The sequence below is a fragment of the Pseudomonas sp. genome (genome assembly GCF_049645325.1).
Lineage (GTDB): Bacteria > Pseudomonadota > Gammaproteobacteria > Pseudomonadales > Pseudomonadaceae > Aquipseudomonas.
In genome coordinates this window covers 1-57,671 of record NZ_JBARTQ010000284.1, presented here as the reverse complement: position 1 = coordinate 57,671, position 57,671 = coordinate 1, and the positions used below count along the sequence as shown (strand labels likewise).

Below are 57,671 nucleotides of genomic sequence, written 5' to 3'. Positions count from 1 at the left end.
AAGGGGAATGGGTTACATGCTCGATGCACCAGATTCGGAGTCGTGATGAACCGGATGTCCCTGACGACTCGTATGAGTCTGATGTTTATGCTCGCGGTAACGGCCGTGCTCACGGTCGCCGGACTCAGTTTCAATAACCTCAGCCGGCATCATTTCAAGATGCTGGATCAGCAGGCATTGTACGAAAAACTCCACTCGACCCAGCGGATCTTGTCCGGGCTGAGCAACATCGATCAATTCAGCGAGGCTAAACCGGAGTTAGAAGCGCTGCTGGGCGCACACCGTGATTTGACTGCGCTTATCATCGATGGCGACGGCAAGGTGCTGTTTGCGGATCCCGGCCCGGTCGACGTTCCGAAGGCGTTTCGAACAACCACAAACACAACCGTCTGGGAATGGCGGGAGCAAGAGCAGATGTTCCGTGGTGTGACTGCGCAATCCGTAGTGACGGGACAAGAAAGGCCATTAACTGTCATGTTGATTTTTGACGTTACGCAGCATATGTCCTTTTTCGAGACGCTCGAACGATGGTTTTGGATAGGGTTGGTGATCAGCGCATTGGTCAGTGCTGCACTCGGCTGGATGGTAGCTAGCAGTGGCATGCGGCCTATCCGCCAGGTCACATGGGTTGCTGCCTCCATGTCAGCAAAATCACTCAAGGAGCGTATTCCCCTGGCACCCGTTCCGAAAGAGCTTCAACAGATGGTGTTGTCGTTCAACGCCATGTTATCCAGGCTCGACGATGCATTTGTCCGGTTATCCAACTTTTCGGCAGACATTGCCCACGAACTACGGACCCCCGTGAGCAACTTGATGACCCACACTGAAGTGGTGCTTTCGAGAAAAAGAAACATCGAGGACTACGAAGACAATTTGTACTCCAATCTTGATGACTTGAAGCGCATGAGCCGGATGATTGATGACATGCTTTTTCTGGCGAAATCTGACAATGGTCTAATTACGCACGAGAGCAAGCCAATAGACCTGGTGGCTGTCGTGGAAAAATTGCTTGAGTACTACCGCCTGTTGGCTGATGAACGAGGGATCGAGCTCAAGGTTTCAGGACGGGGGAGCGTGCGAGGTGATGTTCTTATGCTCCACCGAGCGATTTCCAATCTGCTCTCAAATGCGCTGCGCTACACCTATGAAGGGACGTCAATCAGTGTCGATATTCAGCACAAGGATGCGTCGGTAACGGTTGTCGTGGAAAACTATGGTGAGCCCATTGCCCCCGAACACCTTGAAAAGCTGTTTGATCGTTTTTATCGCGTGGACCCAGCGCGGCGAGAAGGAAGTCCGAGCAACGCAGGGCTAGGTCTGTCAATTACCCGATCAATTGTCGAAGCGCACAATGGCAAGATCTGGTGTACGTCAGGCGACGGGAAAACGGCTTTTCATCTTGAGTTTCCGGCCGTCGATTCCACGGTTAGCTGAGCGACAAAACATTGGGACCAACGACGTCTTGGCGTTCTGCGTTTGCTACGCCTCTGCGGATTTTTCAAAGTGATTGAGCTCCCCTGTCCTGCGGTACGCCGTGTCTTTTCCAGGTCTTGCTACGCTCAACGATTAGATGCCAAACATCGGATCAAGCTGACTGAAATGTAATCGAACAGTTTGTGATCGTGTGGCATCGTGTTCTCGCACTGTGACGTTAGGGCTAGCGAGTTTCTCCTGTTCAACCTGGCGAAGAGGACGGGGCTCCAAGTTAATCAACAGTGGTTTTTAAAGAAATTAAAAACTAGTTCCTCCCAAAAAACCTCGAATCAACAGCGCTTGCTGTGAGGAGTCTTGCATGTCATTCCTTAAAACTACGTCCGTGGCTGTTGCAATCACTGCTGGTTTGCTTCTGAGTGCAGTGGCCCAGGCACATCCAAAACTACTTTCTTCCACTCCGGCAGAAGGCTCGGATGCGGCGGCTCCGTCGAAAATCGAACTGCATTTTTCTGAGAATCTCACCACTCAGTTCTCCGGTGCAAAGCTGATCATGACCGACATGCCAGGCATGCCTAACTCACCCATGGGTGTAAAGGCCGCCGTCGCTGCTGGTGGTGATCCGAAAACCATGGTGATTACGCCGGCTGCACCGCTGACCACCGGCACCTACAAAGTTGAATGGCGTGCAGTGTCTTCGGACACCCACCCGATCACCGGCAACTTTTCATTCAAAGTGAAATAATCCATGAGCGACTCATTAAATATCGTGGTTCGCTTTGCTCTCTATTTTGACCTGATGTTGTTATTTGGACTGGCCATATTTGGCTTGTACAGCCTCAGGGGAAAGGAAAGGGTATCGGGCACGGTCTTGAACTTTGAGTCGCTTCTCTACGGTACTTCTGTTGCAGGTGTAGTTCTGTCCCTTGCTGCGATGTTGTTGCTTGCAAAAGCAATGAGCGGTGTATCGGAGCTTATGGAGCTACATCACCACATTTTTGAAATGGTCATCATGGGCACCGACGTTGGGCTGACCTGGATGGTTCGGATAGCCGCCTTGGTGGGGGCAATTCTGGGCGTCGCGTTGAATAAACGATATCCGACACCCAGCCTCTGGATCGTCACCGTCTGTGGAGCAATCGCGTTGGCCACGCTAGCCTGGACGGGGCATGGTGCCATGGACGAAGGCAGCCGCCGCTACTGGCATTTTCTCAGCGACATTTTCCATTTATTAGCGGCAGGTGGCTGGTTGGGTGCTCTAGCGGCCTTCGCTCTACTGCTACGGTTGAAATCGCTGAAGGGTGAGGAGGAAGCACGTATTCTTGCCCGCGTGCTGACTGGCTTTGAGTCGGCCGGCGGTGTGATTGTTGCGATCATAAGCGTTACGGGAGTAGTAAATTACCTTTTCATCGTCGGTCCCAACCTTGATGAGGTCATGCTCAGTACCTATGGCCAGTTGCTGTTTTTGAAGATCCTGCTCTTTGCCGGGATGATCGTTTTAGCGACGCTGAACCGCTTTCACTTAAGCCCGCTATTGGAGCGCTCGGTTCGCAATGGTCAATACTCTGTAGCGGTCAATGCCTTGCGCCGCAGCATGAAATTCGAATTCCTGATGGCAATCCTCATCATCTGTCTTGTCGCATGGTTAGGCACGCTAAGTCCTGAAATGGAAATGAGCGCGCAATAGAGGTTTCTGGCAGCTAACCCAGAAGCCTGGAGCGTGATTGTTAGCACCATTTCTACTGGCTACACTTCAGCCCATGACACGCTGTCTACGGCTTTGCCTGATTTTCCTGATTAGCCTGGCGCTTCCCCTCAGCGGGATGGCGGGTGTTCAAGCGCCGGAGAGCCATGTCCAATGAAACCCTTGGATGGCGGATGACAACATGGGCCAACGCTGCCGCCGTGACATGAAGTCCCCCGAACTCGGTGAACCCCGTAAGCCGAGCAAGGGTGCAAAACAGGCGGTAAGCTGCACATTTCAAAGCGGCAATGAATTTACCCTGTCGCACGGTTAAGCACTTTGCGTCAGAAATTTAATAAGCACGGAGGTGTCGGTGGTTCAATAATGATAACTGAGCACGGTTAACTTAGAGCTATTACCATCGATTTTCCCACATGTCGCCGCATGCGGTTTTAATGGGATGGCAAATTTGCGAACCACAGGACAATCCTAAGGCACGCATCCTGAAATAAACCAAGATAGCGGACTTTATTGCACAATGACGATTCTCACCTCGTACAATCTCTACGCACATGGAGTCTTTTGCCGCGTTAACTACGATTCGACAATGATTCAATGATGCGACATTGCTCTATAACACCACCGTGGCAGCAAACACTCAGTCGTGTCAGTTCGGCTTCTAAACCTCGTAAGTCCTGAATACGGATTCGAACTTGTTGGAGTTGCCCTTGCACTTTCGCATCCACAGCGGCGCAGGAAGCGTCGCGTCGGTCAGCCAGGCCGAGTAGATCGCGAATGTCATCGACGCTGAACCCAAGCGCGCGGCTGCGACGGATAAACAGCAGCCGGTTGCGCTCTTCATCTGTGTAAAAGCGATAACCCGACGGTGATCTTCCAGCAGAAGGCAGCAGCCCTGACTGCTCGTAATAGCGGATGGTTACGGCTTTGGTATCGGTCAGCTTCGCCAAGGCACCGATCGTGTACGTGGGCGCATTCATTTCTCTTGACCCTATAGTTGCTGGAATCCTCATTCTACTCGCGTCAGGCAACAAGCAAATCCTTGCTCACCGTTCTACCGATCGCCAGGCCTCTGATCGATGAAAACCCTCCCCGCCGATCTCTTCAACTCGAGTTTGGACGCTTTGCTCTGCACATGGCTGCTTACCTTCGTAGCAGAGCTTCTGTGCTGCTCGTCGGCCGCCGCATAGGGCAAGTGCCCTGTGTGCTTTGCTGTGAGGACGGGATGCCGCCTGATATTAGCGTCACGAAATAGGACGCCGTTGATGCCAACACCGTAGGCGCGAGGGGAAGCAGCATTTCCTATCTACTACCGGCCACTTACTCACTGTGATCACGTTGAACATGAATGGTCGCTGGTGGATGCCTTAAGGCATCGAAGAATCTCTTGACCTTATAGTGGCTATAAGGTGTTCACTCTCGCCATGAAAAGCGGAGAGCGTTCTCATGAAAAACTGTTGCGGTGACGAGCAAGCACCAAAAAAGCCAGCGGGCGTGGACGTTTTTGACCCTGTCGCATCCGGGAGCTGCTGTGCGACTTCCGCAACATCGGGTGAAGACGAAACCGATCGAGATCGAACTACCAGTTGCTGTTCTTCTAAGACCTCGGACGTGAATCCTGCGCTTTCAACAACCAAAAGTGCGGATGGCTGCTCTGCTGGAGGCAACGGCGGAAAGACAAGCTGCTCCACTTCATCTCCGACATCTTCTCAATATCCACCTACCGAACCGAACGAGCCCACCACCTCGGTTGTTACCGATGCATGTTGCTCTGCATCTGGAACGGATGGCCCAAGCGCGTGCGCATCCAAAGTGTCATCAGCCGTTGTCAACGACACGGCTCGCTTGAGTCGTTTCCGGATTGGGCAAATGTGCTGTCCTACCGAGCAGGCGATGATTGAGGGCAAGCTTGCAAAGATGCCTGGAATTCAGAAATTGGAATTCAACATGATGAACCGTACTCTAGGTGTCTGGCACGAATTGCCACATACCCTGGGAATCGAAGCGGCCGTGTCATCGCTTGGTATGCAGGCGGAACCGTTGAATGGCGCGGTCGACGTACCAGGCGCGGATAAGCAGCAAAGCCAGTTTGAAGCTGAATCACTGCGCAAAAGCACCTGGTGGCCGTTAGCGCTGTCTGGTATTGCTGCGGTAGGCGCGGAAATTTTGCATTTCACCCAGGCAGCCCCCGAATGGGTGATTGCTGCTGTAGCTTTAATCTCGGTAGCACTCTGCGGGCCCGCGACTTACAAGAAAGGTTGGATCTCTCTCAAAAATTTCAATCTCAACATAAACGCGTTGATGAGCATTGCGGTGACGGGAGCGGTCCTGATTGGGCAGTGGCCAGAAGCGGCGATGGTCATGTTTTTATTTACTGTTGCCGAATTGGTTGAGGCCAAGTCGTTGGATCGTGCACGCAATGCGATCAAAGGACTGATGGACTTGACCCCAAATCATGCAACGGTGCGCCAGGCAGACGGCAGTTGGCTGGACGTAGATGTCAAAACCGTCCAGATCAGCTCCTTGGTTCGAGTTCGCCCCGGCGAGCGCATTGGTCTGGATGGCAACGTGATCTCCGGCAACTCTACCGTAAACCAAGCCCCTATCACCGGGGAAAGCTTGCCCATCGAGAAAGCTGTCGGTGACCCTGTTTATGCCGGCTCGATCAATGAGTCCGGTTCCTTCGAGTACCGCGTGACGGCTGAGGCCAGCAATACGACACTGGCCCGGATTATTCATGCTGTGGAGGAAGCCCAAGGTTCACGCGCCCCGATCCAGCGGGTCGTCGATAAGTTCGCCAAGGTTTATACGCCATCGGTGTTTTTCTTCGCCCTTGCCGTTGCGATATTCCCGCCCCTGTTTATGGCCGGATTATGGGCTGACTGGATTTATCGGGCGCTGGTGCTTCTGGTAGTCGCTTGCCCTTGCGCACTGGTGATTTCGACCCCGGTGACCATTGTAAGCGGCCTCGCGGCAGCGGCGCGAAAAGGCATTTTAATCAAGGGCGGGGCGTACCTGGAAAGCGGTCGCAAGATCACCCATCTGGCCTTGGATAAAACTGGGACCATTACCCATGGCAAGCCCGTACAGACCGATTTCCTGCCTCTAGCTGATGGATTATCTAGAGATTATCGCATTGCCGCCGCGAGCCTTGCCCAACGTTCGGATCATCCGGTTTCGCGGGCTATTGCCAAACAAACGGCCCAGCAATCGCTGCGGTTGCTGGAAGTGGATAACTTCGAAGCGCTGCTGGGCCGAGGGGTCCGCGGCGAGATCGAGGGTAAGCGCTACCAGTTGGGTAACCATCGTTTGTTGGAGGAGTTGGGGTTCTGCTCACCTAATACCGAAGCCGCCCTGGGCCACCTTGAGCGGCAAGGGAAAACTGTAGTCATTCTGTCCGATGACAAACGGGCGCTGGCGTTGTTTGCAGTCGCCGATACGGTAAAAGCCACCAGCCGAGCCGCAATCGAGGAGCTTCACGCGTTAGGTGTGAAGACTGTGATGTTGACAGGGGACAACCCACATACCGCGCTGGCAATTGCCGCGCAGGTAAACATTGACGAGGCCAAGGGCAATCTCCTACCGATCGATAAGCTCAAAGCCATCGAAGCCTTGATCGATCATAAAGGCACCGTCGGCATGGTCGGTGACGGAATAAACGATGCCCCTGCGCTTGCTCGGGCTGATGTGGGCTTCGCGATGGGGGCAGCTGGCACCGATACGGCGATCGAGACTGCTGACGTAGCAATCATGGATGATGATTTGCGCAAGATTCCTGCCTTCATTCGTCTCTCCCGCCAGACCGGAGCAGTACTTACGCAAAACATTGCGCTCGCGCTGGGCGTTAAAGCCATCTTCCTAGCCGTTACGCTCACTGGTCACGCTACGATGTGGATGGCGGTATTCGCGGATATGGGGGTAAGCCTGTTGGTAGTACTGAATGGCCTGCGCTTGCTGCGCAAATGATACGGACACGATGCCTGCTTTGCTGTTCCAAGACCTGGATCCCAGTGGGTGATACCGCACGAGCAAGAGTCAGTGCTTTTCAAAAAATACCAGTTTCAGATGTACTGGAACGGTTACTACGGAATAGCCAATGAACGGTTTCCCAATGACAGCTCGTGTACAGCCGCCTACTTTGTGGTGGGGAATTGCAGCGGTCCTGGCGTTGATCGATCAAAGTCTAAAGCTTGGCGTCGAGCACCTTTATGAGCTGGGCTCATCGGTCGCCGTAGGCTCATTTTTCAACATAGTGCATGCACGCAATACCGGCGCCGCGTTCAGCTTCTTGGCTGACGCTGGAGGCTGGCAGCGTTACCTTTTCGTTGTTGTTGCGCTAGCCGTAGCATTGACGCTCGTCGCGATCCTTCAACGGGAACGTCACTGGAGCGAAGCCTTGGGCTATTGTCTCGTTTTGGGTGGGGCTGTTGGCAATCTTATCGACCGTTCTTTGCGAGGCTTTGTCGTGGACTATCTGGATTTTCACTATCAAGGCTGGCACTGGCCCGCGTTTAATCTCGCAGATATATGTATTGTCAGCGGCGCATCGTTTTTATTGGTCATAAGCGTGATTAGCCCCGCGTCGCCAAGCAAACGTTGACGATGGAGCGCCACCTTCCAGTACGTGTCCTAAGGTGGTCTGGTCGCGCATGGCTAACGCCTGGGTTAGCGGTTTTTGCTGGGCATGCTGGTCATCAAGATTGGCATCAGCATCAGGCTCACCAAATAGCTATAGGTATCGACGTGCCTGTAACAGTGGAATGCCTGCCGCGTCAGCACACCGAGTTTGCAGTGTTTATTCCAGCCGGTGTTCGGCATCGAATCAGCGGAGCCCTCATCGTTTCAATCTACTTGGACGTCTTGGCAGAAGAGGGCCAGGTTTTGCCGAAGACCATGACGCCGATTCCGATCAATATCGCCCCGGCTGACGCCGCACTAATTGCTGACTCCTTGAAGGCAGGCGCGGGAGACACTCGGTCCGCAGTGCGAAAAGCCCTACAGATAACCGATGCACCTCCAGTCGCCGATCCTCGCCTGGCAATAGTCAGCACGGCCATTTACCAGGGCATGGTACGACGTGAAGAGTTGGCAGCACTGGTACACCTGTCCCCAACTCGATTCTCGCATTGGTTCGTGGAACAAACCGGTTTGCCGCTGCGTAGCTATGCTAAATGGCTACGACTGACCCAAGCTGTTCGACATCTGGCATCCGGAGAACCTATAACCACCGCTGCGCACGCGTCAGGCTTCTCCGACTCAGCCCACTTTTCCAGAACCTTTCGCTCGCTGTTGGGTATAGATCCCTCATCGGCGCTCGCCGAAGTGAGCTTGCATTAAGCGACTAGGTTAGAGGCTTGCGGCCTTAGCTACAGGCCGCTCGCCGATTGGAATAGTTAAGCTTTTAGAGCCAGGATTCGACGTGCGCCGTTCAAAACGATCAGGCCAACGACCGTACCAATCACCAAGTCTGGGTACGGAGACCCTGTCCAAGCGACCAATGCTCCTGCAGCGATTACGCCAACGTTCGCAATCACATCGTTGGCTGAGAAAATCCAACTCGCTTTCATGTGTGCTCCTCCTTCGCGGTGGCTGTAGATCAGCCACAGGCAAGTGACGTTTGCCACCAGCGCGACGGCGCCTATCCCCATCATCAGCATCGATTCAGGTTCACTGCCATAGAGAAAGCGTCGAGCAACTTCCAAAAGCACACCCAAAGCTAGAATGATCTGAAACATACCTGCCAGGTGTGCTGCACGTACTTGCATTCCCGCGCTGCGGCCGACCGCAAAGAGGGCCAGCCCGTAAACGGCCGCATCAGCAAACATGTCCAGCGAGTCGGCAATCAGCCCCGTCGATTGGGCAATCAGGCCAGCACTCATTTCGGCGAGAAACATTGCACCATTGATGCCGAGCAATATTTTTAATGTGCTGGCTTCCTTTGAAGCGTTTTGCTCTTCATTGGCACTGTTGGCTGATACGGACTCTGGGCTGATGGGCTGCGTATCTAATAGCCTTGCCCCCAAGCCAAGTGACTCCAACTTGGTAGCGATCTGCTCTACGGCCCCTTCGTGAAAAACACTCACCTGTCTACCGGATAGGTCAAAAGAAAGTGAAGCTATTTCCTGCAAGCCATTCAGCGCGAGTCTGATCATCCGTTCTTCGGAAGGACAGTCCATTTTTGGTACTGAAAATTTGCTGATCCATGTCCCTTCATTTAATGGCTTAGCTGCTGCTTCTGGGCCTGCTGAAGCCGGGCCACAGCCACAGGATTTGTCACACGAACTCATGGGGCCGCTCCTCTAAATACACTTGATCCTGTCGATTACAAACCTTCTAGCCGCTATAAGGTCAAGCGAGGATATTCATCATTCGATTGTAGCTCTTTCGTTCAATCCAAACGCCAGCCTGTGACTTATCGTCTTCGCTTCCTAAAAGGAGGTGAGCGATGATCATTATTTTCCGATACGTCATACGTTGGATGAGCTATCCGCTCATATTTGGTGGCACCGCTGCGTTCATGGTTTGGGCGCTTTACACCGGGATTCCGCCATGGCCCACAACACTCCTGATCGCTATTGTGAGCTTGTTCACGATCGCCGCGCTGGAGCAATTCCAACCCTTTCGTCAATCCTGGCTCGAAGATCATCAAGACACCTCGACCGATTTATTGCATATGCTGGTCAACCTTTCTGTCATTCAGTTCACTGCTGAAGTCCTCGCCAAGCTTGGCGATGCGGTGCCGGCATCAGTTCGCCTTTTTCCCAGCGAGAGTCCCCTCTGGTTACAGCTGGTTCTGGTCGCAACCGTCCTCGATTTAAGCCTGTATGTCATGCATCGCATCAGCCATCGGGTGCATTGGCTGTGGCGTATGCACATGATTCATCACAGCGCTGATCGCCTTTATTGGATGAATGGGGAGCGCAGACATCCGCTGCATGCGGCGCTAATGGCCGGACCGGGGCTGGTGGTTCTGCTCGCCTCAGGTGCGCCGTCGGCCGTTATCGCGACTTGGTTCAGCATCTTGACCGTTCATTTAGCCTTCCAGCATTCGAACCTGGACTACTCGTTGGGCTGGTTACGCAACGTGATTGGAGTCGCCGAGACACATCGCTGGCACCATAAGCGAGAGTTCGAAGATGCCCAGGTCAACTTCGGAGAGTTTTTACTTATTTGGGATCACCTATTTGGAACCTTCTATGACGCAGCAAACAAGCTCGGTGATGCGCAGGTAGGGCTAAAAGAGCGAGACTTTCCAACAGGCTATCGTGCGCAGCTAATCGCGCCGTTTAGGCGCAAGCCTCAGAACCATATGATCTGAAGTTGCGTACCACGAAACGCCTATTCGCGCATTTACTGCCATGTGTTGTAGGGTCGTGTAGTGACGAACGTCGTAGGGTATGAGGAAGGTATGTATCGAAATTAGGGAGTTTATGTCTTTCGCATAAATTCCCTAATTTCAATACATACGCTGTGCTCAGCACCCCATTCCCAGCACTTGCCCAAAACGAATGCGGCCATCACTTCGTTTCGCTGAGTCACAAAGTGTCCGGTTCGAAGCCGATCCAGCGCCCATCACCCTCGAATCGCTCTTGAAATCAAAGCAAATGGCCTTAAGATGATCTTATCTTGCCATCATCGTTTTTAATCATGGATGTTTCTCGGGGGTAGGTCGGAATGGCAGAACAAGAAGATGCTAAGCCCGCAAGCGGGCGCTTCAACACAAATGAAGAGACGAAGCGGATCGTATGGACACAGACCGCTGGTCATTGTGAACTGTGCGGTACGGATCTGACGTTCGACTATCGTGCTGGCAAGCCAATGAGATGGGGCGAAGTGGCGCATATTCTGCCCGCCAGTCCCAAAGGCCCTCGGGGACGCGCGGATCATGATGCTGAGGCGCACACTAACGATACCGCTAATCTGATGCTCCTGTGCCCAGGTTGTCATGACAAAATTGATCGTGATGCAGACGGGTATCCTGAAAATGATTTGAGTGGTTTACACCAAGCGTACCTGGAACGCATCCGACTCGCCGCAACGACCCCCGATGGTGGTAGAGCCATTCCTCTCATCGTCCTGAGTCAGCATTTCCAGACGATCAACGACATTCCCGTTCGCGATCTGTTGACTGCGATGTCGGCTGAAGGACTAACGGCCTTCGATCAAGGCATTAAAATCACTTTCCCTGCACCCGGACCGCGAGGTAGGGACGCGACCTATTGGCAGAACATCAAAGACAGTGTCCAGTATGAGTTGGAGCAGCAACTCAAGCGTCGCGGCGGCACCTACGGCGATGCGCCTGCACTAGCTGTAGTGGGCTTGGCCGATATCCCGGCATTGATGATGTTGGGCCAGGGTATCGGCGACCGTTCCAAACGCTTGATCTTCTCCTTCCACCGCGAGCATCGGTTGCGCTGGCCCGATCAGTCCGCTGAGCCGCCCGCTTTTTTGTTTACACCTCCCTCCGACGGCGACGGGCCACTGGCGCTTGTGCTCTCCATTTCTGCGCAAGTCCCGGTTCGCGACGTGACCGACGCTCTGCCCGGTGCACGTATTGCAGAGCTGTCGATCCCAGAACCAAGCTATGCGATGGTACAGAACCGTCGGGTGATTCATGCCTTTCGTGACGCACTTCAAATACGGCTGAGCCAGCTTGAAGCTCTGACTCCTGAACCTATCCACGTCTTCGCCGCTATTCCTGCGGCATTGGCCATCGAGTTTGGTGCGTTGCTCACAACGCAGCATCAACATACGTACCTGATCTTTGATCGGGACAAAGAAAACCAAGATCGGTTTACGCAAACACTGCAATTGGGCTCGATGGCCCAGGAGGCTAGGTAAATGCTGTTGAGCAACGAACAGACCAAGCGCAGCAGTTGGGAATATTTTCTGCTTCGCGCCGCGCGGGAAATCTCGCTGTCGGAAGCGCAGTACCAGAAAATCAATGACCGCTACTCCCAACTGGAAAAAATCCTCTCGGCCTCCGACAACCCGCTCCTCGCTGAGGCCCATATCTTCGTTCAAGGCTCGATGCGGCTGAAAACGACCATCAAGCCAATCCCCGGTGCGCCTGCGGATCTGGACACCATTGATGCGGACGCGATTATCTGGCTCCCTCACGCTCAAGGCGCTAGTGCGAAGGAAGTTCTAGAAGCGATTGAGCAGCGTTTTAGGGAAGGCTCCCGCGTTCAGGAAGAAGTTAAGCAATTACGTCGTGGCATCCGGATTGTTTATGCCGACGAGAATCCAGGCTTCCACATCGATGTCACCCCCGCACGTGCGATCAACGGAAATGGCGAAGCCAACGGCGAGGGTAAACTGGAGGTTCCGGATCGGGTCACAGGGTGGAAAGCAAGCAGCCCTATCCCGTACTCGAATTGGTTACAGGTTGCCTCTGCCCAGGAAATTTCTCTGGAAAGCTTGGTAGTTGCCAAAAGCCAGCGGATGCTCGATGCCGCGACACAAGATCCTTTGCCGCATTATCAGGATTACATCGATCAAGATCCCCTGCGTGCGACCATAAAGCTGCTCAAGCGGCATCGCGATGAATGGGCCATCAACACAAGGAGCGCTGATACTCGCCCCATATCCGCTGTCATAACCACTTTGGCCACTCACGCATACCTGGATGTCGTGAAGGAATCACAGTCGAAGCCTTTGGCTCCGCTCGATGCAATTTTGGAAATCGTTCGTAGAATGCCGCAGCACATCGCGCATAGAGGTAACGATTGCTTTGTCTGCAACCCTGCCGATAACGGCGAAAACTTTGCAGAAAAGTGGAATCGACCAGGCGAGGGGCAAGGCTATCGACAAGCATTTGCCAAGTGGCATGCGGACGCCAGTGCATCCGTATCATTGGGTTTGGAAAGTTTTGAATCCAATGATTCCTTTGCAGAAGCAGTGAAAAAGAATTTCGGTATTGCACCGGCATTCATTTCGGCAGTGAACAATGAGATCCCTGCGAATTGGACCATGCCCGGCCGACCGGATGGCACTACTCGAAACTCTGCTTCGATGGGTTCGCTCTTCGGAGGAGCCAGCGGTGGCGGAACCTCTCAGTCGAGCGTAAAGCCAGTTGGACGCCTTGGCTGATCCTATTACGACGCCATTGCAGCGCGGAATCGCCGCACTGCGAAATACCCTAGGTCAGGATGCTGCCGATGCATTGCTCCAGCCCGCACCCATGCGGGCTGACGAAGCGGCGTCCTTTCACTTTCCCTTGCCCATCGATTACACGGGCCAGGAGCGGCGACTGCGTATTGGTTTTCCCTCCAACTTCCCCCGTGGGCTTTTGCGACTGAACGTCGAACCCTCTCCGTGGCTGGTCTGGCCGCATGCCACCAAGTCGGGGCTTTGCCTTCATGGCTTTCAGGAACGCCCCATTATGGGCTCCCCGGAGGTCGTTGTAGAGGACAGCCTTAATCGCCTAGCCCAGATCGTTTCGTTGTCCAAGATGGGATCAAGCCAGGCAACGCGCGATATCGAATTTCAGAATGAGATCACTACCTACTGGTCTTTCCAGCACGGTCAGTCATTCCAGAACCTCTTACTTTTGGATCGACCCCAGGCCGCCTCGCAATTGTTTGCGCTCAGCGATCCGCGCCGGGCTGTGCCATCCGGACAGGAAACGGTTTGGCTAGCATCGAACGTAGCTGCACTCAAAGGGCATTACCGACGGGTTGTCGGGCGCTCCGCTGTCATTCGCGCGGCCGAAACTCCCGGTTTTTACGTCAAGCTTCAGACCTATCCGGATATCCGCACCCCGGATCCAGAAGATCTAATGCTGTGGCTAACACCACATCTTCAACCAGACGATGCCGAGCAATTGCTGGCATGGTTTGAGCAGCATGGAACGTTGGCAAGTCGATGGATTGTTCTAGAGCTTCCAGGGGGGACGGATTCTCCAACTTATTGCCTCAATGTACGCTCGCTTGGCGTACAGCAGGAGCGGGGGGCAAAGTTTGGCTTGCGTACAGCGCGCCGCAGGCCAGCGATCGCAAATGCACATCCTCCGGCGCTCGTCCGAGCAACTGCCCTGGACGTGCTTGATCGAGCGTCCATTCTGTCCCGCGATAAAAGCGGCACTGCACAGCGCCTTGAAAATGCTCGGGTAGTTTGCGTTGGTGTTGGCTCGCTAGGCAGTGCGGTGGCAATACAGTTGGCACGATCCGGTGTTGGCCACCTTACCCTCATCGATCCTGACACCTTGGTGTCAGCCAATCTGGGAAGGCATGTTCTGGGAGCGGATAGCCTAGGGAGATTGAAAGCGTCAGCGTTGAGGGACAAGATTCTGTTAGATCTCCCGACGACAGAATGCACCGCTTATTCGACATTCGCCGAAGTGGTGATGAGCAGCAAACCAGAAGTGTTCGATAATGCAGATCTGGTGGTGATCACGACAGCAGACTGGCAGTCGGAGGTCACTGTATGGCGAGCCAAATCCAGCGGCGTTCCTTGGGGGGTCTTACAAGCCTGGAGCGAACCGTACACCCAGGTAGGCCATGCGCTATTCGCACCAGCCGGCACCTTTGATGGCCGTCATCTATTCACGGACGTCGGCGATTTCTTGCATAAATTTACAGAGTGGCCGGGAGGGGGTGTGGTTCCATTGCCCGCTTGTGGGGAGAGCTTTATCCCAGGCGGCTCGCTGGGGATGACCAATATCGCCTCTATGGTTTCGCACACGGCCTTACGCGCATTGACCGGCAACATTGCCACTGCATCTTGGGTCAGCAGTATCTACAGGCCTGAAGATGTGCCGAGCCTGGGAGGCCAATACCATGGGCCCGAACTGCCAGAGGGGGCGCAGCAAATTTTACTCGAGCGCGGATGGCCGGAAGATAAGGACGAAACGGTATGACGGATATTGCGTGGCGCTGGCGATGGCCGGAAGTTAATTCCGAGCTATTGGTGTCCCAAGCTGTCGCGGACATCTTGAATAGTCATCGGCAGGGCCTTTTTGGCGTGGAGCGAGGGGGACAGTTATTCGTCAATCCGGTTGATCCCAAAGGGTTGCTGCTGGCCTCGGCCACGTTGCCTCATCGCGCTGATCGGTCAGGCTGGTCTTGGCTAGAATTGGATGCGGAGCGATGCCGTCTGGAGATCCAGGCTGCCAACGAACAAGGGTTACGTCTAGTGGGCTATTGGCATACGCATCCCCAATCCATTCCAGTGATATCTCCGGCAGACATCGGAAGTTTTTCCAAATTTGCTGCACGTTACACGCAGGATCTGCCGCACCCCATAGCCGTTATTGTCGGCAAGTCCGAAAAACCAGAAGGTATCAAGGCTTGGTCATTCAGGGACGGCAGATACATTGAGGCAACCTGGGTCGGATGAGCTTCAAGTCCGTGCGGTGGAAGGCGGATCAGCGGTTACCTTTACCCGCTAACATTAGGGCGAAGAGCTCCGCCTGAAAGCGGGCATCATCCAATGCGTTATGGTTGGGTTCGCTGATTGGCTTCAGCGCAGCGGTCATTTTGGATGATTTTGTTTCCTGCCAATTGCAACCTACAGCGCCCATAAAGTAGGCCTTCATGTCGATAGCTGTGAAACCAAAGGGGTTGGTTTCCAAATATTTGTGGAAGTAGTAATTGACGAATGACCAGTCAAACGGTGCGTTTAGCCCTACGAAAATGACCTTCTGCCCCGTTTGGCAGGACGATTTCAGCCATTCACTAAGTGTCAGCATCGCCTCTCGCGGAGCGAGGCCCTCGTGCTCCAGCTTTTCCAGACTCAGCCCCGATACTGCCAGTGCTTCTGGATCGTGTTTTGGGCTATCAGGTCGCAGTTCAAGATAGATGGACGTTGCAGGTTGGTTTACAAGGCAAGCTCCAATGGAAAGCAGACTGTATTCGCCTGGTATAGGCCCAGACGTCTCGACGTCGACGGAAACGTATAGCTCATCAGCGTTCATGTCATATCCTTTTCGTGTAATTGCCTGATCACGCTACCAGCGTATTGCGCGTTCCTTTGGTCAGCTCTGCGCCCGAGCATAATGATGTGTGTCATTCTCTGATGGCTTTGATGAGGGCCAGGCGATCATGAGTGAAACTGAGCGGTGGGTAGCCAAATGCCAGAATACTGAGGACGGTACTGGCGACATCATCATTGAGCTGCCTCCAGAGTTGCTTGACCAAATGGGGTTAGGTATTGGGGACGATCTGGAGCTAACGGTAGCGAATGGCACAATAATGCTAACGCCCATGCACAACTTAACATCGGTGCTGCCCATGTTTGCTGGCATCCTGCGACAGGATGTCTATCATGCTTACCGCATGCGTCTGGAGGCCCTTCTTGATATCTCTGTCAATGCTTCGTGTCTGGACATTCACCACATGATAGTAGCTGGATTCCCGGCCTGTCTGGTCCATGTGCTGTGTGATAGTGGGACCCTTAGCAATGAAGAACGCGACAGAATCGTTCAACCAAAAGCGCTCAAAACAAGGTTGGCAGCCAATCAGCTCTTGACGCTGCATGAGAGCGATCGCCTGTTCCGGTTTGCACACATCAGCGCCTTGGCCGAGGTGATCTTCGGTGACAAAGGCAAGGCCAAACAATGGCTTTCCAAGCCCAAAGCCCGTTTTTTGGGTGAAAGCCCATCAGCGATGGTCACTACAACCATTGGCACACATCTAGTCGAAGAAATGCTGATTCAGGTGTCTGAGGGCCTTTCATTCTAGTTCCACCGCAGCCGAGTGGAACCAACCCTAAGTAATTATGCGAGCACAGCACGCATTGCTAAGGCGGCGCGCTCCATTAAAGTCGGGCGCTACAGAATTGAATATTTTTCTCGCCGACCTTCAGATAGCGCGCTGATCCGTGCTGCGTCAAAAGGTAACTGAAAAAATAATGCAGGCTTAATGCTGATGGGCTTACATCGTGCGTTATTAAGCGGCTCGCATGCGCTAGCTGAAAGCCAGCGTTAATTAATTGTTCGCGCCAATTCTGACGGCTACACTCCAACCTCATGAAACGCTACCTGCGGTTTTGTCTTATTTTCTTGATCAGCCTGGCGCTTCCCCTCAGCGGGATGGCGGGGGTGCAGGCACCGACAGAACCGTGCCCGATGAAAGCCACGGGCATGGCGATGATGGACGACATGGGCATGGATTGTTGCAATGACATGAAGAGCCCGACCGAGCATGGGAAACCCTGCAAACCGGGTCAGGAGTGCAAGACGGGCGGGATGCTACAAGTTTCGATCGTCAAGCCGCCCGTGACTCTGCTCAGCCCCGTCGTGCTGGCCTTTTCCAGCGATTCCGTTCCTTTGTCCACCCCATCCGGTGTATGGCGACCGCCCCGCGTCTGATTCCTGTCCGTTATTGAACCTCATCCTGTTTTTAACGGGATGGCATGGCTGTGCGCAGGCCTTTTGAAGCGCTCAGCGGATCATCGCAGGAATCGCAAACATGAACCCCAAGTGCTTTTGCACAGGTTGGTCCCTAGTGGCCGGTCTGGCGGCAAGCGTAGTGGCCTTGCCGAGCTTCGCTACCTCGCTGACGCTCGAAGAGGCCTTGCGGCTGGCCGAAAACACCGCGCCGTCGCTGTCTGCACAGGATGCAAAGATTCAGGCTGCCAGCAGTGCGGCCATTCCAGCGGGTGAGCTACCTGACCCGAAGTTGCTCGCTGGTCTGCAGAACTATCCCATCGGCGGCCCAGATCGCTGGAGCGTCAATGATGACTTCATGACCATGCAAATGGTCGGGGTCAGGCAAGACATGCCCAATAGTGACAAGCGCAGGGCGCGGATCGAGGTGGCGAACGCAGGGGTTGAGCGTGCCGCTGCCGAGCGTCAGGTCGAACGCCTGAACGTGCGCCAAGCCACGGCGCTGGCTTGGATCAGCAGCTATTCAATAGAGCGCAAAGACGCGCTGTTCCAGGACTTCTACAAGGAGAACCGCTTGCTGAGCGACACTGTCCGCGCGCAAATTGCCGGCGGTCGCGCACAACCGGCCGATGCCGTGACACCGAAGCAGGAAGCGGCGCAACTGGCCGAGCAGCAAGACGATCTGATACGCCAGCGTGCTCAAGCGCGCGCGGCGCTGAAACGCTGGATTGGTCCGGCCGCCAACGCAACGCCGGCGGGAAGTCTTCCGCAGTGGCCGATCGATACGTCAGGCTTGCCCCATAAACTGCAACATCATCCCGAGCTGGCCGCGTACGGGCCGATGACCCGTGAAGCGCAAGCCAAGGTGCGCGAGGCGCAGGCGGAGAAAAAGTCCGACTGGAGTTGGGAGGTGGATTATCAGCACCGTGATCGGCAGTTCGGCGACATGGTCAGCGTGCAACTTTCCTGGGATCTGCCGTTGTTTCCGCAGACCCGGCAAAACCCAAAAATTGCCGCACGAGAAGCCGAAGTCAACCAACTCGAATCCGAGCGCGAAGCCTTGTCACGCGAGCATACCGAGCAACTGGAAAGTGTACTGGCTGACTATGAACGGCTCAATCGTGCGGTCCAGCGCAATGCGCAAAGTCTGCTGCCGCTGGCCAAAGAAAAAGTCGAACTCAGCATGGCCAGCTACCGCGCCGGTAAAGGCGATTTGAATGCGGTTGTCGCCGCCCGACGTGAACTCATCGAGGCTCGTCTCAAACAAGTCGAAGTGGAGGAACAGCGAGCACTGATCAATGCACGACTGTATTTTGCGTATGGAGAGGCCAGCCAATGAGCCTTAAAAAGAGTGGGGTTTTGTTGGCAGGCGTTGCAATGGCAGTGGGGATCGCCGGTGGTTACTGGCTAGCACTTCAACGCGTCAGCGAAGTACGGGACGCTTCGTCTGAGCAAAATCAAAACGCACCAAATGAACGCAAAGCCATGTACTGGTATGACCCGATGTACCCCCAACAGAAGTTCGACAAACCGGGTAAATCGCCGTTCATGGACATGCAGCTGGTTCCGCAATACGCCAGTGGCGGCAACGATCAAGCGACGGTCAGCATCGATCCGAGCGTGGCGCAGAATCTCGGTCTGCGCTCGGCGATGGTCAGCCGTGGAGTGTTTGCATCCAGCCTTGATGTGAGTGGCATCCTCGCCTTTAACGAACGGGATGTTGCGGTTATCCAGGCTCGTACTCCAGGCTTTGTAGAGCGGGTCTACGCCCATGCACCCGGTGATCTGCTCAAAGCCAATGCGGCGCTGGCGGATATTCTGGTGCCCGAGTGGGCGGCGGCTCAGACTGAGTTCCTGGCCCTGAAAAATAACGGTGATCGCGACTTGCTCGCCGCTGCGCGGCAGCGCTTACTGCTTAGTGGAATGCCGCCGGGAGTGATTGCCCAGGTCGAACGTAGCGGTAAGGTCCAACCTTATCTGACTTTGACCAGCCCGATTGGCGGGGTGCTGCAAGAGCTCAACCTGCGCATAGGCATGACCGTCGCGGCAGGCGAGACACTGGCGCGGGTCAATGGTCTGAGCAGTGTCTGGCTGGCGGTGTCCGTTCCTGAATCCGACGCGGGTACCATCGCCGAGGGGCAAAAGGTCGAGGCGCAGTTGCCGGCCTTCCCTGGGACCAAGGTCAATGGCACTGTCAGCACAATTCTGCCGGACACCAATGCGGATAGCCGCACCCTGCGCGTACGGGTCGAACTACCCAATCCAGACGGTCGCCTAAAGCCCGGTTTGACGGCGCAAGTGCGCTTGAGCAGCTCAACTGAGCAGGGTGTGGTGTGGGTGCCGAGCGAGGCCGTCATTCGCACCGGTCGACGTGCCTTGGTGATGCTAGCCGAAGATGCTGGCCGATATCGCCCCGTTGAAGTGCAGCTCGGGCAGGAAAGCAGTGGCAAGACAGTAATTGTTAAAGGTCTGGATGAAGGTCAGAAGGTAGTTACCTCGGGCCAATTTCTGCTCGATTCGGAGGCCAGTTTAAAGGGTATCGTGGCCAGTTCAGCAGACGTACCACCCCGTATCGCAGCAGCCTCAGGTCTGCATGAGGCGGACGGGCAGATCGTCGAAATCGACGATAAAGAAGTCACACTCGCCCACGGCCCCTTCAAGACACTGGGCATGCCGGGCATGACGATGACGTTTCCACTTGCCAATCCTACCCTGATTCAGGGTCTGAAAACGGGCGACAAGGTTCGGGTCGCGGTGAGCCAAACCGACGATGGATTGCGTGTCGAACGTCTAGATAAAACGGGAGGTCAGCCATGATCGCTGCCCTCATCCGTTGGTCTGTTGCCAACCGCTTTTTGGTGCTGTTGGCGACACTTTTCGTCACAGCTTGGGGCATCTGGTCAGTTCAGAACACACCAATCGATGCACTACCGGATCTCTCCGATGTACAGGTGATCATCCGTACCCCTTATCCGGGACAAGCACCGCAGATTGTCGAGAATCAGGTCACCTATCCGCTGGCCACCACCATGCTTTCAGTACCTGGAGCCAAGACCGTGCGCGGGTATTCCTTCTTCGGCGACAGCTTTGTTTACGTGCTGTTCGAAGATGGTACCGACTTGTACTGGGCTCGCTCTCGGGTGCTGGAGTATTTGAGTCAAATACAAAGCCGGTTGCCAGCCAGCGCAAAGCCCGCACTGGGGCCGGACGCAACGGGAGTGGGCTGGATCTATCAGTACGCACTGGTGGATCGCACTGGTGGGCACGATCTCGCGCAACTTCGTGCGCTTCAAGATTGGTTCCTGAAGTTTGAACTCAAGACGCTGCCCAATGTTGCGGAAGTGGCCACCGTGGGCGGCATGGTCAAGCAATACCAAGTACAGCTCGATCCGCTCAAGATGGCCAATCTCGGGATCACTCAGGCACAGGTGACTGAAGCCATCGGCAAGGCCAATCAGGAAACCGGTGGTGCTGTGCTGGAAATGGCCGAAACCGAGTTTATCGTGCGAGCTTCGGGTTATCTAAAGACGCTCAACGATTTTCGGACGATCCCGCTGAAGTTGGAATCAGGCGGTGTGCCTGTAAGCCTTGGCGATGTCGCCACGATTCAGCTTGGGCCGGAAATGAGACGAGGCATCACTGAACTTGACGGGGAAGGCGAGACCGTCGGTGGCGTAGTGATTTTGCGCAGCGGTAAGAATGCTCGCGAGACCATTACGGCGGTGAAGAGCAAACTGGATGAGTTGAAAAGCAGTCTCCCAGCAGGCGTAGAAATCGTAACAACCTACGATCGCAGCAAGCTGATCGACCGCGCAATAGACAACCTCAGTTACAAGCTGCTGGAAGAGTTCATCGTCGTTGCCCTGGTGTGCGGGATCTTCCTCTGGCACCTGCGCTCATCCTTGGTGGCAATCATTTCGCTACCTGTGGGGGTGTTGATTGCATTCATTGTCATGCGGTACCAGGGCATCAACGCCAACATCATGTCCTTGGGTGGGATCGCTATCGCTATCGGTGCCATGGTCGATGCCGCAGTGGTGATGATTGAAAATGCACACAAGAAAATAGAATTCTGGCACACCTCTCATCCTGGGCAGGAGTTGAAGGGTGAGCAGCATTGGCATGTGATGACCGATGCAGCGGCCGAGGTCGGCCCCGCGCTTTTCTTTTGTCTGTTGATCATCACGCTGTCGTTCATTCCGGTGTTCACATTGGAGGCTCAGGAAGGAAGATTGTTTGGCCCACTGGCGTTTACCAAGACCTACGCCATGGCGGCAGCGGCGGGATTGTCGGTGACGTTGGTGCCGGTGCTGATGGGTTATTGGATTCGGGGACGAATTCCGAGTGAGCAACATAACCCTTTAAACCGCTGGTTGATACGGATCTACCAACCCGCGTTGGACGCAGTTCTGCGCCGTCCGAAAACTACTCTGCTGGTGGCGCTGTTGGTATTTGTCAGTGCGCTATGGCCAATGTTTCGCTTGGGTGGGGAGTTCCTTCCACCACTGGACGAAGGGGATCTGCTCTACATGCCTTCAGCCCTGCCGGGGTTGTCGGTGCAGAAGGCTGCACAACTGCTGCAACAGACCGATCGCCTAATCAAAACAGTCCCTGAAGTTGAACACGTTTTCGGCAAGGCCGGTCGTGCTGAGACCGCTACTGATCCAGCGCCGTTGGAAATGTTTGAAACCACGATTCAGTTCAAACCGCATGAGCAATGGCGCCCAGGCATGACCCAGGAAAAATTGGTGGAGGAGCTGGACCGCGTGGTACGCGTGCCTGGCTTGACCAATATTTGGATACCCCCGATTCGCAACCGCATCGACATGCTGGCCACAGGGATCAAAAGTCCCATCGGGGTGAAAGTTGCCGGCACTAACCTGACGGAAATCGATTCGGTCACCCAGGCGGTTGAAAAGGCAGCCAAAAATGTGCCCGGTGTCAGCTCCGCGTTGGCCGAGCGCCTGACCGGTGGCCGCTACATCGATGTGGATATCGATCGTAATGCAGCCGCCCGCTACGGCATGAATATCGCTGATGTGCAGTCCATCGTGGCTGGTGCTATCGGAGGCGAAAATATCGGGGAGACCATTGAGGGGCTCGCACGTTTTCCGATCAGCGTCCGTTATCCGCGAGAGTGGCGTGACTCACCGGGAGCCTTGGAACAATTGCCCATTTACACATCGTCAGGCATCCAGATCACCCTCGGTACTGTGGCAAAAATAAAAATCACTGACGGTCCACCAATGCTCAAGAGCGAGAACGCGCGGCCTTCGGGCTGGGTATACATCGATGTGCGTGGTCGGGACATTGCCTCCGTGGTCGCCGATCTTCGTCAGGTCGTCAATCAACAGGTCAAGTTGCAGCCTGGTATGAGCCTGAGCTACTCGGGGCAGTTCGAGTTTCTCGAAAGAGCTAACGCACGACTAAAGCTGGTCGTACCGGCCACGCTATTGATCATCTTCGTGCTGCTTTACCTGACATTCGCTCGATTCGATGAGGCCCTGTTGATCATGGCCACACTCCCTTTTGCTCTCACCGGAGGGGCATGGTTCCTCTATTTGCTCGGTTTCAATCTGTCGGTGGCAACGGGGGTCGGCTTCATCGCACTGGCCGGGGTTTCTGCAGAGTTCGGCGTGATCATGCTGCTCTACCTGAAGAATGCTTGGGCTGAACGTGTGGGCCTTGGCGATAACTCTGAACATGCACTAGTGGCGTCGATTCGTGAAGGCGCTGTGCAGCGGGTGCGTCCCAAAGCTATGACTGTGGCTGTCATCATCGCGGGCCTGTTGCCCATACTGTTGGGCAGTGGTACCGGCAGCGAAGTGATGAGCCGAATTGCCGCGCCAATGGTCGGCGGCATGGTAACTGCGCCCTTGCTTTCCCTGTTTGTCATCCCGGCGGCCTATCGCTTAATGCGTCGTCGAAATCTACCTAGCAAACCCGTAACTCTGAAAGGAAATGTCGTATGAAACTGACCCTTATTACAGTTGCCAGCACTGCGGTTGTGCTCTCTTTCGCTGCCCATGCACAAGACACGTCAGCAATGAAAATGGACGGTATGGAAGGCATGGAAATGAAGCAGGAATCAAGGCAGATGGCTGTCGCCGATGCCGAGGGCACGATCAAGGCCATTGATCCTGCGAAGCATACCGTGACACTCGCTCACGGTGCCGTCCCAGCTGTTCAATGGCCGCCGATGACCATGGCCTTTTCCGTGTCGGATGACCAATTGGCAGGGTTGAAGGTAGGAGATCGTGTGTCATTCACCTTTCGGGTCGAAGGAGGTAAAGGAACGATTGTTTCCATAAAAAAATGAGTTACTAATGCTGTCGGTTACCTGCACGCATCGTCACGCTGGTAACCGCGCTGTTCCAAGCGAAGCTCACGGATCTAACGCGACATTCTAAAGGGCTGAAAACCCGGCAAGTGGCAGCCCTTCAAACACGATTCTTTACGGGGCAGCAAAGAAAGACATGAACTACAAAGTGAGGGTTGCGACATCTGATGACGCATCTGCCGTCCAGGCCATCTATGCGCCAATGGTTTTGGACACAGTCATCTCGTTCGAGTTGATACCACCGACGGTTGATGAGATGGCAGCACGAATAGCCGCAACAGTGCCGATATATCCCTTTCTGGTCGCAGAGGTAGAAGGCAAGGTCGTTGGATACGCTTACGCAGGTCAGCATCGAGCCAGGGAAGCTTATCGCTGGTCGGTAGACGTCACCGTCTATATCGACCCTGCGGTACACAGAAAAGGACTTGGTCGTGCGCTTTATCAGCGACTTCTACCGCTCCTCGAAAAACAGGGGTTTCATGCAGCCTATGCCGGCATTGCCTTACATAACGCAGGAAGCATAGGTATCCATGAAGCGCTCGGATTTACCCACATCGGCACCTACCCCGAAGTTGGGTACAAGCACAGCCAGTGGCATAGCGTGGGCTACTGGCGCAAACCGCTTTGTGCGGTGACGCCACCTAAAGAAATCATCCCATTCATTGAGGTAGAGGGAGTGTAAAGGTCAAGGGTGAGATGACGTTGCTGCTATTCGTCGGCATTGAAACCGGGCGGTTCACTTGGAGCTATGCTGATTGATGATTCTCGTTCGAGTCGGTGTATTGATCGACTGGAGGAACGGATGAATTTGGATGATTTTATCTCAGTGCTTTCCGCAGGTGAGGAAATAGGCGGGTGCCAACTCGCCAATTCAGATGCTGTGGCACTCGCCAATCTGCATTTTCCTTTCCGTGCCTATTGTCTTGTTTCTGAATGGGCGATATTAGATCTCGACGTTACAACGTCTCAGCGGCAAGCGATCGCCGATAGAGAGCTAATCCCTGCTCTGGTTTACGCTTTAACCGTTATCCAAGACAGCAGAGGCCGCTTCCAACCTGGCGATTGGGTCAGAACAACGTTGGGGGTTTCCTTCACTCACGCGTGCTTATTTGAGACGAAAAATACGGTTTATGTGCTTATTGGCGCCGGCCGTAGGGTGAGCACAGACTTAAACATCGCATTGAGCTTGTGTTGAAGGCCTCAGCTTATGCGATCCCCCTTCATGACTGCTTACATTAACTGTTCGTGTCAAACTATGTTGTGAAAAGCCGGACCCTGTATTTGAAGTTCAGTCCATCTGTGTCAGTCTATATTGCTGTTGTCTCTACCCCGAGTCGTTGTACAGACCCCGATTTACGCGAGGTGCTGTGTCAAACTATGTTGTTGTTAACCACTGCCATGGAAGCTTTAGTCCGGGTCATAGAGACTGGCTCGTTCTCTGGCGCGGCACGACAGCTTCATGTGGGTCAGCCAGCCATTTCAAAGTCCATCGCCCAGCTCGAAGAGCGGCTGGGCGTGCGGCTGCTCCTGCGCTCCACTCACGGCCTGACACCTACAGAAGCCGGGCAACACTTCTACGAACACGCCAGACGTTCGATTGAAGAGGCTGACGAGGCAGACAGTGCTGCTCGCGGGGCCGGGGTTACGTTATCCGGGCGTTTGCGGATTTGCGCCGCCGTGACCTTCGCGAGGCTGCACATCGTGCCTTACCTGGGGCAATTCCTGGCGGAGCACCCGTTGCTCGATGTTGAGGTGGTGCTGGACGACCGCAACGTCGACCTTATCGAAGCCGGCATTGACGTTGCGCTGAGAATGGGCGATTTGGTCGACTCCGGGTTGACGGCCAGGAAGATCGCGCAGGGCCGCCGCCTGGTGCTCGGCACTCCGGCCTATTTTGAGAGGGCCGGGGAACCCCTGACCCCCGCTGACCTGGTTTCACATCAGGCCATTGTCTACGACCAGCGAGGTGGCGGGGCAGTGTGGACGTTCCAACAAGGCACGGCGAACACCGCAGTGACCCTTCGCGGTCGCCTGCGCATCACTGCTGCCGAAGGCATCCGCGAAGCCGTTTTGGCTGGGCTTGGCCTTACAGTTTCTTCCGAGTGGATGTTCGTGCCTGAATTGCGGGCGGGAACGGTGATGACCGTTCTGCAAGACTGGACCTTGCCGCCCATCGACCTGTGGGCGGTATTCCCGACCGGTCGCCAGGCGAGCGCCAAGGCCCGGGCTTTTGTTGCGTTCGTGGAATCGCGGATGGTCGCGGCATCCCGACAGCAATAATGACCCTCCTTCAATGCAACGGTAATTCCCATCTGGAATAACCTAAATGCCTGGATACCCTCTATAAGGCATGTAATCCGCCCATTACCTTTGAGTCCTTGGTCCGTAACCCACGGGCATTCAACGGGTGGAGCACATCATGACCCTGAGACTCAAAGGCAAAGTTGCCGTCGTCACAGGCGGTAACAGCGGCATTGGGCTGGCCACGGCGAAGCGTTTCGTGGACGAAGGCGCCAGCGTCTTCATTTTCGGTCGCCGCCAGTCGGCGCTGGACGAAGCCGTCGCCTTGATTGGCGGCGATATCACTGCGGTCCAGGGCGACGCCTGCGAGCCGCTCGACCTCGATAGGCTTTATGCGACCGTCGAGCAGGCGAAGGGCAAGCTCGATGTGCTTTTCGCCAACGCAGGGCTGGTGGAACTTCGTCCGCTTGATGAATTCTCCATCGAGCATTTCGACAAGACCTTCGATGTGAATGTGCGTGGCCTTGCCCTCACCGTGCAAAAGGCGTTGCCGCTCATGCGCGATGGCGCCTGCGTCATCCTCACCGGTTCGATTGCCGGGGTTAAAGGGTTTCCTGGCTACGGCACCTACAGCGCCAGCAAGGCCGCCGTCCGCTCGTTCGCCCGCACGTGGACGATGGAACTGAAGGATCGGGGCATCCGCGTCAACACCATCAGCCCCGGCGCGATCGACACGCCGATCATGGAAAGCCAGGTCTCCACCCCCGAGGAGGCCGCAGCGTTGCGCAGCCAATACGCCCAGGCAACCCCGCTCGGTCGGCTTGGCCGGCCGGAAGAAGTCGCCTCGGTCGCCCTGTTCCTCGCCTCTGAAGACAGCAGCTTTGTGGCCGGCATCGACCTCTTCGTCGACGGCGGCATTGCCCAAGTCTAGACACCGCACCCACTCAAGCAGACGGAACCCATCATGACCAAACTCTTTAGCCCAACCCGTGTTGGCACCCTCAACCTGGCGCACCGCGTCGTCCTGGCCCCGCTCACGCGCTTGCGAACCGACGCGGGCGACGTACCGGGTGACTTGATGGTCGAGTACTACACGCAGCGCGCCTCGAAGGACGCTCTGTTGATCTCCGAGGCCACCAGCGTGTCACCCATGGGCATCGCTTATGCCCTCGCACCCGGTATCTACACCGACGCGCAGGTGGCTGGCTGGAAGCGTGTAACCGACGCCGTGCATGCCAAGGGCGCGAGCATTTACCTGCAGATCTGGCACGGCGGCCGTCAGGCCCATCCGGGCAACCTGGATGGCGCACAACCCGTCGCTCCTTCGGCGATCCGCGGTGAAGAGAAATCCGTTATTCGCGATGGCGACGGTATTGCCGAGGCTGATCAGGTCGTGCCGCGCGCGCTCGGGATCGAGGAGATCCCCGGCGTCATTGAAGAATTCCGTCGCGGGGCTGAGCGCGCCAAGGCTGCCGGCTTCGACGGCGTAGAGCTGCATGGTGCCAACGGTTACCTGCCGGACCAGTTCCTGCAAGACGGCACCAACCATCGCGACGACGCTTACGGCGGCCCTGTAGAGAACCGCGCCCGGTTCATGCTGGAGGTCGTCGAGGCACTGGTTTCGGTGTGGGGCGGTGATCGCGTGGCGGTGCGAATCTCGCCCAGTGGCCAGTTCGGCACCATGTCGGACAGCAACCCGGCGGCGACCTTCGGCTACCTGGCGCAGGCGCTCAACCGCTTCGGCCTGGCCTACCTGCACGTCATCGAACCGCGCATTCGCGGCGCCGACGACGCCGAGGTGAATGTGCCCGCGGTGGCCTCCAAGAGTCTGCGCGGGATCTTCAAAGGGCCGATCGTGGCCGCTGGCGGATTCTCCCGGGAAACCGCCGAAGAGATCATCGCAGCGGGTGATGCGGACCTGGTAGCGTTCGGACGGCTCTTCATCTCCAACCCCGACCTGCCTGAGCGCCTGCGCAGCGGTGCGCCACTCAATGACTACGATCGCAACACCTTCTACGGCGGCCGTGGCGAAGGCTACGTCGATTACAGCTTTTTGAACGAAGTCGCTGTGTAAACGAAGCTTCACGAAATAAACCCGTACTTCCAGGTGTTCCCTCAGGGAGAACGCGCTAAGGCGCGATTGGTTCTAGCCCCCTGGAAGACGATCATGCTGACCTGTTTCGACCCCGCTGAAGCCCCATCCCCCTCGCAGACGCCCCTGCATGCGCTGTTCCACCACGCCGCTGAACGGCCTAACGCCATTGCCCTGATTGCCGACGGTGACGTCTGGTCCTATCACCGCCTCGCGTGTGAAGTGGTGCGCCTGAGCAATGGGCTCAAGCGGGCGGGCGTAGAGCCGGGTGATCGCATCGTCATGCTGGTGCGAACCTCGCCGCTGTACGCGGTGTTTTTGTTCGCCACGATGATGAGCGGGGCAATCATGGTGCCGCTCAAAACTGAATTCACCGCCCGTGAGCTGGACGAGTTTGTAGGCTGGCTGCGACCGAAGTTGTTTGTCCACGAGGCGGATCTGCAGGCCGTGGTCTCGCAGATGGAGGCCGACGTGCTGGAGCGTACGCGCACGTTTACCAGCGCCAACTGGCACACGCTATTGGGCGAGGGCAGCCGCCAGACGGCGGTGGTGCCTGTCGATATCGATTCCACCTGCCTGCTGCTGGCGACGTCCGGCACCACGGGCATGCCGAAACTGGTGGCCTACAACCAGCGCTCAATTTCCCACGTTGCCGGTGCCTTGAGTGCGTGGAAGCTGGACTTGGACGCCTGCACCATCGGCAGCACGCCGGTGGCCCATGTCTCCGGTTCGTTCGTGCTGCTGGCGACGATCATCAAAGGCTGCCAGGAAGTCATGTTCAGCCGCTTCGATGCCGACAAGCTCCTTGATGCCATTGAGCAAGAAGGCGGCACCATGCTGTTTGTCGCGCCGTTCATCTGCCCGCCACTGGTGGACGCGCAGCGCAAACGCCCGCGTGACCTGAGCTCGCTGCGGGTCTGCGGGATTGGCGGGGACGCGTGCCGGCCGACGATTGCCGACACCTTCCAAAGCACCCTCGACGTGCGCTTGAACAATACCTACGGCCTGACGGAATGCCTGGGCAGCATGGCGTTTGGGTCGGCCTGGGACACCCTGACCGCCGTCCCTGGGCGTGCGCGCCTGGTGGATGCCGACGGTGCAGAACTGTCCCCGGGCGAAGTCGGCGAATTGCAGATGCGCGGCCCGAACCTGAGCCTCGGCTACTGGACCGGCCCCGGCGACATCATCAGCCATAGCCGCGAAGGCTGGTTTTCCTCCGGCGACCTGATGGTGCAGGAGCCGAATGGCGAGTACCGGTTTGTCGGGCGCTGCAAGGATCAGATCGTCAGCTTCACCGACAAAATTTCCCCGGTGGAAGTGGAAAACCAACTCATCCTGCACCCGGCCGTCGCAGATGCCGCCGTGGCGGGCGCGCCGGATTGCGAAGCGGGCCAGCGGGTGGTGGTGTTGGTCAAGCTCGCACCCGACGCGGCCGGCACCTCGGCAGATGCGATCCTCGCGTGGCTGAGCTCACGCCTGGCGCCGTTCAAGTTGCCACGGCGGATCGTGCTGAGCGATGTAATCCCGCGTAATGCGTTGGGCAAGGTGAACCGTAATGAGGTGATGCGGATGACATCAATTGCGGATTTTTCCGAAGTTAAAAAGTAGGAAAGGTAGACCGGAATATAAATCGGAAAAATCAACGTGAAAAAATTATGTTAACTAGGCGATTCTCCCAGCTAATATTGAGCATCAGTAAAAATAAAGTCGGAAAATAAATCGGAAAAAGGTAGCGGTTATGGCGCAGGAATTTATCTCTGGAAACCACTGGCTTGAACCTGTTTGGCCGTCTCCGGGTTTTCCTGCGTCAATTGTACGTACCGCAGAGTCCCTCGGTTTTCGTGCAGGAAAGCTGACGGGGCTGCTACCCAAGCAGACAGCCAGCCGCATCGGTGGACTTATGCGGATCACCAACAGCTATTACAGCAATCTGATCGAAGGCCAGTTCACTGAGCCCGCTACGTTGTCTGCCCGGGTGCCCAGGCGTGACCCGAAAGAGCTGCGAGCCCTGGCCGAAAGCCACATTGGCGTACAGGAATTGTTAGAGCGGGCATTACGACGCCCCCAGTCCATCGAAGCCCCTTGGGCTCTATTCTTTGCGCCTGAACTGGTGTCTGTAGTTCATGGCCGCCTTTTCGGCGGGGCGAGTGATGAGGAGTTGCGCTTGAGTGACGGGCGCTTACGGGTACCGGGCCAATTGCGTGACGTCACGCAGCGTAACGTTCTGGTAGGTGACCACGCTGCGCCAGCCTGGGAGTCCGTCACCCCCATGCTCACTCGGCTTCAAGGGGTGTACGGCAAACAGCCTGATCTGACCCTGCGAATCCTCAGTTCGCTGGCCTACCATCATCGCCTAGCGTTCGTGCACCCCTTTGAAGATGGTAATGGCCGTGTTGTGCGGATGATGACTCATCTGCAACTGATGCGGCTTGGTCTTGCCTCCCCTCTATGGTCTTTGTCCAGAGGCTTGGCGCGTAAGCAGGACGAGTACTATGGCCAGTTGCGCGCGGCAGATCGAGTTCGTCAGGGCGATCTGGATGGTCGAGGTCAACTCACCCAGGCGGGCTTGTTCGGTTTTGTGGAGTTCATGCTGCAGGTTTGCATCGATCAGATGGAGTACGTGGAGCACGCCATGGACCTTGTTACCCTGCGCCATCGGCTGGAGCGGGTGATCGGGCTTGAGCCAAGATTCACCGAGTCCGGCGTGAAACAGGAGATGGCCAAAGCTATTCACATCTTGCTGACACAAGGCGAAATTCTTCGAGCCGACTTCAAAACGTTTTCCGGACTGCATGACCGGGTGGCCAGTGAGCAACTTAGAAAACTCATTGATATGGGGGTGGTCGAAGTGCCATCAGCAAAATCGCGCTCAATTTTCCCAGGCCTGCCTGTCTGGTTTGCACAGCTGATTTTTCCTGATCTGCACAGACGTTTCTGGGCTTGAGCGTGGCGCTTGTCGGTTCTGTGCGCTAAGTCCGGGCGCATCATCCTGCTTTACCCCTAGAATGCCTCCCTGTGGATAACTCAGCCAGGGAATGCCTTCACCATGAACATAGAACTGCTTATCGCCGGTATCGTCGTGTTGATCATCGTTGTCGGCCTGGTCGGCTGGCTGGTGGGGGTCTACAACGGCCTGGTGATGCGGCGTAATGATGTGGATAAAGCCTTCGCCAACATCGACGTGCTGCTCAAGCAACGCGCCGACCAGATCCCCGACCTGATGCGCGTGGTGCAAACCGCCATGAACCACGAGCACGCGCTGTTCACACGCTTGAGCGATGCGCGCGAGCGTTATCTGAAGGCCGGGAGCCTCAACGACAAGGTCGATGCCTCCAACCAAATGGCCGCGGCACTGAAGTCGGTGATGGCGGTGGCGGAGGGTTACCCGGCGCTGATTTCCGGCGGCACCATGGTCGAGTTGCAGCAGGCAATTTCCGCGGTGGAGGAGCGCATTGCGGACCGTCGGGAGTTCTTCAACGAGTCGGTCAACCTCTACAACATTGCCATCGCAATTTTCCCCGACCTGTTCTTCGCACGGATGCTCAGCTATCAGCGCATTCCGCTGTTGGCGATCAGCGCCGAAGAAACCCGCTACGAGGGCGTCAAGCTTGAGGTGCCGGGGGCATGAAAACCACCCAGGTTGGCGAGGTGGCGAAAAAGCCGCTGTGGAAAATCCTGCTGGCGCTGGTGTTTCTCGCCGGGTTTATCAGCTTGATGGTGTATGCCCCGAAAGCCTTGATGGGCCTGTTTTTCCCGGTGGGCATCCTCTTTGGCCTGCTGGTCAGTTTCGGCCCCAATTTCTATCGCACCGAACAGCGCCTGGCCACCAGTCAGATTCGCTCGGTGGCCATGGGCCTGGTGGAAGTGCGCGGCAAGGTGATGGTCGACACGCCGCTGATTTCCCCGGTGGATGGCAAGCCCTGCGCAGGCTTTGTCTGGATCGTCGAGGAGGGCAGGAAGGACAAGGACGGCGAATGGAGCTGGAGCCAGGTGTCCGCCGAAGCGCGCTGTCATGACTTTCGCCTGCAGGACGCCAGTGGTGAGATCAATGTGATCGCCGCCGGCATCGACCTGTTCGGTAAACAGTCGCCGGTGTCACATGACCGGATCAGCACCTACCGTCGCCAGGGTGAAATGCTGCTGACCCAGGACATGGACGTGATGCTGATCGGCAATGCCTGCGAGCGTGACGGCAAAACCGTGATTGCCCAAGGTAACCAGCGTGACGCGGTGTTCGGCGTGGCGCGGACAAAGGACGTCGAAGGCCGCCGCGTGCTGGCGCCGCTGTGGCGTGTCGGCGGGTTTTACGCGGTGGTGGTGGGCCTGCTGGGCGCTGGCATCATGGCCATGACCCCCGCACACTTTGCCCAACTGCGTTTGCCCGGCCCCGACACCTACTCGCAAATGGCCGAATGGGGCCCGGTGTATCGGTTTCTGGCCTGGCTGTACCGTGAAGGTGGTTTCCCGATTCCGTTTATGGCCGCGTTTGGTTTTCTGCTGACGATGCTGGTGGTGTTGATCGCTCTGCGCCTGGTCATGCCTGCGGGGATGCGCCTGGCGGTAGGCCGAGTGCTGGGAGCCTGGACCGGTTTGGGCATGGTCATTGGTGGCGTGGTGACATTGCTGCTGGTGGTTGCCCAAGTGGACACGCTGAAGGTGTTCCTGGTGTGGATGATGATTCTGCTGGGCACCCTGGTGTTTTCGATTTTCGAACAGCGCAAGTTGGGCGTGGCTTACAAGCACTTCACCAAGAATGCGGATAAGGCCGGTTTCGGCGACGAAGACGCCTGATCAGGGCACAAACTCCACTTTCAGCCCACGGCTGGCGCTGCGTCCCTGGTCATCGCTGACCCGCAATCGATAGTTCCCCGACTTGCCCGGCCGCCAGTTCAACGTGGTTTGCGGCGGGCCCTGGCCGATCAGGGTCTGGTCGGCAAACCAATACAGCGTCACCGCATCGCTGGCCGCGTTGGCGTTCAGCGGGATGCTTTCCTGTGGTTGGGACAGGCGCAACTGATAACTCACCTGGGTCAACGGCGAGCGGATCTGCGGCGCTTCGCTCTGGTCGCCGATGCGGTTGGGTTGGCAGTTTTTCATCACATTGGGCGGCGTGCGTCGCGGCAGGCCGGCGGCGCGGTACAGGCGCTGCACGTCACTGGGCCAGAATTCGAAGACTTCTTCGCGGGTGTATTGCGCCTCGAACGGCGGGCACGCCGCCTTGCCGGTGCGGGTGTCGATCAGCACCGGGCGGTGCAGGTTGGACACGCGAATCGGCGACACGCCGGGGATGTACCAGGTCTTGCGGGTTTGCGGGCACCAGCGGTTGGGCAACTCGCCGGAGGCGGCGCACACGTCGATGCGCACCAGCCCGGCGGGCGGCTTGTCGGGTTTGATCACCACGTTGGGCAACGCCAGGGGCAGGGCGTCGGCGATGCGGAAAAACAGCGGCGCAGCAGTCTTGGCGCCGATAAACGCAGGGTTTGGCCGCCCGTCGAAGTTGCCCACCCACACCACCAGCACGTAGGGGCCGACCAGGCCGGCGCTCCAGGCATCGTGAAACCCCCACGAGGTGCCGGTTTTCCACGCGGTGCGCCAATGGCGGCCGGGCAAACCGTCGGGGCGCGGGTTGCGGCGCAGCATGTCGCGCACCATGAACGCGGCCTGGGGCGTGAGCAATGGCGCCCCGGTGGATTGAGGCTGTTCCTGCACATAACGCAGCGGTCGCAAATGCCCGTCACCGGCGAGCATCACGTACAGCCGCGCCAGTTCCTCCGGCGTCATCTCACCGCCGCCGAGGGCCAGCGCCAAGCCGTAATGGCTTTCGTCGCGCAGGCCTTTGACGCCGGCGCGTTGCAACAGGCCATACAAGGAGGGCGACTTCACCTGGCTGGCCAGCCACACCGCCGGGATATTGCGGCTACGGATCAACGCGTCCCTGGCCGTCAGTGGCCCGACAAAGCTGCCGTCGAAGTTTTCCGGCTGGAAGTAACCGAAGTTAGTCGGCAGATCTTTGAGGATGCTCATGGGGTGGATCACCCCTTGGTCCAGCGCCAGCCCATACAAAAACGGCTTGAGTGTCGAGCCGGGCGAGCGCCGCGACAGCACGCCGTTGACCTGGCCGTGAATGCCTGTGGATAAGTAATCCGCCGACCCCACCAGCGCCTTGACGCTCTGGTCGCGGCTGTCGACGAGGATCGCCGTGGCGTTTTCCACACCCGTGCTGCGGCGTTCGGCAATAAAGCCGGTGATCAAGCGTTCGAGCAATTGTTGCAGCGGCAGGTTAAGAGTGCTGTTCAGCTCATTGCCAGGCAATGACGCCAGCAATTGTTCGCTCAAATGCGGCGCCAGGAACGGGATCTGCTGGCGGTTTCGGGCTTCGAGCGGCAAGTCGAGCAAACTGTCGTTACGCGGGTCCTGTGGATAAGTTTCGCGCCAGTCCGCCATCAAGCGCAGCCGCGCCTGTTGCAACGACGGCCCGAAGCGTGCGCGCCGCCCCGGTTGCTGAGGAATCACGGCGAGCGCCAAGGATTCGGACAAGGACAACTGCGCCGCCGACTTGCCGAAATAGATACGACTGGCCGCCTCGGCACCTTCGATATTGCCGCCCATGGGCGCCAAGTTCAGGTAAGCCTCAAGGATGTCGTGCTTGCTGTAGCGCGCTTCCAGCCACAGGGCCAACGCCATCTGCTGCAACTTGCCCGGCACTTGGCGAGTGTTCAGGTCCCACAGGCGCCGTGCCAGTTGCATGCTCAAGGTCGAGCCGCCCTGGCGCTGGCCGCCGCTGTAGGTGGCCATGGCCGCACGCAGCAACGCCGGGGGGTTGATCCCCGGGTGCCAGTAGAAATTGCGGTCTTCCTTGAGCAGCAAGGCCTCGACCAAGGACGGCGACATGCGCTCCAGCGGCAGCCATAAACGGTATTGCCCGTCATCCGCCAAGGTCATGCGCAGCAGCGCGCCGTCGTCGGCCAACACCACCCGTGATGAGGTCACGGCCTGTTCCAGCGGGGCGTGCGGCCATAGCCGCAACCCCGCCAGCAGTACCGCCGCTGCGAGCAGCGGCGTCAGGCGTTTAAGGCTTGGTAATTTCAAGCTGGCCTACTTTGCCGCGCCCTTGCAGGGTGGTTTCGTACATGCCTTCGGCGTAGGCCGGTGGCGTATTGAACGTCCCTGCGTTGGTAGCGCGCACGCGGTAGACGAAAGTGCCTACATCGCGCAGCGCGGTGCCGTACAACACCACGCGATCATCGCGCACGTCGACGTAGTCCGGCTGCCAGTTGCTCAGCTCGGTTTCGCCGATCGGTGCTTGCCAAGTGTCGGCCTCTTCACTGTCTTCGCTGGTTTCCACGTACTCGGAATCATCGCCTTCACTTTCCTCGGTGCTGGCGGCTTCCGGCTCCGGCGGCAAGTTATACACAGGCTCGACGCCCCCTGGCAGCAGGTCGACCACGGCCACTTGCTGCACCTGGTCACGGTCAGTGGCGCGCAGGCGCAGGCGCACCAGGAACTCATCACCCACGGCTACCTTGGTGACCGGCTCGCCTTTAAGGTCGAGGTATTCGTGGATGATTTCCAGGCCGTTGTTGATCGGCTTGAGCTTGGCGCCCTTGTCGAAACCGGCTTCGCTGAGCATGTAGAACGCGGCCGGGCCGTCGGTTTTCTCCATTACCAGCTTCTGCGTGGCAGATGGCACGGCGGCGCGCGGTGGCTGACCGGCCATCTCCAGCAATTGCTGTTGTTTGTCGCCCAGCCAGGCGGTGGCCTTGAGGGTCATGTCGCTCTGTGCACGCTGGCCATAGTTGTCCAGGGCGCGCAGCAACAGCGCCGCCGATAAGGAGTTGTAGCGCTGCTCGTTGAGACGCTTGCCGAGTTTATCCAGCAGCGCCGTTGGCACATCGTCCAGCAACTCAGGGAAGTGGCGTGCCAACAGGTGCAGGTGTTCGGCATCGTGCACCAGCGGGTCGTAATACAGGCCGTCGCTGTCCCACTTATCCACAAGCGAACGCCATGGCACCTTGCGGAACAGCGTGTCGGCCTGGCGATCCTGCTTGAGCAACTTGTAGCTGGCCGCCAGGTAAGCAGCGCCGAGGTCGTTCTGCCAGGTGTCTTTGAAGTAGCTCTCGTAGCGCTCGCGAATGTCGCTCAAGGCGCCGCTCACCAGAATGCCCTGACGGCTCAGCAGGTAACTGGCGTAGGCGCGGTTGCGCAGTTCCGACAGGCCTTCGCTCGGGCCATTGGCCAACTCTGTGAGATAGGTATTGGCGCGCACCAACAGGTCTTCCGGCACCGGCAACCCGCGCTCCTTGGCTTCGATCAGGAAGTCCGTGGCGTACAGGCTCGCGTACGGCGCCACGTCCGGGTTGGCCACCCACAAACCGAAGCCGCCGGCCTGGTTCTGACGTTGGCGCAACATGCGCACCGCGCTGCCGAAGGCTTGTTCGGCCTCTGGCGCATTACCGCCCCAGATCAACGCCGGCATGGCCTTGGACACCAATTGCTCGGTGCAGGCATAGCCGTAGTCATCCAGGTAATGTTTGAGGCCGTTGGCCCACACCAGCGGCGAGGCAGCCACACCCAGTTGCACGTCGCGCAGCTGGCTGAACAGTTCGCGGGTGGGCTTGAGCTCTTTGCTGGCGCTGTCGAAGCGGCCCAGGCTCAAGGCCACGCGATGTTCACTCAGAGGGCGGATCGAAGTGGTTTCCGCCACCTGAATGCGTTTGCCATTGGGCAAAATCGCGACAAAGCGCAGGTCCGCCGAGCCGAGGGTTTCACCGACCTTGATCTTGAACTCGGCGGTGCCTTCCTTGCGCGGTTGCAGTGACAAGGTGCTGCCCTTGTCGCCCTGCACGTTCAGGCCATCGCTGGTTTGCAGCTCGAACTTCACGTCTGCCGCAGCGTCGAGGTTGCTGAACACGCCGGCACTCACGTTGAACACATCCCCCGGCGCCACAAAGGCCGGCACGTTCGGTGTGATCACGATTGGCCCGCGCACATCGGTGTTGGCCTCGCTGACGCCGACGCTGTCGGCATCCACCGCCACCGCAAACAGGTGCAACTTGCCATTGAAGCTGTCTGGAACCTGGTAATGCAGCACGGTTTCACCGGCCGGCAAGTCCACCAACCCGGACCACCAGGCCACCGGCGGCTGGTGTTTACGCTTGAACGGATTCAGGTGATTGGCCAGGGCGCCTTCCGTATCGCCACCGGGCGCGGCCCCACTGAGCAGGCGGCTGAATTCCGGCAGGATCAGGTCAAGAATCTGACTGGTGCCGACCTCCAACGCGCGTTTCTGGAAGAAGAAGCCCAACGGGTCCGGCGTCTGGTAGCGCGCCACTTGCAGGATGCCTTCGTCCACCGCATACACCACTGCGCGGCCCGGGCGGTCAGCGGTGACCTTGATGTCCAGTGTCTGCCCCGGCTCGATCTTCTCCGGGCCCTCGACTTTCAGCGCCATGCGCCGTGCATCCAGGTTGATGCTGAACGGCACCACGCCATAGGACAGCGGGCTCATGTACACCTCGGCCGAACCCATGTCGCGCACAAACTGCACGTTGACGTAGGCATTGCCCTCAAGCCCCGCCGGCACGCGAATATGTTGCACGCTGTTGGTGCTGTCGGCCTTGAACCACTGCTGGGTGTAGACCTTGTCGCGCTCGATGGTAATCAAGCCGGCGCCCGTGTACGGCGCGCGGATGCTGATCGCAATCTCGTCACCGGTGGCGTAACTGCGTTTATCCAGGCGCAGTTGCAGCTCGGCGTTGCGCTCCAGGGAGCGCGAGGTGTTGCCACGCCCGGCCACGCTGTAGTCGATCTGGTTGAGCAGGTTGCCGTTGGCGTCCTTGATTTGCAGGGTGAAATCACCCGGCGTGCCAGTGTTCAAGGTCTGCTTGGCGCCTTCCTTGGTCATCACCAATGGCGAGGCCGGTTGGCTGATGTTCTTGATGCGCGACTCGTACTTGAAGGTGCCGTTGGACTGTTTCACCAGCACCGACACGTAGCGGTGCTCGACCACTTCGCTGGTCAGGCCATCCACCGCCAGCGGCGTGAGGTCCGGCGCGACGGCCAGCCATTGCACCTGACGCGGGGCGTCCTTGGCGACGTACGACAGCGAATCCTGACTTTTCACACCCACCAGGTAAGGCGCGGACGACACCAGCAAGGCACTTTGCGCGGCGACGTTGCGACCGCCTTCGGCCTCGAACACCTGAGTCATCACTTGCAAGCGATAGGTGCTGTTGGCGAAGCGTTGCAGGTTGAGGTCGAGCACGGCCTGGCCATTGTCGTCGACGGTGGTTTCGGCGAGGTCTTCGGTGCTGGCGTCTTCCAGGGAATCGTTGAGCCGGAAACGGTAATCGGGGTAACGGTCAAATGCCGCCAGCGTCGGGCTCAGGGACATCTTCGCGGTGACGCGACGGCCAGATGCCGGGGCGCCGAACAGGTGCATCGCGGTGACCTTGGCCACCACTTGGTCGGGTGGAATCCAGCCCTGCACCGGCGTGTCGTGCAGGCTGAGGCTGACCTTCATGCGGTCCGGCTCGAAGTCGCGGACCTTGAAACTCACGCTGCCCAGGTCGGTGCGGGTGTTTTTCTGGCCAATCAACTGCAAGGTCGCGGTGTAATCGCCCGCTGGCGAGACTTCGCTGCTGGGGAAATCAAAGGTTTCAAAACCGCTGGTGGAGAGTTTCAGCGGCTGGCGAATCACCTCCAGGCCACGCGGGTCGGTGATCTGCAGCTCCACTGGCAAGCCTTGCAAGGCGCCTTGCCAGTTGCCGCTGCGCACGATCATGCCCAAGTGCGCGGTTTCGCCGGGGCGGTACAGGCCGCGATCGGTAAACAGGTAGGCACTGAGGCGATTAATCGCACCGTCTTCTTCCAGACCACCTACATCAAAGCGCGACAAATCCAACTGCTGGGACTGGCGGGCAATGGGCAGGAAGGATTGGTCATTGCCGCGAGTGACCACATACATCAGCGGCGTTTTCTCACGGCGCAGTTCATCCAGCTTGGCGAAATGCGCGTGGCCTTCGGCATCGGTACGGCCACTGCTCACCGGCAACCCGTTGCGACCAATGATATCGACTTGCGCATCCGCCACTGGCGAACCGTTGCCGATCGACTGCACGTACACATCGTGGCTGCCATCGCTGGAGCGCTTGGCGATGATGCCGAGGTCGGTCACCACGATAAAGCGCAGGTCGCTGGTGCTGGTGCGGTCGTACTCGAATGTCCGTTCGGCCGGTTCATCCTGTGGGCTGAGCTTGAGCACGAAAATGCCGCGACGGCCGCCGTTGGCGGTGAGGTAGTGGCTCAGGTCGACGTTGTCGTAGACGGTTTTCGCCGGGTCATTGGACGACAGCGGGATATCCAGCGACTGGCGCTCAACCATGCGGTCGAAGTATTCGTTGCCGAAGTTGGGCCGGGCAAAGCTGCCGCTGCTCTGGTCCACCAGATGTTGCAACTGGTTGGGCAGCAGACGCGCGATTTCCACGTGGGCACCGGGGACGCCACGGGCCATGAAGCCCAGGCGTTTTTCGCCATTGAGGCTGAGCAAGGCGCCGTCAGACAGGAACTGCAAGGTGCGCGGGTACGCCGGCATGCTGATCAGCGAGGCGGTAGGGTTTTTCGCCAGGTAGCCACCGATGGCTTCCAGGTTGGCCGGAACGCGCACATACAGCGCGCGACCTGCCGGCGCCTTGAACTTGAAGGCGTGCAGGGTGTTCAGCGGTTCGACGCTGGGCACGTGGGTCAAGCTGACCTTGGTGCTGCGGGCGAGCAGGGCGTCGTCGATGTCGTTGCTGTTGTAGGGGCGGGTGTCGTCCTGGGCTTTTTCCGGCAGCATCCAGGCCTGGACCTTGCCGGCGATGGTGTCATCGGCCACGGCGCTGGAGCTGCTGAACATCAGCACCGGCTCCGGTTCGCCGCGTTCGTTGTCGACAAAACTCACTTCGGCACCGGTGAAGGTCAGGCGATAACGGCCGGGCACAGTGACTTCCGACACCAGCGGCGCGGTACTGGCGTTGCCGCCATCGCGGGCCTTGATGCCTTCATCCAGCTTGGCGCTGACCGGCGTGCTTTCCAGTGGCGTGGCCAGGGCCGCCGAGCGCACGTAAGCATTGAGTTTTTTATCGTCGAAGGTGATTTCCGGGCGGTTGGGCAACTGCGCGTCGCGGTATGCCAGGCCTTTGCCGAGTGTGACTGTCACGCGTTTGCGCAGGTTGTCTTCATCCACCGGGTGGGAAAAATGGAAGGTCGCTACCAGCTGTTTCAGCGTCGGGTTGGACGGGTCCTGGTACAACTCGTTTTGCGCCAGGGTGGCGCGGAACGGCTGGGTGGAAAACTGGCTGCTGTACTGGCTGAGCAGCACGCCGTCGGCGAGCAGGTTTTTCTTGGCAAGGTCGAGGGTGTAATGGGCATCGACGGGCCAGTCTTTCTCCGGCACGAACAGCAACGTGTGGTCATCGGACCAACGCCAGGCGCCCGCCACCTCGGGTTTGAGGGAGATGCCTTCGTTGACCGGCTTGCCAATCGCCGCCAGTGGGGCCACGGATTCAGCGAAGCGCACCTGCAAGTTATCCACAACCGGCTGCGGTTGGGTGTAATCGGTCAGGTTCGGTTTGTGCAGCGAATAGCCGACGGTGTGCGGCTGCGGCAGGTGGGAATACCACTGCCAGCCATAGAACCCGGCGGCGGCCAGCAGCGCCAGGCCCAGCACCCCGGCACCCGCCTGGCGCGGATAGGCGCGGGCCTTGCGGCCCAGGTTAGCCAGGCCGTGGCCGATGGCGCGCAGCCAAACCGGCGGCTGCCATTGGCCGAAGACGGCCCTCACCACAGTCAATAACGCGCCGACAATACGGCGGCTGATCGCTTTTAACGAATCGAACATGGTGAGCATCCCTGGCTAAGTGCGACGTATCTTACACGCGTCTTTGATACAAAAGATGACGTGGATACGGCGATCGGCTCAGGCGTGCTGCACAAAGGTGAGGCGTACCGCAAAACCAATCAAAAGGCTGCCGAACAACCACTGTTGCATACGCTGCGCGGAGCGATTGCGCGCCAGCCACCGGCCGATACGCGCACCGGCCAGGGCGTAGCAGCTATCGAACATGAAACCGACAGCCACCAGGATCATCCCCAGCAACGCAAATTGTGCGGCCACCGGGCCCGCCTGGGGGTTGATGAACTGCGGCAGCAGCACCGAACAGAACAGCAGCGCCTTGGGGTTGAGCAGGTTTGTCAGCAGGCCGCGTTGAAAGGCTGCGCGCCAGGCATGGGCGATCGGTGTGCTTTGGGTTGTATCGAGTGAGGGCAGCATATTGGCGCGCAGGCATTGCACGCCCAGCCACAACAGATAGGCCGCACCGCCCAGGCGCACCACGTCGAAGGTCCACGGTGCCACTTTGAACAGTGTCGCCAGGCCCATACCGGCCAACGCCACATGGCACGCCCGGGCCAGCCCCAAGCCAATGGCCGTGGTCAGCGCCAACGCTTTGCCCTGACGGGCGCCAGTCTGCAGCAGCAAGATCATGTCCGGCCCCGGCAATAGATACGCCACGGAAAGCGCCACCAGAAACAACCAGAGTTCAGCCATGTTTCACCCCCTTGAATGTTGGTTAATTCTAGAGGTGAAGGGTCGGGCAGGTGGTTGCGTAATCAACCGAGAAATCGTCTAGTCTTGGCACTATCTGCCACGTGTCAAACAAACGGCCACTCATTTATGCCAAATCTTAAACTCGACGCCTTTGACCGCAAGATTCTGGAAGCCCTGCAACGCGATGGTCGCCTGAGCAATGTGCAACTGGCTGATGAAATCGGGCTGTCTGCATCACCCTGTTTGCGGCGCGTTCGCCTGCTGGAAGAGGCCGGCGTGATTCGCGGCTACCAGGCCACGCTGGACCGCGATGAAGTGGGGCTGGGGATGATGGTGTTTGTCGGGGTCAAGGTGGAGCGCCATAACGACACCGAGGCCAATGCCTTCCGCGAGGCGGTGACGGCGTTGCCGGAGGTTATTTCGGCATTCCTGGTCTCGGGCGAGTCGGACTTTCTTTTGCAGGTGGTGGTGCCGGATTTACGCGGGTATGAGCGGTTTGTCACCGGCAGCCTGCTGAAGCTGCCCGGTGTGAGGGATATCCGCAGTAACTTTGCGATTCAGACGGTGAAACCCCCAGGAGCTTTGCCGCTGGGGCATTTGCCCGCTTAACGACAACCCCAAACCACCACAAAACAACGGTGGGAGCTGGCAAGCCAGCTCCCACACTTTCGATCTTCGTTGGGCGTGAAAGCGGCTTTGCTCAGGTCCACCAGTAGCGAACAAGATGAAAGAAAATCGGCGCCGCAAAACACACTGAATCCAATCTATCCAGCATCCCGCCGTGCCCTTCGATCATGTGCCCCCAATCCTTCACGCCCCGGTCACGCTTGATCGCCGACATCACGATGCCACCGGCAAACCCGAGCAGGTTGATCAACAGCGCGATCAGGAACGACTGCCAAGGGTTGAACGGCGTGGTCCACCACAGCGCCGCGCCGATCAGGGATGACAGCAGAATCCCGCCGACAAAGCCTTCGACGGTTTTCGACGGCGACAGGTTGGGCGCGATCTTGTGTTTGCCGAACAGCTTGCCGCACACGTACTGCAACACGTCCGACAGTTGCACCACGATCACCAGGTAGGCGATCAGCAGCAGGTTGCGGCCCTCGTAGCCTGGGATGTCGAGGGTCAGCAGCGCGGGCACGAACGACACGCAGAACACCGCGATCATCAGGCCCCATTGCACTTTCGAGGCGCGCTCCAGGAAGTGCGTGCTGTCGCCGCCCAGCGACGCCAGGATCGGCAGCAGCAGGAACACGTACACCGGGATGAAGATCGAGAACAGCCCGTACCAGTCGGAATAGATCAACAGGTATTGCAGCGGCAACGCCAGGTAGAACGCGGCCACCAGTGCCGGGTAATCGCTACGGCGGGTGGGCGTGAGCGTGAGGAATTCGCGCAAGGCGTAGAAGGACACCGCGTAGAACAGCAGGATCACCGCGCCGGTGCCGAGCCAGAAGGCGATGCCGATGACCACCACCATCACCCACCACGCATTGATGCGCGCGTTGAGGTTGTCGACCACCGCATTCGGCGTGCCACGGGTACGCAGCTTGAGAATCAGGCCAATCAGCGACGCGAGCACCAGGATCGCGCCGATGCCGCCGAACAACATCAGGGTTTGGCTATCCATGTCAGACGTGCTCCGGGGCGAGGGCGAGCAAGGCGTCGCGGGTACGGGCGAGAAAGGCGGTTTTGTCTTCGTCGTCTTCCAGCTGCAGCGGCGCGCCGAAGCTGGTGGTGCACAGCAACGGCAGCGGTAGCACGCGGCCCTTGGGCATGACCCGGTTGAGGTTGGCGATCCACACCGGGATCAACTCCGCCTGTGGGTAACTTTTTGCCAAGTGATACAGCCCACTTTTGAACGGCAGCAAGCCGTCTTCCAGGTTGCGCGTGCCTTCGGGGAAGATAATCAGCGAATCGCCGCCCTCCAAGGCCGCCAGCATCGGCTGCAAAGGGTTATCCACAGGGTCTTTGCGCTCGCGGTCGATCAACACGCCGTTGAATACGCGGTTGATGATGTAGCGGCGCAGGGCGCTTTTGTTCCAGTAATCGCTGCCGGCCACTGGGCGTGTGAATTTGCGCAGGTTTTGCGGCAACGACGCCCACAGCAACACGAAGTCGCCGTGGCTGCTGTGGTTGGCGAAGTAGATGCGTTGCACCGGTACCGGCGCGCACCCCAGCCACAGGCTGCGGGCACCGGTCACGGTGCGGGCCATCGAAGTAATCAGGGTGGCGACCACGGGTTCGAACATGGGGATTCCTTATCCGGCGAAAGGCAGCCAGGGGCTGGCGAGGATCACGGCGAGGGTCAGCAGTGCCTGCGCACCGAGCAACCAGGCCTGTTTGCGCAGCAGTTTGAGCGCGCCACGGCGGCGTTCGGTCCAGGGCCTGCCGGCGCGCTTGGCCGATTGCAGGCCGAGGGTTTGCAGGGCTTCGTCGAGGTCCGCGGTACGGTCGGTGTCGCGGGCCAGCAGCGCGAACAGGTCGGCATCGAAAGCCACGCGCAGCGCCCAGTACTTTTGCAGCAGGCCGAGAATAATCATCCACAGGGCCAGCAACAGGCAGATGGTCGAGATACTGGCCATCAGCAGTTGCGCCAAACCGAATAAAATGCCGAGTACCGTCAGGCCTGTGGATAACTGATCCAGCGAACGGCCACGGCGCAGCAGGCTGGCGACGACCTGGAGTTCCATATCAGCGGGCATGGGTTAAACCCTCCAGTGCTTCACGGTGAGCGGGATGCAGGACCATACGGGCCCGGGCTGTACGAATAATAGCCAGCGCTTCATCGACGGTGGTGACGCGCCCGCTGTGCAGCAGCCAAGCGGCGACGGCGGTGGCGCTGCGCGAATACCCGAGGGCGCAGCACACCAGCACGGGGCCGTTTGAGCGCAGACGCTCGATGGCTTGTGCGGCGCGCAGGCATTCGTCTGGCGTGGGCGCGATCAGGTCCAGCACGGGAATGGATTGGTAGGCCCGCCCTTGTGGATTAATTGGCAGTTCGGCGCAGAGATCGACGATGGCGTTGAAAGCACCTTGCTCATCCGTCGTGGGCATTCGCCCAAGCCAAATGTTATCCACAACCAAGTCGGGCTGTGGGTGTTGACGTGTCCACAGGCGCGAGTTGAGCCACGCGGCAGCGAGGTAAGGCGCGTACAGCCAGCGCGCCGCTGGCGTCAGACGGCCATCGGCGCGTTTCTGAAACCCGGCGGCACCGAGTACGAAGTAACTCACCTTGATCAAACCCAATGAAACCGCCGGCCATAGCAGCCACAGCCAACCACCCCGCAGTACCAGGGCGAGTAGCACCAGGATCAGAGCGCCCAGGCCGTAACGCATGCCCAGTCGCCAGCGCTGGGTATCTTGCGTCAGCCGCACGTTCAGCAGCGGGCTCGGGTGCTCCATCGGCCACAACCACACGCATAGCCAACCCGCGAGGGCGCCTGTGGGTAAGTCAATAAAGTGATGTTGATAAGTGGTCAGTACCGAAATCCCGATCAATGCGAACCAGCCGTGCACCAGCCAGCGCCACACACCTTGGGTATGCCGCTGGTACATGACCCACAGGATCACCAACAGCGCGATATGCAGCGAAGGGGCCTGGTTGAACGGCTTGTCGAAGCCTGCCAGCACGGCGAACAGCCAACCGAACACGCCACCCAGCTCTGGCCGCTCGAAGGTAAAGCGCAACGGCCAAATCAGGAAGCAGCTCACCGCGATCATCTGTGCACTCAGCAGGCGCAGCGCATGTTGTTTCAGTTCATGGCGGCTGTTGGGCAGCAGCAGGGAAAAGCCGTAAAGCAGGTCGATGGACCAATAAGGCACGATGGTCCAGGCCAGGAACGGCATGTGGGTTTCCCAGCCGAACACCAGCGTACCGACGTCGCTGCGCTGGCTGGTGACCCAGGTGGCAAGGCCGTAGGTGCTGAAGAACAGCGGCGCCAACAACAGCAGCCAGAGGACGGCTGGTTTCAGTAGACCGGGTTCGCGCATGTTCAGATCTTCTGTGCCAGGGACACCGTGAAAATGCCCCACTCATCCACACGCTGGGTGATCTTGCGAAAGCCCGCGGCCTCGACTAACTGGTCCATTTCTGCCTGGCTGCGACGGCGCATCACCCACGCCTGGCCCTGGCGATGGCTGGTCAGCGCACGTGCAATCAGTTCCAGTTGCGGGTGCCACGGCTGGCCGGTGTAGACCAGATAGCCGCCCGGCTCCACCGCCTCGGCGAGGCCCGCCAGCGAACCGCCGACCATGGCGTTATCGGCAAACAATTCATACAGGCCGGACACCACCGCCAGTGTAGGCTTTGGGTCCAGCGCCGCCAGGTCGGCACGATCGAACGCGTCGCCTTTGACGAATTGCGCGATGTCCCCCAGGCCTTTCTCGCGAATCAGCGCGCCACCGTCGCGCACATTGATGTCGCTGTAGTCGCGCAGCAGGATCGATTCCGGCAACGGCGAAACACCCTGCAAGGCTTCGAGAATGTAGCGGCCGTGACCGGCGGCAATATCGACAATGCGCACCTCGCGATCATCCGCACGCAACGTGGCCATGGCCAGGCGCAGCAGCTCTTCGACGTTCAGCTTGCGCTGGCGAATACCGCGCCAGCCTATGGAGTTGAGGTAGTTGGTGTCGATCATCCGGCCCAGCCCGCCCTTGCCGGTGGGCGTGTTGCGGTACACGTAGTCCAGGGTACTGCCGGAGTCGAAGCCGGTGTCGAAGCCCAATTTCACCCCGTCCGAGAGGTTCTTGCCCAGGCCCATGCTGGCGCGGGTCGTGCGCCAGTACAGGTCGCGCAAGGAATTGCGCGGCAGCGGGGCGGCGAGGGATTCGGATTCGGCACAGGTGGCGCCCAGCTTGTCGGCGTCGAGCAACGCGGCGCGGTCCAGCGGGTGTTCGAAGTTTTGCAGGATAAAGCGCCTGGCGCTGTTCACGGCCACGGCGCGGTCGCGTTCACCGAGGGTGTCGTGGAAGAACCCGGGCAGGATGTGCAGTTCTTTTTTCAGGCTGCCGAGGCGGTCGAAAAACTGTTGCTGGGGTTTGCGGTGCACCACAAAGTCCGAGCCCGAGACCAGCAGTTGAGTCGGCACCTGGATTGCCTGGGCATCGGCAACAACCCGGTCGGCAGCTTCGTACAGGCCGAGCAGCACATTCACCGAGATCGCCTTGGTGATCAGCGGGTCGCTGTCGTAGGACGCCACGCGCTGCGGGTCATGGCTGAGGAACTTGGCCTTGACGTAACTGTTGACGAAGAAGTTGCCGCGAAACTTGCGCATCAGCGCCAGGCCCGGGCGGGCGAAGGGCACGTAGAGCTTTACCTTGAACGCCGGGGAGGCGAGCACCAGGGCGCGGATTTTCGGCGCGTAGTCGTGCACCCAAGTGGCGGCGATCACCGCGCCGACGCTTTGGGCGATGACGGCGACGTTTTCTTCTTCAATGCCATAGGTGGCGCCGATGTGGTCGCAGAACGTCTGCACATCACGGGCGCTGGTGGCGAAGCTTGGGCTGTCACCGCGCGCGCCGGGGGATTGGCCGTGGCCACGGGCGTCCCAGGCGAAAAAGTCGAACTGCGGCAGGTCGAGCTCATCCACCAAGTGGGCAATGCGCCCGGAATGCTCATGGCCGCGATGGAACAGCAGGATCGCCTTGCGCGGCTCATCGCCAAGCGAGGCAGTGGCCGGCCAGTGCCGGTAGAAAAGCTCGACGCCATCATAGGTACTGAAGGTGTGCTCTTGCTGTTCGCGCATCGCAAAAATCCTTATGCAATCGGAGAGGTAGGTTCTTCTTTGAGGCCTTGGCGCACGCGGTTGACCAAGGTGTAGGCGAGCAGCGCGGCGACCAGCCACATCAGCGTGTCGACCCAGCCCGCAGCGAGCCAGCCCAGCGCCACGCCGGTGGCGAGCACGCCGAGCACAAAGGCGCGATCGCTCTTGCCCATCGGGCCGTCATAACGACGCGAAGCACCGACCATCGGCCCGAGCACACCGGCGTACTCACTGAACACGGCGAGCAGCGCCACCAGCAGCACCGGCGCCAGGCTCACGCCGGGGATCAGCGCAAACGGCAGGATCAGCGCGCTGTCGGCGATCACGTCGCACAGTTCGTTAAGGTAGGCACCCAGGCGCGACTGCTGGCCGAATTCGCGCGCGAGCATGCCGTCGATAGCATTGAGGGCCATGCGCAGGATCATCCACAGCGGGATCAGTGCAAACAGCCACAGGTGTTGAGCGAAGCTGGCGATCAGCAGGCCGACCAGCAACGACACGACGCCCGCCAGCACGGTGATCTGGTTGGCGGTGGTGCCATTGTCGTAGAGGCGCTGCACGAGGGGGCGCAGCAGGTTTTGAAACCGCGGCTTGAGCTGATAGATGGAAATCATGGGGGATGGCGCTTCCTTGTCCGTGAACCCGCGAAAAACTGTCCGGAGTGTGCCGATTAATCGTGGCCTGCACCAGTGATGGCTCGTGTTTCTGGGGGTTTAGTCACTATCCCAAATGTAAGAAAGTACAAACGGTGGGAGCGGGCTTGTCCGCGATAGTGGTGTATCAGTCTATGCATCGATAACGGGCAGGACGCTATCGCGGGCAAGCCCACTCCCGCATGAGTCTGCGCTGTTTTCGAACAAAAATTTCACGCCGCGTGTTATATCGTAACGAATTGTGTACAAGTGGGCGTTGAGTGGATGCAAGTGGATCTAGAAGCTGACGGCGCTTCGGTGGAAGGCCTGCCGCGTTTTCAGCAAGGGCTGTTCCATGCCCGTCGATTAAGACAAGCCGGCATCAGCCTGACAGCCCTGGCCGTTTCCGGTTGGGTGCTGGCGCTGTTTGTCGCGTTGTTTGCGCCGCTGTCGATTTGGCCGGTGGTGCTGATCAACTGCGCGTCGGCTTTGCTGGTGCTGGTGGCCGGGGTGCAGTCGGCGTGGTGGGTCGCTGACTGGCGCGCCCAGGCGCTGGAAGAGCCAACGGCTGCAGTGAGCGAACTGCCCGCCGAAGACGCGGGCTGGTATGCACGTCTGGTGGGGCGTTTCGGCAGCGGTTTGATTGCGCAGGTGGGCGCGCCGGTGCTGTGGCTGGGCGGTTGGTCGTTGCTGGCGCTGATCAGCATCATCGAATTCTGGAACCTCGCGTTACCGCCAGCGGCTGTCGGGCAGTCGGCAAGTATCGGCGCCGCGCTGGCCTTGGCGTTGGCGTTTGGTTTGCTGGTGTTCGAGCGCCGCCTGGCGCAGGAAACCGCCGCGCAATGGCCGGAAGCCTCGCAGCTCGCGCAGTTAAGCCGGGTGGCGATTGTGTGCCTGGTGGTCAGCGCGATCTGCTTGCTGTTCGCAGGCGCGCAATCGGTTTGGCCATTGCGCGTGGCGGTGCTGATCGGCCTGTTGCCGGGGTTGGTCGCCGTGGAGTTTTTGCTCCGGGCCGTGCTGTCGCTGTTCAGCCCGCGCCAACCGCGCGTCGAACCCCGCTTGATGGCAAACAGTTTCGTCGCCGGGTTGCTGCGCTGGCCGCCACAACCCTTGCAAGCGCTGCAGCATGAATTGCACAACCGCTTCGGCATCGACCTGCGCCAGATCTGGGCGTTTACCTACATGCGCCGCGCGTTTCTGCCGGTGTTGCTGGTGGTCCTGGCTGTAGGCTGGGCGCTGACCGGCGTGCATGAAGTGCCGCTGCAAGGCCGTGGGATTTATGAGCGCTTCGGCAAACCCGTGGACGTATTCGGGCCGGGCCTGCATGCAGGCTTGCCGTGGCCATTGGGCCGCGTGTTGAACGTGGAGAACGGTGTGGTGCATGAGCTGGCCACCAGCGTCAGCGAAGCCGCCACGCCTGAGCTGGCCGCTGCCGAAGGCCCGGCGCCGACCATCGCCAACCGCCTGTGGGACGCCAGTCATGTGAATGACAAATCCCAGGTCATCGCCAGCAGCAGCGGCGACAAGCAGAGCTTCCAGATCGTCAATATGGACGTGCGTTTCGTCTACCGCATCGGCCTCACCGACCAGGCCGCGCTCGCCGCCACTTACAACAGTGCGGACGTGCCGACGCTGATCCGCAGCACCGCCAGCCGCATCCTCGTCCACGACTTCGCCTCGCGCACCCTCGACGAACTGCTCGGCGAAGAACGCACCCGTTTGGCCGACGAAATCGGTCGCGCGGTGCAGGCCGATCTGCAGAAGCTCGACACCGGCGTGGAGATTCTCGCCACGGTGGTGGAAGCCATTCACCCACCGGCAGGCGCAGCCAATGCCTACCACGCGGTGCAGGCCGCACAGATCGGCGCCCAGGCCCTGATCTCCCGCGAGCGCGGGGCGGCCAGCGAACAGACCAACCAAGCCTTGCTGCAAGCCAGCACCGCGCGCGACCAGGCCGTGGCCACCGCGCGCGAGGTGAATGCAGGCGCCCAGGCGGCGGACCTGCGCTTTACCGCCGAACAAAAAGCCTACGCCGCCGCAGGCCAGGCGTTCGTGCTGGAACAGTACCTCGGCCAACTCAGCCAAGGCCTGGCCCACGCCAAGCTGCTTATTCTGGATCACCGCCTGGGCGCCGATGGCGCGCCGACGATCGATCTGCGTTCTTTTACCTTGCCGGCTGATCCCTCGACGCCGCGTAAAGCCGTTCAATAAGGAGTCTGTCTGTTGAGCGCTCATTCTCACGATCATGGTCATCACCATCATGGCCACTCTCATCACCATCACGGTGATGAACACGCCTCCGGGCCTTTTCCTTGGCGGCGCATGGCCTGGGCGGTGCTGCTGGTGCTGTTTGCGGTTGCGGCCGCCAGCCTGGTGCAAGTGCGTTCCGGCGAGGCCACGGTGATCACGCGTTTCGGCAACCCGTCGCGCGTGCTGCTGGAACCGGGCCTGGGCTGGCGCTGGCCGGCGCCTTTCGAGGCGGCGATCCCGGTGGACCTGCGCCTGCGCACCACCTCCAGCGGTTTGCAGGACGTGGGCACCCGTGATGGTTTGCGCATCATCGTGCAGGCCTATGTGGCGTGGCAGGTGCAGGGCGATGCCGACAATGTGCAGCGTTTCATGCGCGCGGTGCAGAACCAGCCGGACGAGGCGGCGCGGCAGATTCGCACCTTCGTCGGCTCGGCGCTGGAAACCACGGCGGCCAGCTTTGACCTGTCCAGCTTGATCAATACCGACGCCAGCCAAGTGCGCATCGCCGATTTCGAGGCGCAACTGCGCCAGCAGATTGATCAACAATTGCTCACTACCTATGGCGTGCGCGTGGCGCAGGTCGGCGTTGAGCGCCTGACCTTGCCGTCCGTGACGCTCACCGCCACCGTCGACCGCATGCGCGCCGAGCGTGAAACCATCGCCACCGAACGCACCGCCGTGGGCAAGCGTGAAGCGGCGCAGATTCGCTCCGCTGCCGAGCGCGACGCGCGCATCGTGCAGGCTGATGCCACGGTGAAAGCCGCCGATATCGAAGCGCAATCGCGGGTCGAGGCGGCGCAGATTTATGGCCGCGCCTACGCCGGCAATCCGCAGCTGTATAACCTGCTGCGCTCCCTCGACACCTTGGGCACGGTGGTCACGCCGGGCACCAAGATCATCCTGCGCACCGACGCCGCGCCATTCCGTGCATTGGTGGATGGGCCGAAGGACGTCCAGCCATGACCGAGCGTGACAGCCCGGACAGCCCGTGGATCCAGGCCGGGCGCCTGACCTTCCTGGCGCTGTACGCGGTGACGGTGTTAGCGGCGTTGGCCTGGGCGTTTTCCAATGTGCGCCAGATCGACCCACAGAATCGCGCCGTGGTGCTGCACTTCGGCGCCCTCGACCGCATTCAGAATGCGGGGCTTTTATTGGCGTGGCCGCAGCCGTTCGAGCAGGTGGTGTTGTTGCCGGCGGCGGACCGGGTGATCGAGCGTCGCGTGGAAAATCTGCTGCGCTCCGACACGGCGGTGCAAGCCGACCGCGTCGCGAGTTTTGCGACGCCATTGAGCGATGCCCTCGCCGGGTCCGGTTACCTGCTGACCGGCGACGCGGGCGTGGTGCAACTGGATGTGCGCGTGTTCTACAAGGTCACCGAGCCCTACGCATTCGTGTTGCAGGGCGAGCATGTGCTGCCGGCTCTGGATCGCCTGGTCACGCGCAGCGCTGTGGCCCTGACGGCGGCGCGCGACCTGGACACTATTCTGGTGGCGCGCCCTGAGCTGATCGGCGCCGACAATGGCGCCGCCGAACGCCGTGAACGGCTGCGCGGGGATCTGGTGCAAGGCATCAATAAACGCTTGGCAGAGTTGACGTCTACCGGCTTGGGGTTGGGCATCGAAGCCACCCGAGTGGATGTGCAATCAAGCTTGCCGGGCCCGGCGGTGAATGCGTTCAACGCCGTGCTGACCGCCAGCCAGCAAGCTGATAAAGCCGTGGCCAATGCGCGCACTGACGCGGAAAAACTGACCCAGACCGCTACTCAGGAAGCGGATCGCCTGGTGCAAGTCGCCCACGCCCAAGCCAGCGAGCGCCTGGCCAACGCGCAGGCGCAAACCGCCACCGTTGCCAGCCTGGCGCAGGTAAAAGACCCTGGCCTGTTGCTGCGGCTGTACCGCGAGCGCTTGCCGAAGATCCTCGGCCAGGCCGGTTCCGTGACCACGGTCGATCCTAAAGACGACTCCCGCTTGATCATTCAGGGAGCCGAACAATGAGCGCACCCATGCTGACATCCGCCGAGCAGCGCAGTGCTGCGCGGCAATTGACCCTGGCCATGCTGGCCTTGGGCTTGCTGATATTGGGCCTGGTGTGGCGCTGGCTGGCGCCGGACCAGAACGGCGTCAGCCAGTTGCTGCTGGGGGTTGCGTCCTTGCTCGTCGCCGTCCCGGTGATGCGTTCGGCCTGGTACAGCCTGCGGTTCCCGAGCCTGCATGGCATCACCGACCAATTGATCGCGCTGGCGATGATTGGCGCGTGGGCCACGGGCGATCTGCTGACCGCCGCGCTGCTGCCGATCATCATGATCTTCGGGCATGTGCTGGAAGAGCGCAGCGTGATCGGCTCCCAAGAGGCGATTCACGCTCTGGGCAAACTGACCCGCAGCCACGCGCGCCGGGTGCAGGCCGATGGCAGCATTGTCGAAGTGGATAACGGCACGCTGAACACCGGCGATATCGTCGAAGTGCGCGCGGGTGACCGGGTGCCCGCCGATGGCGTGGTGCTGTCGGGCCAGGCGAGCCTGGACACGGCGCCGATCACCGGTGAGTCGGTGCCGCTGGAGGCCAGCGTGGGCGTGCAGGTGTATGGCGGGGCGATCAACCTCGATGGTTTGCTGCGCCTGCAGGTGACGCGCACGGGCGATGAGTCAACCTTGGGCAAGGTCATCGCGCTGATGCAGAACGCCGAGCGTTCCAAGCCGCCGATTACCCGGCTGCTGGAGCGTTATGCCGGCAGTTATATGGTGCTGGTGCTGTTGCTGGCGGCAGTGACCTGGTTTGTGACCAATGACGCCCAGGCGATGTTGGCCGTGCTGGTGGCGGCGTGCCCATGTGCGTTGGTGCTGTCGGCGCCGGCCACGGCGATTGCCGGGATTGCGGTGGCGGCGCGTCATGGGATTTTGATTCGCAGCTCGGCGTTCCTGGAAGAACTGGCCGACTTGACGTCGCTGGTGGTCGACAAGACCGGCACGCTGACCTTTGGCACCTTGCGCTTGCAGTCGATCGAAACGACGGCGCCAGACCAGCAAGTGTTGTTGAACCTGGCGGCCAGCCTCGGTTCGGCCAGCAGTCACCCGGTCAGCCGCGCGCTGGCGGGGTTGGCGACGCATGAACAACAGCTGGCGTTGACCGACATCCGCGAACGCCAGGGTCTGGGCGTGGTGGCGCAGACCGAGCAAGGCGAGGCGGCATTGGGGCGGCCGGAGTTGTTCGAGCAACTGGGTATTGTCACCACCGCCGTGCCCACTCACGACGGCCCGATTGCCGGGTTGGCGCTGAATGGGCAGTTCCTTGCGTGGATGTTGCTGGCTGACAGCGTCAAGCCGGAGGCACGCCAGGCCCTGCAGGAACTGCGGGAGCTGGGCCTGGGTCGCCAGTTGCTGCTCACCGGCGACCGCCAAAGCGTCGCCGACAGCCTGGCGCTGGACGTGGGCATCAGCGACGTCGAAGCCCAGGCGCTGCCGGAAGACAAACTCAATCGCGTGCTGGGGGAAATCAGCAGCGGCTTCCGGCCAATGGTGGTGGGCGACGGCATCAACGACTCACTGGCGCTCAAGGCGGGCGTGGTGGGCGTGGCGATGGGGGCGGGCGGGGCGGATATCGCCCTGGCGTCGGCGGATGTGGTGTTGATCGGCAGTGATTTGCGCCGCCTGGGCACCTGCGTGCGCTTGAGTCGTCAATGCCGGCACACGTTGCAGGTCAACGTGATCATTGGTCTGGGCTGGACGCTGGCCATCGTCGTGTTCGCCGCTTTTGGCTGGCTGGGCGCGGCGGGCGCCATGATTGCGGCGGTGCTGCATAACCTCAGCACCTTGCTGGTGTTAGGTAATGCCGGGCGTTTGCTACGCTTCCAGGAGCCTCTTTTGAAGCTTGAAGAATAATTTTCAGAAATATTTGCACACGGCTGTAACGCCGATGAAGGACCTCACTCTAGTGGTATGTCGAGACTGAACAATCCGTTCAGACCGACTCCACTACCGATCATGAGGATACAAAAATGAACTTCAAATCCGCTGCTGCTGGTGCCGCCCTCGCAATGGCCGCCGCTACCATGTTTGCTGGTGTTGTGACTCAGGCTCAAGCCGCTGACATGTCTGTGCACTGCTACGGCATCAACGCGTGCAAAGGCCAGAACGACTGCAAAACCAAAGACCACGCCTGCAAAGGTCAAGGTTCTTGCAAAGGCCAAGGCTTCAAAGTCCAGGCCAGTGCTGATGCTTGCACCAAGGCTGGCGGCAAAGTCGGCGAATAACCGGCAACTGAGTGCTCCCGCAGCGGATGCCCCCCACCGCTGCGGACACTTTGCCCAGGAGTGTCTGATGTCCGCTTCCCTTACAAGTCTGGGTTACGGCCTGGGTCTACGCAGTGAGTACTACCAGCAGATCCTTGAACAATCGCCGGCCGTGGATTGGTTTGAAGTGATCTCCGAGAATTATCTGGTTAAGGGCGGTAAGGCCTTGTACTACCTGGACGCGATAGCCGAGCGCTATCCCTTGGTGATGCATGGCGTGTCCCTGTCCATCGGCGGGCCCCATGCCCTCGATACCGATTACCTGAAACAAATCAAACAGCTTGCCGAGCGCATTCAACCCGCGTGGATCTCCGATCACCTGTGCTGGAGCCGTGGCAGCGCGCATCAATTGCATGACCTGTTGCCCCTGCCTTACACCGAAGAAAGCCTCTACCACGTGGCCGGCCGCGTGCGCCAAGTGCAGGACGTGTTGCAGCGCCCGTTGGTGCTGGAAAACGTCTCCAGTTATGTGCGCTCCAAGGCGGATGAATTTACTGAGTGGGAATTCCTCAACGCATTGGCTCACCTCACGGGCTGCCAACTGTTGCTGGACGTGAACAATGTGTACGTCAGCTCGCGTAACCACGGGTTCGATGCCTGGACATTTATTCGCAGCCTGCCGCCGGAGAGCATTCGCCAGCTGCATCTCGCCGGGCATATGGACTACGGCGACTACGTGGTCGATACCCACGACCACCCGGTGTGCGACCCGGTATGGGATCTGTATCAACAGACGCTTGAGCATTTGGGGCCGGTGTCGACGCTGTTGGAGCGTGATGACCATTTTCCGCCCTTTGAAGAACTGCTTACCGAGTTAAGCAAGGCCCGTGAATTGGGCGCGACCGCATTGGCCAGGAGATCGCTATGCGCCTGACCGATTGGCAGTTGGCGTTTGAAGCGCATCTGCTGGCTGAATCTTCCGTGGCCAATAGTGGTTTTGCCGCCACGTTGCTTGGCGGGCCGACGCTGGACGTGGAAACGGGTTTGGCGATTTACCACAACGCTTACGTGTCACGGTTGCAGGAAGTCTTGCGCCATGACTTCGGCGCTGTCTGGTATTGGCTGGGCGATGATGAATTCGCGTTACTGACAGACGCCTACGTGCGCCGCTATCCGTCGGCACATTACAGCCTGCGCTGGCTCGGTGAGCGCTTCCCGGCGTTTATCAATGAGCATCTGGTGGCTGAACAGAGCCCGCCGCTGGCTGAGTTGGCGCGCTTGGAATGGGCGTTTACCCTGGCATTTGACGCCCCTCAAGGCGAGCCGCTGAGCCTGAATGAGATGGCGTTGTTGCCGCCCGAGGACTGGCCGGGTTTGCAGGTCACGCTGGCGCCTTCGGTGCAGCAGCTGCTTTGCCATTTCAATACCGTGGCGATTTGGCGCGCCAGCAAGGACGAGTCGGACTTCCCTGACAGCCATGCGCTTGAGTTGGCGCAGATTTGCCTGGTGTGGCGCCATCAGAACGTGTGCCACTACCGCAGCCTGGAGCCCGCAGAAGCGTGCGCCCTGGCGGGCATGGTGACCACTGGCTGGAATTTTTCAGAACTGTGCGCGGAGCTTGCAGTCACTTATGGAGAGGGTGCCCCCCTGCAGGCCGTGACGTGGCTGAAACAGTGGATCCAGGATGGTTTGCTGGAGCGCCGAGTACCATAGAAGAACGCTATCAAATCGATAGCCTCCTACTTTGTCTTCGGATGGTCTACCCTCACACCAGACGTCTGAAACAAGGGGGGACTACTCATGCTCGCGCAACTTCCACCGGCCTTACAGAATCTCAAGCTACCGCTGCGTCTTCGACTCTGGGACGGCCATGAATTCAACCTGGGCCCCGAGCCCAGTGTGACGATCGTGGTGAAGGACCCCACGGTCGTCTCCCAGTTGACCCATCCAACGCTCGACTCACTGGGCGAAGCGTTCGTGGAGGGCAAACTGGAGCTGGAAGGCTCCATCGCCGAGGTCATTCGGGTATGTGACGAATTGAGTCACGCCCTGATCGAAGACGACGAGGGGAGTCGTCCGGTGCGCTCGATCCACGACAAGGCCACTGACGCAGCGGCCATTTCCTACCATTACGACCTGTCCAACGAGTTCTACCAGCTGTGGCTGGATCAGGACATGGCGTACTCCTGCGGTTATTTCGAAACCGGCAGCGAATCCATCGACCAAGCCCAACAAGACAAATTTCGCCACCTGTGCCGCAAGTTGCGGCTGCAGCCGGGTGAGTATTTGCTCGACGTTGGCTGTGGTTGGGGCGGGTTGGCGCGGTTTGCGGCGCGCGAGTTCGGGGTCAAGGTGTTTGGTATCACCCTGAGCAAAGAGCAATTGGCGTTGGCCCGTGAACGGGTGAAAGCCGAGGGCCTGGAAGATCAGGTGGACCTGCAACTGCTCGACTACCGTGACCTGCCGCAAGACGGCCGTTTCGACAAAGTCGTCAGCGTGGGCATGTTCGAACACGTCGGCCACGCCAACCTGGCGCAATACTGCAAGACGCTGTTCGGCGCGGTGCGTGAAGGCGGCCTGGTGATGAACCATGGCATCACTGCCAAGCACACTGACGGTCGCCCTGTGGGCCGTGGCGCCGGGGATTTTATCGAGCGTTACGTGTTCCCCAACGGCGAGTTGCCGCACCTGTCGATGATGACGGCCGAGATCAGTGAAGTCGGGCTTGAAGTGGTCGATGTCGAAAGCCTGCGCCTGCATTACGCGCGCACGCTGGACCACTGGAGCGAGCGCCTGGAGGACAATCTGGAAGCGGCGGCGAAGATGGTGCCGGAGCAAGCGCTGCGCATCTGGCGGCTGTACCTGGCCGGTTGCGCGTACGCGTTTGCGCGCGGCTGGATCAACCTGCACCAGATCCTGGCGGTAAAACCCCACGCCGATGGCAGCCATGAACTGCCGTGGACGCGGGAAGATATCTACCGCTGAAACGGGATTGCAAAAACACTGAAGCTTTAAAACTGTGGGAGCTGGCTTGCCTGCGATGGCGGTGTATCAGGACCGATTGAGTC

The 57,671-nt window shown here is 58.9% G+C and carries 48 protein-coding genes and 1 pseudogene (1 of these 49 running past the window's edge); 37 read left to right on the top strand and 12 right to left on the bottom strand.

Annotated elements, in window-relative coordinates; genetic code table 11:
• The 5 genes and pseudogenes from WBB95_RS12770 to WBB95_RS12750 form a co-directional block, all read left to right on the top strand.
• Positions 1 to 46, top strand: the 3' portion of a protein-coding gene (locus WBB95_RS12770) for a heavy metal response regulator transcription factor (RefSeq protein ID WP_019816984.1). The gene continues 641 nt to the left of window position 1, outside the view; the window shows 46 of its 687 coding nt (coding positions 642–687); the start codon falls outside the window, past its left edge; its stop codon occupies positions 44 to 46.
• Positions 46 to 1,434, top strand: coding sequence for a heavy metal sensor histidine kinase (locus WBB95_RS12765; protein ID WP_019816985.1), 1,389 nt, complete (start codon positions 46 to 48; stop codon positions 1,432 to 1,434). The genes WBB95_RS12770 and WBB95_RS12765 overlap by 1 nt, the downstream gene beginning before the upstream one ends.
• A gap of 358 nt (positions 1,435 to 1,792) precedes the next feature.
• Entirely contained in the window at positions 1,793 to 2,176 is a 384-nt protein-coding gene (gene copC, locus WBB95_RS12760; RefSeq protein ID WP_024014909.1) for a copper homeostasis periplasmic binding protein CopC, read from the top strand.
• Between the two features lie 3 nt (positions 2,177 to 2,179).
• Complete coding sequence (copD, locus tag WBB95_RS12755; protein ID WP_019816987.1) at positions 2,180 to 3,118, top strand: copper homeostasis membrane protein CopD; 939 nt, start codon at positions 2,180 to 2,182, stop codon at positions 3,116 to 3,118.
• A gap of 73 nt (positions 3,119 to 3,191) precedes the next feature.
• Positions 3,192 to 3,415: pseudogene (locus tag WBB95_RS12750) on the top strand (hypothetical protein); the annotation flags it as partial.
• A 290-nt stretch (positions 3,416 to 3,705) separates the two neighbouring features.
• Here the strand turns inward: WBB95_RS12750 and WBB95_RS12745 are convergent.
• Positions 3,706 to 4,113 carry a MerR family transcriptional regulator gene (locus WBB95_RS12745; protein ID WP_019816989.1) on the bottom strand — a complete coding sequence of 136 codons (408 nt, stop codon included), beginning with the start codon at positions 4,111 to 4,113 and terminating at the stop codon, positions 3,706 to 3,708.
• A gap of 913 nt (positions 4,114 to 5,026) precedes the next feature.
• Between WBB95_RS12745 and WBB95_RS12740 the strand changes: the two genes are divergently transcribed.
• From WBB95_RS12740 to WBB95_RS12730, 3 genes are all read left to right on the top strand, one after another.
• Entirely contained in the window at positions 5,027 to 7,099 is a 2,073-nt protein-coding gene (locus WBB95_RS12740; protein WP_232392676.1) for a heavy metal translocating P-type ATPase, read from the top strand.
• A 130-nt stretch (positions 7,100 to 7,229) separates the two neighbouring features.
• Positions 7,230 to 7,733 carry a signal peptidase II gene (gene lspA, locus WBB95_RS12735; RefSeq protein ID WP_019816991.1) on the top strand — a complete coding sequence of 168 codons (504 nt, stop codon included), beginning with the start codon at positions 7,230 to 7,232 and terminating at the stop codon, positions 7,731 to 7,733.
• Between the two features lie 143 nt (positions 7,734 to 7,876).
• Positions 7,877 to 8,470 carry a helix-turn-helix transcriptional regulator gene (locus WBB95_RS12730; protein ID WP_225568928.1) on the top strand — a complete coding sequence of 198 codons (594 nt, stop codon included), beginning with the start codon at positions 7,877 to 7,879 and terminating at the stop codon, positions 8,468 to 8,470.
• 56 nt (positions 8,471 to 8,526) lie between these two features.
• On the opposite strand, the gene WBB95_RS12725 is transcribed toward WBB95_RS12730, so the two are convergent.
• The gene (locus WBB95_RS12725; RefSeq protein WP_032872266.1) at positions 8,527 to 9,420 is read right to left on the bottom strand and encodes a cation transporter; all 894 of its coding nucleotides are present in this window, start codon (positions 9,418 to 9,420) and stop codon (positions 8,527 to 8,529) included.
• Between the two features lie 158 nt (positions 9,421 to 9,578).
• Here WBB95_RS12725 and WBB95_RS12720 point away from each other — a divergent pair, with 158 nt between their 5' ends.
• From WBB95_RS12720 to WBB95_RS12700, 5 genes are all read left to right on the top strand, one after another.
• Positions 9,579 to 10,451, top strand: coding sequence for a sterol desaturase family protein (locus WBB95_RS12720; RefSeq protein ID WP_019816994.1), 873 nt, complete (start codon positions 9,579 to 9,581; stop codon positions 10,449 to 10,451).
• A gap of 356 nt (positions 10,452 to 10,807) precedes the next feature.
• Positions 10,808 to 11,974 (top strand): SAVED domain-containing protein, encoded by a 1,167-nt coding sequence (locus WBB95_RS12715; RefSeq protein WP_019816995.1) that lies wholly within the window; start codon positions 10,808 to 10,810, stop codon positions 11,972 to 11,974.
• The gene (locus WBB95_RS12710; RefSeq protein WP_019816996.1) at positions 11,975 to 13,225 is read left to right on the top strand and encodes a nucleotidyltransferase domain-containing protein; all 1,251 of its coding nucleotides are present in this window, start codon (positions 11,975 to 11,977) and stop codon (positions 13,223 to 13,225) included.
• Positions 13,209 to 14,993 (top strand): HesA/MoeB/ThiF family protein, encoded by a 1,785-nt coding sequence (locus tag WBB95_RS12705; protein WP_019816997.1) that lies wholly within the window; start codon positions 13,209 to 13,211, stop codon positions 14,991 to 14,993. Before WBB95_RS12710 ends, WBB95_RS12705 begins: the two co-directional genes overlap by 17 nt.
• On the top strand, positions 14,990 to 15,472 hold the full coding sequence (locus WBB95_RS12700) for a Mov34/MPN/PAD-1 family protein (RefSeq protein WP_019816998.1): 483 nt from the start codon (positions 14,990 to 14,992) through the stop codon (positions 15,470 to 15,472). Before WBB95_RS12705 ends, WBB95_RS12700 begins: the two co-directional genes overlap by 4 nt.
• Positions 15,473 to 15,500: 28 nt before the next feature.
• Here WBB95_RS12700 and WBB95_RS12695 read toward each other — a convergent pair whose 3' ends face one another.
• Positions 15,501 to 16,049 carry a 3'-5' exonuclease gene (locus tag WBB95_RS12695; RefSeq protein ID WP_054916991.1) on the bottom strand — a complete coding sequence of 183 codons (549 nt, stop codon included), beginning with the start codon at positions 16,047 to 16,049 and terminating at the stop codon, positions 15,501 to 15,503.
• Between the two features lie 88 nt (positions 16,050 to 16,137).
• Here WBB95_RS12695 and WBB95_RS12690 point away from each other — a divergent pair, with 88 nt between their 5' ends.
• From WBB95_RS12690 to WBB95_RS12620, 15 genes are all read left to right on the top strand, one after another.
• On the top strand, positions 16,138 to 16,815 hold the full coding sequence (locus WBB95_RS12690) for an antitoxin Xre/MbcA/ParS toxin-binding domain-containing protein (protein ID WP_236170285.1): 678 nt from the start codon (positions 16,138 to 16,140) through the stop codon (positions 16,813 to 16,815).
• 287 nt (positions 16,816 to 17,102) lie between these two features.
• Positions 17,103 to 17,444: a hypothetical protein gene (locus WBB95_RS12685; RefSeq protein ID WP_054916990.1), complete on the top strand. Its 342-nt coding sequence runs from the start codon at positions 17,103 to 17,105 to the stop codon at positions 17,442 to 17,444.
• A gap of 100 nt (positions 17,445 to 17,544) precedes the next feature.
• Positions 17,545 to 18,801 (top strand): TolC family protein, encoded by a 1,257-nt coding sequence (locus tag WBB95_RS12680; RefSeq protein ID WP_198719455.1) that lies wholly within the window; start codon positions 17,545 to 17,547, stop codon positions 18,799 to 18,801.
• Positions 18,798 to 20,279, top strand: coding sequence for an efflux RND transporter periplasmic adaptor subunit (locus WBB95_RS12675; RefSeq protein WP_054916987.1), 1,482 nt, complete (start codon positions 18,798 to 18,800; stop codon positions 20,277 to 20,279). The genes WBB95_RS12680 and WBB95_RS12675 overlap by 4 nt, the downstream gene beginning before the upstream one ends.
• Complete coding sequence (locus WBB95_RS12670; protein WP_062386182.1) at positions 20,276 to 23,434, top strand: efflux RND transporter permease subunit; 3,159 nt, start codon at positions 20,276 to 20,278, stop codon at positions 23,432 to 23,434. The genes WBB95_RS12675 and WBB95_RS12670 overlap by 4 nt, the downstream gene beginning before the upstream one ends.
• Positions 23,431 to 23,781 (top strand): copper-binding protein, encoded by a 351-nt coding sequence (locus WBB95_RS12665; RefSeq protein WP_062386181.1) that lies wholly within the window; start codon positions 23,431 to 23,433, stop codon positions 23,779 to 23,781. The genes WBB95_RS12670 and WBB95_RS12665 overlap by 4 nt, the downstream gene beginning before the upstream one ends.
• 157 nt (positions 23,782 to 23,938) lie before the next feature.
• Positions 23,939 to 24,484, top strand: a complete 546-nt coding sequence (locus WBB95_RS12660) for an arsinothricin resistance N-acetyltransferase ArsN1 family B (protein ID WP_198719456.1) — start codon at positions 23,939 to 23,941, stop codon at positions 24,482 to 24,484.
• A gap of 120 nt (positions 24,485 to 24,604) precedes the next feature.
• Complete coding sequence (locus WBB95_RS12655; RefSeq protein ID WP_062386179.1) at positions 24,605 to 24,997, top strand: DUF6957 family protein; 393 nt, start codon at positions 24,605 to 24,607, stop codon at positions 24,995 to 24,997.
• A 182-nt stretch (positions 24,998 to 25,179) separates the two neighbouring features.
• Positions 25,180 to 26,082, top strand: a complete 903-nt coding sequence (locus WBB95_RS12650; RefSeq protein WP_424487912.1) for a LysR family transcriptional regulator — start codon at positions 25,180 to 25,182, stop codon at positions 26,080 to 26,082.
• Positions 26,083 to 26,221: 139 nt separating this feature from the next.
• Positions 26,222 to 26,974, top strand: a complete 753-nt coding sequence (locus tag WBB95_RS12645; RefSeq protein WP_424487911.1) for an SDR family NAD(P)-dependent oxidoreductase — start codon at positions 26,222 to 26,224, stop codon at positions 26,972 to 26,974.
• A gap of 33 nt (positions 26,975 to 27,007) precedes the next feature.
• Positions 27,008 to 28,117 carry an alkene reductase gene (locus tag WBB95_RS12640; protein WP_424487910.1) on the top strand — a complete coding sequence of 370 codons (1,110 nt, stop codon included), beginning with the start codon at positions 27,008 to 27,010 and terminating at the stop codon, positions 28,115 to 28,117.
• 93 nt (positions 28,118 to 28,210) lie between these two features.
• Positions 28,211 to 29,743 (top strand): class I adenylate-forming enzyme family protein, encoded by a 1,533-nt coding sequence (locus WBB95_RS12635; protein ID WP_424487909.1) that lies wholly within the window; start codon positions 28,211 to 28,213, stop codon positions 29,741 to 29,743.
• Positions 29,744 to 29,873: 130 nt separating this feature from the next.
• On the top strand, positions 29,874 to 31,079 hold the full coding sequence (locus tag WBB95_RS12630) for a Fic family protein (protein ID WP_424487908.1): 1,206 nt from the start codon (positions 29,874 to 29,876) through the stop codon (positions 31,077 to 31,079).
• A 102-nt stretch (positions 31,080 to 31,181) separates the two neighbouring features.
• A complete protein-coding gene (locus WBB95_RS12625) occupies positions 31,182 to 31,763 on the top strand; it encodes a LemA family protein (protein ID WP_424487907.1) in 582 nt (193 codons plus the stop codon).
• Complete coding sequence (locus WBB95_RS12620) at positions 31,760 to 32,926, top strand: hypothetical protein (protein WP_424487906.1); 1,167 nt, start codon at positions 31,760 to 31,762, stop codon at positions 32,924 to 32,926. Before WBB95_RS12625 ends, WBB95_RS12620 begins: the two co-directional genes overlap by 4 nt.
• Here WBB95_RS12620 and pbpC read toward each other — a convergent pair whose 3' ends face one another.
• The 3 genes from pbpC to WBB95_RS12605 form a co-directional block, all read right to left on the bottom strand.
• Positions 32,927 to 35,224, bottom strand: coding sequence for a penicillin-binding protein 1C (pbpC, locus tag WBB95_RS12615; protein ID WP_424487905.1), 2,298 nt, complete (start codon positions 35,222 to 35,224; stop codon positions 32,927 to 32,929).
• Positions 35,205 to 41,015 carry an MG2 domain-containing protein gene (locus WBB95_RS12610; RefSeq protein WP_424487904.1) on the bottom strand — a complete coding sequence of 1,937 codons (5,811 nt, stop codon included), beginning with the start codon at positions 41,013 to 41,015 and terminating at the stop codon, positions 35,205 to 35,207. Before WBB95_RS12610 ends, pbpC begins: the two co-directional genes overlap by 20 nt.
• Positions 41,016 to 41,093: 78 nt before the next feature.
• Complete coding sequence (locus WBB95_RS12605) at positions 41,094 to 41,723, bottom strand: LysE family translocator (protein WP_424487903.1); 630 nt, start codon at positions 41,721 to 41,723, stop codon at positions 41,094 to 41,096.
• Positions 41,724 to 41,849: 126 nt separating this feature from the next.
• On the opposite strand from WBB95_RS12605, the gene WBB95_RS12600 reads away from it, so the two are divergent.
• Positions 41,850 to 42,332 carry an Lrp/AsnC family transcriptional regulator gene (locus WBB95_RS12600; protein WP_424487902.1) on the top strand — a complete coding sequence of 161 codons (483 nt, stop codon included), beginning with the start codon at positions 41,850 to 41,852 and terminating at the stop codon, positions 42,330 to 42,332.
• Positions 42,333 to 42,423: 91 nt separating this feature from the next.
• Here the strand turns inward: WBB95_RS12600 and WBB95_RS12595 are convergent, their stop codons facing one another.
• From WBB95_RS12595 to WBB95_RS12570, 6 genes are read right to left on the bottom strand one after another with little or no spacing between them, the layout of a single operon-like run.
• Positions 42,424 to 43,356: a phosphatidate cytidylyltransferase gene (locus WBB95_RS12595; protein ID WP_106575956.1), complete on the bottom strand. Its 933-nt coding sequence runs from the start codon at positions 43,354 to 43,356 to the stop codon at positions 42,424 to 42,426.
• A 1-nt stretch (position 43,357) separates the two neighbouring features.
• Positions 43,358 to 43,978, bottom strand: a complete 621-nt coding sequence (locus WBB95_RS12590; protein ID WP_424487901.1) for a lysophospholipid acyltransferase family protein — start codon at positions 43,976 to 43,978, stop codon at positions 43,358 to 43,360.
• A 9-nt stretch (positions 43,979 to 43,987) separates the two neighbouring features.
• On the bottom strand, positions 43,988 to 44,431 hold the full coding sequence (locus tag WBB95_RS12585) for a hypothetical protein (protein ID WP_424487900.1): 444 nt from the start codon (positions 44,429 to 44,431) through the stop codon (positions 43,988 to 43,990).
• The gene (locus tag WBB95_RS12580) at positions 44,421 to 45,719 is read right to left on the bottom strand and encodes a phosphatase PAP2/dual specificity phosphatase family protein (RefSeq protein ID WP_424487899.1); all 1,299 of its coding nucleotides are present in this window, start codon (positions 45,717 to 45,719) and stop codon (positions 44,421 to 44,423) included. The genes WBB95_RS12585 and WBB95_RS12580 overlap by 11 nt, the downstream gene beginning before the upstream one ends.
• A 2-nt stretch (positions 45,720 to 45,721) precedes the next feature.
• Positions 45,722 to 47,476 carry a bifunctional alpha/beta hydrolase/class I SAM-dependent methyltransferase gene (locus WBB95_RS12575; protein WP_424487898.1) on the bottom strand — a complete coding sequence of 585 codons (1,755 nt, stop codon included), beginning with the start codon at positions 47,474 to 47,476 and terminating at the stop codon, positions 45,722 to 45,724.
• 11 nt (positions 47,477 to 47,487) lie between these two features.
• A complete protein-coding gene (locus WBB95_RS12570) occupies positions 47,488 to 48,108 on the bottom strand; it encodes a CDP-alcohol phosphatidyltransferase family protein (protein WP_424487897.1) in 621 nt (206 codons plus the stop codon).
• Between the two features lie 303 nt (positions 48,109 to 48,411).
• On the opposite strand from WBB95_RS12570, the gene hflK (WBB95_RS12565) reads away from it, so the two are divergent.
• The 8 genes from hflK (WBB95_RS12565) to cfaB all read left to right on the top strand — a co-directional run bounded on the left by hflK (WBB95_RS12565) (position 48,412) and on the right by cfaB (position 57,588).
• Complete coding sequence (gene hflK / locus WBB95_RS12565) at positions 48,412 to 50,337, top strand: protease modulator HflK (protein ID WP_424487896.1); 1,926 nt, start codon at positions 48,412 to 48,414, stop codon at positions 50,335 to 50,337.
• Positions 50,338 to 50,349: 12 nt separating this feature from the next.
• Positions 50,350 to 51,339 (top strand): protease modulator HflC, encoded by a 990-nt coding sequence (gene hflC / locus WBB95_RS12560; protein WP_424487895.1) that lies wholly within the window; start codon positions 50,350 to 50,352, stop codon positions 51,337 to 51,339.
• The gene (gene hflK, locus WBB95_RS12555; protein ID WP_424487894.1) at positions 51,336 to 52,370 is read left to right on the top strand and encodes a protease modulator HflK; all 1,035 of its coding nucleotides are present in this window, start codon (positions 51,336 to 51,338) and stop codon (positions 52,368 to 52,370) included. The genes hflC and hflK (WBB95_RS12555) overlap by 4 nt, the downstream gene beginning before the upstream one ends.
• A complete protein-coding gene (locus WBB95_RS12550; protein WP_424487893.1) occupies positions 52,367 to 54,253 on the top strand; it encodes a cation-translocating P-type ATPase in 1,887 nt (628 codons plus the stop codon). Before hflK (WBB95_RS12555) ends, WBB95_RS12550 begins: the two co-directional genes overlap by 4 nt.
• A gap of 116 nt (positions 54,254 to 54,369) precedes the next feature.
• The gene (locus WBB95_RS12545) at positions 54,370 to 54,624 is read left to right on the top strand and encodes a hypothetical protein (protein ID WP_177011808.1); all 255 of its coding nucleotides are present in this window, start codon (positions 54,370 to 54,372) and stop codon (positions 54,622 to 54,624) included.
• A 67-nt stretch (positions 54,625 to 54,691) separates the two neighbouring features.
• A complete protein-coding gene (locus WBB95_RS12540) occupies positions 54,692 to 55,537 on the top strand; it encodes a DUF692 domain-containing protein (RefSeq protein ID WP_424487892.1) in 846 nt (281 codons plus the stop codon).
• Entirely contained in the window at positions 55,528 to 56,316 is a 789-nt protein-coding gene (locus tag WBB95_RS12535; protein WP_424487891.1) for a putative DNA-binding domain-containing protein, read from the top strand. The genes WBB95_RS12540 and WBB95_RS12535 overlap by 10 nt, the downstream gene beginning before the upstream one ends.
• A gap of 87 nt (positions 56,317 to 56,403) precedes the next feature.
• Positions 56,404 to 57,588 carry a C17 cyclopropane fatty acid synthase CfaB gene (cfaB, locus tag WBB95_RS12530; RefSeq protein ID WP_424487890.1) on the top strand — a complete coding sequence of 395 codons (1,185 nt, stop codon included), beginning with the start codon at positions 56,404 to 56,406 and terminating at the stop codon, positions 57,586 to 57,588.
• Positions 57,589 to 57,671: the final 83 nt, after the last annotated feature.

Coding starts and splice junctions, on each gene's coding strand:
- WBB95_RS12680 (WP_198719455.1), top strand. CDS start 17,545: ATGAACCCCAAGTGCTTTTGCACAGGTTGGTCCCTAGTGGCCGGTCTG.
- hflK (WP_424487896.1), top strand. CDS start 48,412: ATGCAAGTGGATCTAGAAGCTGACGGCGCTTCGGTGGAAGGCCTGCCG.
- WBB95_RS12745 (WP_019816989.1), bottom strand. CDS start 4,113: ATGAATGCGCCCACGTACACGATCGGTGCCTTGGCGAAGCTGACCGAT.
- WBB95_RS12655 (WP_062386179.1), top strand. CDS start 24,605: ATGAATTTGGATGATTTTATCTCAGTGCTTTCCGCAGGTGAGGAAATA.
- WBB95_RS12660 (WP_198719456.1), top strand. CDS start 23,939: ATGAACTACAAAGTGAGGGTTGCGACATCTGATGACGCATCTGCCGTC.
- WBB95_RS12585 (WP_424487900.1), bottom strand. CDS start 44,431: ATGCCCGCTGATATGGAACTCCAGGTCGTCGCCAGCCTGCTGCGCCGT.
- WBB95_RS12685 (WP_054916990.1), top strand. CDS start 17,103: ATGAAACGCTACCTGCGGTTTTGTCTTATTTTCTTGATCAGCCTGGCG.
- WBB95_RS12640 (WP_424487910.1), top strand. CDS start 27,008: ATGACCAAACTCTTTAGCCCAACCCGTGTTGGCACCCTCAACCTGGCG.
- WBB95_RS12605 (WP_424487903.1), bottom strand. CDS start 41,723: ATGGCTGAACTCTGGTTGTTTCTGGTGGCGCTTTCCGTGGCGTATCTA.
- WBB95_RS12650 (WP_424487912.1), top strand. CDS start 25,180: ATGTTGTTGTTAACCACTGCCATGGAAGCTTTAGTCCGGGTCATAGAG.
- WBB95_RS12765 (WP_019816985.1), top strand. CDS start 46: ATGAACCGGATGTCCCTGACGACTCGTATGAGTCTGATGTTTATGCTC.
- copD (WP_019816987.1), top strand. CDS start 2,180: ATGAGCGACTCATTAAATATCGTGGTTCGCTTTGCTCTCTATTTTGAC.
- hflK (WP_424487894.1), top strand. CDS start 51,336: ATGACCGAGCGTGACAGCCCGGACAGCCCGTGGATCCAGGCCGGGCGC.
- WBB95_RS12595 (WP_106575956.1), bottom strand. CDS start 43,356: ATGGATAGCCAAACCCTGATGTTGTTCGGCGGCATCGGCGCGATCCTG.
- copC (WP_024014909.1), top strand. CDS start 1,793: ATGTCATTCCTTAAAACTACGTCCGTGGCTGTTGCAATCACTGCTGGT.
- WBB95_RS12545 (WP_177011808.1), top strand. CDS start 54,370: ATGAACTTCAAATCCGCTGCTGCTGGTGCCGCCCTCGCAATGGCCGCC.
- WBB95_RS12630 (WP_424487908.1), top strand. CDS start 29,874: ATGGCGCAGGAATTTATCTCTGGAAACCACTGGCTTGAACCTGTTTGG.
- WBB95_RS12620 (WP_424487906.1), top strand. CDS start 31,760: ATGAAAACCACCCAGGTTGGCGAGGTGGCGAAAAAGCCGCTGTGGAAA.
- WBB95_RS12670 (WP_062386182.1), top strand. CDS start 20,276: ATGATCGCTGCCCTCATCCGTTGGTCTGTTGCCAACCGCTTTTTGGTG.
- lspA (WP_019816991.1), top strand. CDS start 7,230: ATGAACGGTTTCCCAATGACAGCTCGTGTACAGCCGCCTACTTTGTGG.
- WBB95_RS12535 (WP_424487891.1), top strand. CDS start 55,528: ATGCGCCTGACCGATTGGCAGTTGGCGTTTGAAGCGCATCTGCTGGCT.
- WBB95_RS12720 (WP_019816994.1), top strand. CDS start 9,579: ATGATCATTATTTTCCGATACGTCATACGTTGGATGAGCTATCCGCTC.
- WBB95_RS12625 (WP_424487907.1), top strand. CDS start 31,182: ATGAACATAGAACTGCTTATCGCCGGTATCGTCGTGTTGATCATCGTT.
- WBB95_RS12710 (WP_019816996.1), top strand. CDS start 11,975: ATGCTGTTGAGCAACGAACAGACCAAGCGCAGCAGTTGGGAATATTTT.
- WBB95_RS12540 (WP_424487892.1), top strand. CDS start 54,692: ATGTCCGCTTCCCTTACAAGTCTGGGTTACGGCCTGGGTCTACGCAGT.
- WBB95_RS12665 (WP_062386181.1), top strand. CDS start 23,431: ATGAAACTGACCCTTATTACAGTTGCCAGCACTGCGGTTGTGCTCTCT.
- WBB95_RS12570 (WP_424487897.1), bottom strand. CDS start 48,108: ATGATTTCCATCTATCAGCTCAAGCCGCGGTTTCAAAACCTGCTGCGC.
- WBB95_RS12700 (WP_019816998.1), top strand. CDS start 14,990: ATGACGGATATTGCGTGGCGCTGGCGATGGCCGGAAGTTAATTCCGAG.
- WBB95_RS12695 (WP_054916991.1), bottom strand. CDS start 16,049: ATGAACGCTGATGAGCTATACGTTTCCGTCGACGTCGAGACGTCTGGG.
- WBB95_RS12590 (WP_424487901.1), bottom strand. CDS start 43,978: ATGTTCGAACCCGTGGTCGCCACCCTGATTACTTCGATGGCCCGCACC.
- WBB95_RS12635 (WP_424487909.1), top strand. CDS start 28,211: ATGCTGACCTGTTTCGACCCCGCTGAAGCCCCATCCCCCTCGCAGACG.
- WBB95_RS12580 (WP_424487899.1), bottom strand. CDS start 45,719: ATGCGCGAACCCGGTCTACTGAAACCAGCCGTCCTCTGGCTGCTGTTG.
- cfaB (WP_424487890.1), top strand. CDS start 56,404: ATGCTCGCGCAACTTCCACCGGCCTTACAGAATCTCAAGCTACCGCTG.
- WBB95_RS12740 (WP_232392676.1), top strand. CDS start 5,027: ATGATTGAGGGCAAGCTTGCAAAGATGCCTGGAATTCAGAAATTGGAA.
- WBB95_RS12675 (WP_054916987.1), top strand. CDS start 18,798: ATGAGCCTTAAAAAGAGTGGGGTTTTGTTGGCAGGCGTTGCAATGGCA.
- WBB95_RS12645 (WP_424487911.1), top strand. CDS start 26,222: ATGACCCTGAGACTCAAAGGCAAAGTTGCCGTCGTCACAGGCGGTAAC.
- WBB95_RS12550 (WP_424487893.1), top strand. CDS start 52,367: ATGAGCGCACCCATGCTGACATCCGCCGAGCAGCGCAGTGCTGCGCGG.
- WBB95_RS12610 (WP_424487904.1), bottom strand. CDS start 41,015: ATGTTCGATTCGTTAAAAGCGATCAGCCGCCGTATTGTCGGCGCGTTA.
- WBB95_RS12575 (WP_424487898.1), bottom strand. CDS start 47,476: ATGCGCGAACAGCAAGAGCACACCTTCAGTACCTATGATGGCGTCGAG.
- WBB95_RS12600 (WP_424487902.1), top strand. CDS start 41,850: ATGCCAAATCTTAAACTCGACGCCTTTGACCGCAAGATTCTGGAAGCC.
- WBB95_RS12715 (WP_019816995.1), top strand. CDS start 10,808: ATGGCAGAACAAGAAGATGCTAAGCCCGCAAGCGGGCGCTTCAACACA.
- WBB95_RS12725 (WP_032872266.1), bottom strand. CDS start 9,420: ATGAGTTCGTGTGACAAATCCTGTGGCTGTGGCCCGGCTTCAGCAGGC.